The 44,139-nt window shown below is 69.4% G+C and carries 36 protein-coding genes and 1 pseudogene; 15 read left to right on the top strand and 22 right to left on the bottom strand.

The annotated features are described in order from the left end of the window. Positions 1-133 precede the first annotated feature (133 nt). Positions 134-1,288, top strand: a complete 1,155-nt coding sequence (locus tag FPZ41_RS17770) for a cystathionine gamma-synthase (protein ID WP_152863748.1) — start codon at positions 134-136, stop codon at positions 1,286-1,288. On the opposite strand, the gene FPZ41_RS17765 is transcribed toward FPZ41_RS17770, so the two are convergent. The 3 genes from FPZ41_RS17765 to FPZ41_RS17755 form a co-directional block, all read right to left on the bottom strand. Beyond that, positions 1,289-1,537 (bottom strand): hypothetical protein, encoded by a 249-nt coding sequence (locus FPZ41_RS17765; protein ID WP_152863746.1) that lies wholly within the window; start codon positions 1,535-1,537, stop codon positions 1,289-1,291. Positions 1,538-1,556: 19 nt separating this feature from the next. Next, complete coding sequence (locus FPZ41_RS17760; RefSeq protein WP_322620371.1) at positions 1,557-2,051, bottom strand: sigma factor-like helix-turn-helix DNA-binding protein; 495 nt, start codon at positions 2,049-2,051, stop codon at positions 1,557-1,559. 259 nt (positions 2,052-2,310) lie between these two features. Next, entirely contained in the window at positions 2,311-2,817 is a 507-nt protein-coding gene (locus FPZ41_RS17755; protein ID WP_194236126.1) for a MarR family winged helix-turn-helix transcriptional regulator, read from the bottom strand. 163 nt (positions 2,818-2,980) lie between these two features. On the opposite strand from FPZ41_RS17755, the gene ilvA reads away from it, so the two are divergent. From ilvA to FPZ41_RS17740, 3 genes are all read left to right on the top strand, one after another. Next, positions 2,981-4,210, top strand: a complete 1,230-nt coding sequence (ilvA, locus tag FPZ41_RS17750) for a threonine ammonia-lyase (protein WP_152863742.1) — start codon at positions 2,981-2,983, stop codon at positions 4,208-4,210. 232 nt (positions 4,211-4,442) lie between these two features. Beyond that, positions 4,443-5,453, top strand: a complete 1,011-nt coding sequence (locus FPZ41_RS17745) for an ATP-binding cassette domain-containing protein (RefSeq protein WP_152863740.1) — start codon at positions 4,443-4,445, stop codon at positions 5,451-5,453. Beyond that, positions 5,450-6,295: an ABC transporter permease gene (locus tag FPZ41_RS17740; RefSeq protein WP_322620370.1), complete on the top strand. Its 846-nt coding sequence runs from the start codon at positions 5,450-5,452 to the stop codon at positions 6,293-6,295. The genes FPZ41_RS17745 and FPZ41_RS17740 overlap by 4 nt, the downstream gene beginning before the upstream one ends. A gap of 73 nt (positions 6,296-6,368) precedes the next feature. Here FPZ41_RS17740 and greA read toward each other — a convergent pair whose 3' ends face one another. After that, positions 6,369-6,866 carry a transcription elongation factor GreA gene (greA, locus tag FPZ41_RS17735; protein ID WP_131560592.1) on the bottom strand — a complete coding sequence of 166 codons (498 nt, stop codon included), beginning with the start codon at positions 6,864-6,866 and terminating at the stop codon, positions 6,369-6,371. Positions 6,867-7,031: 165 nt separating this feature from the next. Next, a complete protein-coding gene (locus tag FPZ41_RS17730) occupies positions 7,032-7,430 on the bottom strand; it encodes a DUF4307 domain-containing protein (protein ID WP_152863736.1) in 399 nt (132 codons plus the stop codon). A 201-nt stretch (positions 7,431-7,631) separates the two neighbouring features. Here FPZ41_RS17730 and mca point away from each other — a divergent pair, with 201 nt between their 5' ends. Next, complete coding sequence (gene mca, locus FPZ41_RS17725) at positions 7,632-8,492, top strand: mycothiol conjugate amidase Mca (protein ID WP_194236125.1); 861 nt, start codon at positions 7,632-7,634, stop codon at positions 8,490-8,492. 1 nt (position 8,493) lies between these two features. Then, positions 8,494-8,754, top strand: coding sequence for a hypothetical protein (locus FPZ41_RS17720; protein ID WP_152863732.1), 261 nt, complete (start codon positions 8,494-8,496; stop codon positions 8,752-8,754). A 174-nt stretch (positions 8,755-8,928) separates the two neighbouring features. On the opposite strand, the gene FPZ41_RS17715 is transcribed toward FPZ41_RS17720, so the two are convergent. Continuing rightward, positions 8,929-12,135, bottom strand: a complete 3,207-nt coding sequence (locus FPZ41_RS17715; RefSeq protein ID WP_152863730.1) for a tetratricopeptide repeat protein — start codon at positions 12,133-12,135, stop codon at positions 8,929-8,931. Between the two features lie 449 nt (positions 12,136-12,584). Here FPZ41_RS17715 and FPZ41_RS17710 point away from each other — a divergent pair, with 449 nt between their 5' ends. The 5 genes from FPZ41_RS17710 to FPZ41_RS17690 all read left to right on the top strand — a co-directional run bounded on the left by FPZ41_RS17710 (position 12,585) and on the right by FPZ41_RS17690 (position 21,384). Continuing rightward, positions 12,585-14,618, top strand: coding sequence for a thioredoxin domain-containing protein (locus FPZ41_RS17710; RefSeq protein ID WP_322620369.1), 2,034 nt, complete (start codon positions 12,585-12,587; stop codon positions 14,616-14,618). A 220-nt stretch (positions 14,619-14,838) separates the two neighbouring features. Continuing rightward, a complete protein-coding gene (locus FPZ41_RS17705; protein WP_152863728.1) occupies positions 14,839-16,101 on the top strand; it encodes a glycosyltransferase in 1,263 nt (420 codons plus the stop codon). After that, the gene (locus FPZ41_RS17700) at positions 16,098-17,741 is read left to right on the top strand and encodes an ArnT family glycosyltransferase (protein WP_322620368.1); all 1,644 of its coding nucleotides are present in this window, start codon (positions 16,098-16,100) and stop codon (positions 17,739-17,741) included. The genes FPZ41_RS17705 and FPZ41_RS17700 overlap by 4 nt, the downstream gene beginning before the upstream one ends. Continuing rightward, positions 17,738-18,955, top strand: a complete 1,218-nt coding sequence (locus FPZ41_RS17695) for a glycosyltransferase (RefSeq protein WP_152863724.1) — start codon at positions 17,738-17,740, stop codon at positions 18,953-18,955. The genes FPZ41_RS17700 and FPZ41_RS17695 overlap by 4 nt, the downstream gene beginning before the upstream one ends. A 26-nt stretch (positions 18,956-18,981) precedes the next feature. Further along, the gene (locus tag FPZ41_RS17690; RefSeq protein ID WP_194236124.1) at positions 18,982-21,384 is read left to right on the top strand and encodes a galactose oxidase-like domain-containing protein; all 2,403 of its coding nucleotides are present in this window, start codon (positions 18,982-18,984) and stop codon (positions 21,382-21,384) included. A gap of 30 nt (positions 21,385-21,414) precedes the next feature. On the opposite strand, the gene FPZ41_RS17685 is transcribed toward FPZ41_RS17690, so the two are convergent. The 4 genes from FPZ41_RS17685 to trhA form a co-directional block, all read right to left on the bottom strand. Next, positions 21,415-22,137 (bottom strand): Mut7-C RNAse domain-containing protein, encoded by a 723-nt coding sequence (locus tag FPZ41_RS17685; protein WP_322620367.1) that lies wholly within the window; start codon positions 22,135-22,137, stop codon positions 21,415-21,417. A gap of 12 nt (positions 22,138-22,149) precedes the next feature. Further along, positions 22,150-22,896: a TetR/AcrR family transcriptional regulator gene (locus tag FPZ41_RS17680; RefSeq protein ID WP_152863721.1), complete on the bottom strand. Its 747-nt coding sequence runs from the start codon at positions 22,894-22,896 to the stop codon at positions 22,150-22,152. Positions 22,897-22,901: 5 nt separating this feature from the next. Then, positions 22,902-24,485 (bottom strand): MFS transporter, encoded by a 1,584-nt coding sequence (locus FPZ41_RS17675; protein ID WP_152863719.1) that lies wholly within the window; start codon positions 24,483-24,485, stop codon positions 22,902-22,904. Positions 24,486-24,653: 168 nt separating this feature from the next. Continuing rightward, entirely contained in the window at positions 24,654-25,367 is a 714-nt protein-coding gene (trhA, locus tag FPZ41_RS17670) for a PAQR family membrane homeostasis protein TrhA (RefSeq protein ID WP_152863717.1), read from the bottom strand. Between the two features lie 329 nt (positions 25,368-25,696). Between trhA and FPZ41_RS17665 the strand changes: the two genes are divergently transcribed. Further along, a complete protein-coding gene (locus FPZ41_RS17665; RefSeq protein ID WP_322620366.1) occupies positions 25,697-27,532 on the top strand; it encodes a phosphoenolpyruvate carboxykinase (GTP) in 1,836 nt (611 codons plus the stop codon). Positions 27,533-27,721: 189 nt separating this feature from the next. Here FPZ41_RS17665 and FPZ41_RS17660 read toward each other — a convergent pair whose 3' ends face one another. The 7 genes from FPZ41_RS17660 to FPZ41_RS17630 all read right to left on the bottom strand — a co-directional run bounded on the left by FPZ41_RS17660 (position 27,722) and on the right by FPZ41_RS17630 (position 34,649). Then, positions 27,722-28,324, bottom strand: coding sequence for a hypothetical protein (locus FPZ41_RS17660; RefSeq protein WP_322620365.1), 603 nt, complete (start codon positions 28,322-28,324; stop codon positions 27,722-27,724). Continuing rightward, positions 28,311-29,903, bottom strand: coding sequence for a substrate-binding and vWA domain-containing protein (locus FPZ41_RS17655; RefSeq protein WP_152863715.1), 1,593 nt, complete (start codon positions 29,901-29,903; stop codon positions 28,311-28,313). The genes FPZ41_RS17660 and FPZ41_RS17655 overlap by 14 nt, the downstream gene beginning before the upstream one ends. Continuing rightward, positions 29,900-31,075 carry a toxic anion resistance protein gene (locus FPZ41_RS17650; RefSeq protein WP_322620364.1) on the bottom strand — a complete coding sequence of 392 codons (1,176 nt, stop codon included), beginning with the start codon at positions 31,073-31,075 and terminating at the stop codon, positions 29,900-29,902. The genes FPZ41_RS17655 and FPZ41_RS17650 overlap by 4 nt, the downstream gene beginning before the upstream one ends. A gap of 15 nt (positions 31,076-31,090) precedes the next feature. After that, a complete protein-coding gene (locus FPZ41_RS17645) occupies positions 31,091-32,167 on the bottom strand; it encodes a hypothetical protein (RefSeq protein WP_322620363.1) in 1,077 nt (358 codons plus the stop codon). A 452-nt stretch (positions 32,168-32,619) separates the two neighbouring features. Beyond that, positions 32,620-33,051, bottom strand: coding sequence for an SCO4983 family protein (locus tag FPZ41_RS17640; protein WP_152863711.1), 432 nt, complete (start codon positions 33,049-33,051; stop codon positions 32,620-32,622). A gap of 471 nt (positions 33,052-33,522) precedes the next feature. Beyond that, positions 33,523-34,311, bottom strand: a complete 789-nt coding sequence (locus FPZ41_RS49890) for an ATP-binding protein (protein WP_194236121.1) — start codon at positions 34,309-34,311, stop codon at positions 33,523-33,525. Continuing rightward, entirely contained in the window at positions 34,308-34,649 is a 342-nt protein-coding gene (locus tag FPZ41_RS17630; RefSeq protein ID WP_152863709.1) for a hypothetical protein, read from the bottom strand. Before FPZ41_RS17630 ends, FPZ41_RS49890 begins: the two co-directional genes overlap by 4 nt. Before the next feature lie 301 nt (positions 34,650-34,950). Here FPZ41_RS17630 and FPZ41_RS17625 point away from each other — a divergent pair, with 301 nt between their 5' ends. Then, positions 34,951-35,793 (top strand): helix-turn-helix domain-containing protein, encoded by an 843-nt coding sequence (locus FPZ41_RS17625; protein ID WP_152863707.1) that lies wholly within the window; start codon positions 34,951-34,953, stop codon positions 35,791-35,793. After that, on the top strand, positions 35,790-36,014 hold the full coding sequence (locus FPZ41_RS17620) for a DUF397 domain-containing protein (RefSeq protein ID WP_152863705.1): 225 nt from the start codon (positions 35,790-35,792) through the stop codon (positions 36,012-36,014). Before FPZ41_RS17625 ends, FPZ41_RS17620 begins: the two co-directional genes overlap by 4 nt. Before the next feature lie 133 nt (positions 36,015-36,147). Here FPZ41_RS17620 and FPZ41_RS17615 read toward each other — a convergent pair whose 3' ends face one another. From FPZ41_RS17615 to FPZ41_RS17595, 5 genes are all read right to left on the bottom strand, one after another. Continuing rightward, on the bottom strand, positions 36,148-36,522 hold the full coding sequence (locus tag FPZ41_RS17615; protein WP_152863703.1) for a hypothetical protein: 375 nt from the start codon (positions 36,520-36,522) through the stop codon (positions 36,148-36,150). A gap of 43 nt (positions 36,523-36,565) precedes the next feature. Next, positions 36,566-41,308 (bottom strand): putative T7SS-secreted protein, encoded by a 4,743-nt coding sequence (locus FPZ41_RS17610; protein WP_152863701.1) that lies wholly within the window; start codon positions 41,306-41,308, stop codon positions 36,566-36,568. Next, complete coding sequence (locus FPZ41_RS17605; protein WP_152863699.1) at positions 41,308-41,940, bottom strand: hypothetical protein; 633 nt, start codon at positions 41,938-41,940, stop codon at positions 41,308-41,310. Before FPZ41_RS17605 ends, FPZ41_RS17610 begins: the two co-directional genes overlap by 1 nt. Then, complete coding sequence (locus tag FPZ41_RS17600) at positions 41,937-42,329, bottom strand: SseB family protein (protein ID WP_152863750.1); 393 nt, start codon at positions 42,327-42,329, stop codon at positions 41,937-41,939. The genes FPZ41_RS17605 and FPZ41_RS17600 overlap by 4 nt, the downstream gene beginning before the upstream one ends. Positions 42,330-42,527: 198 nt before the next feature. Then, on the bottom strand, positions 42,528-43,739 hold the full coding sequence (locus tag FPZ41_RS17595; RefSeq protein WP_152863697.1) for a pyridoxal phosphate-dependent aminotransferase: 1,212 nt from the start codon (positions 43,737-43,739) through the stop codon (positions 42,528-42,530). Positions 43,740-43,864: 125 nt separating this feature from the next. On the opposite strand from FPZ41_RS17595, the pseudogene FPZ41_RS17590 reads away from it, so the two are divergent. Continuing rightward, positions 43,865-44,139: pseudogene (locus FPZ41_RS17590) on the top strand (hypothetical protein); the annotation flags it as partial.

Genomic DNA, 44,139 nt, shown 5'->3' with positions numbered 1-44,139 from the left:
GCCCAGCCCAGCCCGCGGTCCGGTCCGGTCCGGTCCCACCCCTTCCGGTCCCATCCCATCGGTCCCGACCCGCACTGTCCGCTGCTCACCGCCCGCCGCCATTCACACGCCGCGCACACTACGCTCGGTGCTCATGAGCGACAGGCACATCAGTCAGCACTTCGAGACTCTCGCGATCCACGCGGGCAACACCGCGGATCCCCTCACCGGCGCGGTCGTCCCGCCGATCTACCAGGTCTCGACCTACAAGCAGGACGGCGTGGGCGGCCTGCGAGGCGGCTACGAGTACAGCCGTAGCGCGAACCCCACCCGGACCGCGCTGGAGGAGAACCTCGCCGCCCTGGAGGGCGGCCGCCGCGGTCTCGCGTTCGCGTCCGGGCTGGCCGCCGAGGACTGCCTGTTGCGTACGCTCCTCAGCCCCGGCGACCACGTGGTCATCCCGAACGACGCGTACGGCGGTACCTTCCGCCTGTTCGCGAAGGTCGTCTCGCGGTGGGGGGTGGAATGGTCGGTCGCCGACACCAGCGATCCCGCAGCTGTACGAGCGGCCGTCACCCCGAAGACCAAGGTCGTCTGGGTGGAGACCCCCTCCAACCCGCTCCTCGGCATCACCGACATCGCCGCCGTCGCCCAGGTCGCCCGTGAGGCCGGTGCCAGGCTGGTCGTCGACAACACCTTCGCCACCCCGTATCTCCAGCAGCCGCTCGCGCTCGGCGCGGACGTCGTCGTGCACTCGCTCACCAAGTACATGGGCGGCCACTCGGACGTGGTCGGCGGCGCGCTCGTCGTCGGCGACCAGGAACTGGGCGAGGAGCTGGCGTTCCACCAGAACGCGATGGGCGCGGTCGCCGGGCCCTTCGACTCCTGGCTGGTGCTGCGCGGGACGAAGACGCTCGCCGTGCGCATGGACCGGCACAGCGACAACGCCACCAGGGTCGCCGACATGCTCACCCGGCACGCGCGCGTGACGCGCGTGCTGTACCCGGGCCTTCCGGAGCACCCGGGGCACGAGGTCGCCGCCAAGCAGATGAAGGCGTTCGGCGGCATGGTGTCGTTCCAGGTGGAGGGCGGCGAGGAGGCGGCCGTCGAGGTCTGCAACCGCGCCAAGGTGTTCACGCTCGGCGAGTCCCTGGGCGGCGTCGAGTCCCTGATCGAGCACCCTGGCCGCATGACACACGCGTCCGCGGCCGGCTCGGCGCTCGAGGTCCCCGCCGATCTCGTACGCCTCTCCGTGGGCATCGAGAACGTCGACGACCTCCTGGAGGACCTGCAGCAGGCCCTGGGCTAGTCACCAACCGGAGACCGGTGGAGTCGTGTCCGACGGCGGTTCCACCCAGGGGCGCGTCATCGATGCCCACACGAGGAACGCGACCACCGCGGCCAGCAGCACCAGCCACATGAGGCGGCGGGCCGCGGTCCTGCGGCGCAGCATGCGCCCGCCGCGTCGCAGCGCGTCCCCGTACAGCTCGGGTGGCACCGGGGGTGGCGTCCGCTCCAGCATCCGCCGCACGGCCGCCTCCCGCTCGTGCCGGCTCATGAGCCGCCTCCCCCGGGCCTCATGAGGGCGCCACCTCCGCCTCCAAGGCCGCCGACGCGGGCCTGCGCGGCGGATGGAGCAGCGTCGCCATCGCACGGGCGCAGATCGTGCGCACGCGTTCGACGGGCAGCCCCAGCAACGCCGCCGTCTGCTCCTCGGCGACGCCCTCGTACAGCCTGAGGACGACGATCAGCCGCTCCTGAGGGCTGAGCCCCGCCAGAACGCTCGCCGGAGCGGGCCGGAACCGGCCGTACTGGTGCCACGCCCCGCGAGCGAAACGCACGGCCAGTTGCTGGCGTGTCCTGTCGTACGGGTCCTCGCCGCGCAGCCGGTCCCAGGACGCGTACGTGTGGGCGAGGGCCAGGGTCAGCAGGCGCCGCGCGCGTGGGTTGTCGGTCGGCGGTTCCGCCGTGAGCAGTGTCGCCGCATGGAGGAGCCGCCCAGCCGCGCCCGCGACGAACGCCTCGAACTCCCGGGCCCGGCGGGCGCCTTGGGACGCCTGCCGATCTCGCACCGCGCCTCCCGCTGAGGGCACCCTGACGGAAAACGGGCCCCGGTCGTGCACGGAAACGCGACAGCCGTGTACGGAAACACCGCAGCCGTACGACAAGGGTCCCGTCTCATATCAGACCGGGGGCGGCCCCACGGTCAAGAGCCGCGCAGCACCGGAGCCGGGCGCCGCCGTGCGTCACCGGGGAAACGGTCCCCTCACGCGCGCGTGGAGGACGACCGCCGACCGCGCGTGGGCACGCTGCGGACGGGACGGGCGCCGCTCAGGAAGCGGGCGACGAATCCGCCACCCCGACGCCCGTGACGGCCATACGGGCGGAGAGGGCCGTATTGAAGCGGGTGAGGAGGCTGCAGAACGCCTCGCGCTCCTCCGGCGCCCAGTCATGGGTCAGCTCGGCCATCAGCTGGCGCCTCGACGACCGGACTTCCTCCAGGCGGGACAGCCCGCGCGGGGACAGCTGGAGCACCACCGCACGCCCGTCCTCGGGGTGAGAGGTGCGCTTGACGAGCCCGGTGTCGACGAGCGGGGCCACCTGACGGGTGACCGTCGACGAGTCGATCCCCATGCTCGCGGCGAGCGCCTTGACGCCCATCGGGCCTTCCTTGTCGAGGCGGTTGAGCAGCAGATACGCGGCGCGGTCCATGGAGTTGCGCACCTGTCCGACGCCGCCGAGCCGGGTCTGTTCGGCACGGCGCGCGAACACCGCGACCTCATGCTGCAGCGCGTCGAGAAGACCGGTGTCACCGACGGTCGTCATGTTCATCGACATGTCAGGTGTTGTGGGCATGGCCGAGGGCTCACTTCATTGCGAGGGTGCTGGGTTGGGGAAAGAGTACGCGGCGGACAGGCACGTCGTACGGGCGCTGTGCAAACCAGTTTCGCCCCTTGGTCACTCCCGTGTCGTGCCGCTGTGAACTGCGAGACTGGTGGTCATGAGCTACAGCACGGCCGACTCCCTGGCGCGAGTGACCCTCGACGACGTGCGGGGGGCCCAGAAGATGCTCACGGGCGTCGCGCGGGTCACCGCGATGGAGGGCAGCAGGCATCTGTCGCAGCTGGTCGGCGCGCCGGTGCACTTCAAGTGCGAGAACCTCCAGCGGACCGGTTCGTTCAAGCTCCGTGGCGCGTACGTGCGCATCGCCGGGCTGCTGCCCGAGGAGCGCGCCGCGGGGGTCGTCGCGGCGAGCGCGGGCAACCACGCGCAGGGCGTCGCCCTGGCGTCCGCGCTTCTCGGAGTCCACGCCACCGTCTTCATGCCGAAGGGCGCGCCCCTGCCGAAGATCAGCGCGACGCGCGAGTACGGCGCCGACGTACGGCTGCACGGCCTGGTCGTCGACGAGACGCTGGCCGCCGCTCAGGAGCACGCGGCGCGGACGGGCGCGGTGTTCATCCACCCCTTCGACCACCACGACATCATCGCGGGCCAGGGCACGGTGGGCCTGGAGATCCTGGAGCAGTGCCCCGAAGCGCGCACGATCGTCGTGGGGATCGGCGGGGGCGGGCTGGCCGCGGGCATCGCAGTCGCGGTGAAGGCACTGCGCCCGGACGTACGGATCGTGGGCGTGCAGGCGGAGGGAGCGGCCGCGTATCCGCCCTCGCTGGCGGCCGGACGCCCGGTGGCGATCGGGAATCCGGCGACCATGGCGGACGGGATCAAGGTCGGGCGGCCGGGTGACGTGCCGTTCGGCATCATCCGCGAGCTGGTCGACGAGGTCCGCACGGTCTCCGAGGACGCGCTGTCGGCCGCGCTGCTGCTCTGCCTGGAGCGGGCCAAACTCGTCGTCGAGCCGGCGGGGGCGAGCCCGGTCGCGGCGCTGCTGAGCGGGCCGGGAGACTTCGAGGGGCCGGTGGTCGCGGTGCTGTCCGGCGGCAACGTCGACCCGGTGCTGATGCAGCGCGTCCTGCGCCACGGCATGGCCGCGCAGGGTCGCTACCTGGCTGTTCGACTGCGTCTGACGGACCGGCCGGGCGCCCTTGCGACGCTTTTGGGGGTGTTGTCAGTGGTCGACGCCAACGTCCTCGATGTGAGTCACGTACGGACCGATCCACGGCTCGGGCTCACGGAGGCGGAGGTCGAGCTGCACCTGGAGACGAAGGGCCCGGAGCACTGCGCCGAGGTCGGCCAGGCACTGCGCGAGGCGGGTTACACGGTCATGGACTGACTCGCTGCCCGCATCGGCGGACGTCGTTCGTTCCGCCTTCGGCCGAGGTCGGAGCCCCTGCGTCACTCGTTCGAGGAAATCCATTGAGGGACGCGATACATCGCGTTATGGTGTGTCTCGAATGGTGGCCTCGCCGGGTGGATCAAAGGTGCATCAAAGCCCGCCCGAGGGCGCATTAAAGCACGCAAACCCAGGCTTCCCGAAGAAAACCCCAACGACGTGGAGAAATTACATGCCAGGCGCCATCTATGCCGAAGGTCTGGTGAAGACCTTCGGTGACGTAAGGGCACTGGACGGCGTCGACCTCGATGTCCCGGAGGGCACGGTGCTGGGCCTGCTCGGGCCGAACGGCGCGGGCAAGACGACGACCGTCCGCTGTCTGACGACCCTGCTGCGACCCGACAGCGGCACGGCGGTCGTCGCGGGCGTCGACGTCCTCAAGCACCCCGACGCCGTGCGGCGCTCGGTCGGCTTGTCCGGCCAGTTCGCCGCGGTCGACGAGTATCTGACGGGCAGGGAGAACCTGCAGATGGTCGGCCAGCTCTACCAGATGAGGGCGAAGGCCGCCAAGGCCCGCGCGGACGAGCTGCTGGAGCAGTTCAACCTCGCGGACGCCGCCGACCGCACCACGAAGACATACTCCGGCGGTATGCGCCGCCGTCTCGACCTGGCTGCCGCGCTGGTCGTCTCACCGCCGGTGATGTTCATGGACGAGCCCACGACCGGCCTCGACCCGCGCAACCGCCAGCAGCTGTGGGACGTCATCAAGCAACTGGTCTCCGGCGGCACCACCCTCCTGCTGACCACCCAGTACCTCGAAGAGGCCGATCACCTGGCGCACGACATCGCGGTCGTCGACCACGGCCATGTCATTGCCCGCGGCACCTCCGACCAGCTCAAGGCGCGCACCGGCGGCGAGCGCGTGGAGGTCGTGGTGCACGAGCGCGAGCACATACAGGCCGCGGCGGAGGTGCTGCGGGGCTTCGGCAAGGGCGATACCACTGTCGAAGAGCACATGCGCAAGCTCACCGTCCCCGTGGCCGGTGGCGCCAAACTCCTCGCCGAGGTCATCCGCGAGCTGGACACCCGCGGCATCGAGATCGACGACATCGGGCTGCGCCGGCCCACCCTGGACGACGTCTTCCTCTCCCTGACTGGACACATCGCCGAGGCGAAGGACGAGGAGAGCGGCGCGTCCCAGGACACCAAGAGCCCCAAGCGCAGGAAAGAGACCGCCCAGTGAGCGCCGCCACCGACGCCGTGCCCGCAGCGGCACCCGCGAACCCGATCAGCCAGTCCGTCCGTGACTCCCTGGTCGTCGCGAAACGAAACCTCATCAGAATGTCCAGAATCCCAGAAATGGTGATCTTCGGACTCATCCAGCCGATCATGTTCGTGGTGCTGTTCAGCTACGTGTTCGGCGGCTCCATGAACATCGGCGGCTCCACGGACTCGTCCACCTACCGCGAGTTCCTGATGGCCGGCATCTTCGCGCAGACCGTGACCTTCGCCACCGCGGGCGCCGGCGCGGGCATCGCCGACGACATGCACAAGGGGCTCATCGACCGGTTCCGCTCGCTGCCCATGGCTCGCGGTGCGGTGCTCACGGGGCGGACGCTCGCCGACCTGGTGCAGACCGCGCTCACCCTGCTCGTCCTGGCCGTGGTCGCCCTGCTGGTCGGCTGGCGCACCCACACCAACCTCGGCGAGGTGCTCGCCGCCTTCGGGCTGCTCCTCCTGGTCGGATACGCGTTCACCTGGATCGGCGCGCTGATCGGTCTCTCCGTGCGCACACCCGAGGCGGCCACCTCCGGCGGTCTGATCTGGCTCTTCCCGGTCACGTTCATCTCGAACGCGTTCGTGGACTCCAGCCGTATGACGCCCTGGCTGCGGCATGTCGCCGACTGGAACCCGTTCAGCGCCACCGTGCAGGCCTGCCGCGAGCTCTTCGGTAACCCCGGGGTGTCCTCGTCGGACGCCTGGCCCATGCAGCACCCGGTGTGGGCGTCACTGATCTACTCGGTCCTGATCATTCTCATATTCAGGACGCTGGCGGTGCGGAAGTACCGCTCGGCGACGGCGTGACACCGAGCCGGACATGACGATGCCCCCGGTGCCGCGATGGCGCCGGGGGCTCGCCGGAAACCGGTCCGTGCGGTCAGCCCTGATACGGCTCGGCCTTGAGGATCTTCACAGAGGCCAGCTTGCCGTTCGGCAGCTCGTACTCGGCGTCCTCGCCGACCTTCTTGCCGATCACGCCGGAGCCCAGCGGGGACTGCGGCGAGTAGGTCTCGATATCGGAGCTCGCGTACTCGCGGGAGGCGAGCAGGAACGTCAGTGTGTCGTCCTCGTCACCGTCGAAAGCGATGGTCACGACCATGCCAGGTGCCACCGCACCGTCCGCCGCCGGGGCCTCGCCGACCTTGGCGGTCTCCAGAAGCTGGGTGAGCTGCCGCACACGGAGCTCCTGCTTGCCCTGCTCTTCCTTGGCCGCGTGGTACCCGCCGTTTTCGCGCAGGTCCCCCTCCTCGCGCGCGGCCGCGATCTTGGCGGCGATCTCCGTGCGCGCAGGACCAGTAAGGTACTCAAGCTCGACCTTGAGCTTGTTGTACGCCTCCTGGGTCAGCCAGGTGACGTTCTCGCTGGTCTGGGTCACAGGTGCTCCTCGTAGGTGCTGGGAATACAAAGCATCGCCCTACCCAGAAGAATGTTCCTTCAAGAGTGGGCGAAACCACGAGCCTAACAATTCAACGACGGAAGGGGGAGGACATAAGCCACCAGAATTACGTCATCGCAGGTCAGCGCCGTAGGCGCCGGAGGTTCAGTCGGCGTGGCAGCCCAGCAGTTCGGCCGAGGTGCCACGAGTCGTGGTACGGAGCGTGACGACCTTGTCGATACGGGTGGCGTCACCGTCGAAGCGGAAGTCCGCCCGGCCGACCTCGGCGCCGTTCTCGGCCTGGGAGCGCACGGTGCAGTAGCCGCTCGCATCCGCGTCCTTGCGCACCTCCAGGTGCACCTTGACCTCACTGGCCGAGGTGTCGAAGGCGATCACCTCTGCGCTGATCTTGTTGCCGCCGACGTAGTAGGAGGCGAACCAGCCGATGAGGACGAGCAGGCCGGTGCCCAGCACCGCCCCGATGATCTTGAGCTTGCGGTCGGCGCGCTCGTCCGCGGAGCGGCCGTACCGGCCCTCGGGCAGCTGCGTGCTCGCCGTGCTCATGATCATCCTCTCGGAAAGGCCCGGACCAAGGTCCTGAATGGGACCCCGGGGACCGGCCCCGGAATTTTTCGTCCCCCGATTCGGTCACTATAGAAGTCGCCCGACACCCGGGGTCACGCCGGGGCGAGTCACACCAGTCACCGAGTTCAGAGCGGGCGCCGACTTACGAGGGAATGAGTCTTGACTGACCAGCTGCGACTGATGGCCGTGCACGCGCACCCCGACGACGAGTCGAGCAAGGGTGCCGCCACCATGGCGAAGTACGTGTCCGAGGGGGTGGACGTGCTGGTGGTGACCTGCACAGGCGGGGAGCGCGGCTCCATCCTCAACCCCAAGCTGCAGGGCGACACATACATCGAGGAGCACATCCACGAGGTACGCAAGAAGGAGATGGACGAGGCGCGCGAGATCCTCGGCGTCACGCAGGAGTGGCTCGGCTTCGTCGACTCGGGGCTGCCCGAGGGCGACCCGCTGCCGCCGCTGCCCGAGGGCTGCTTCGCCCTGGAGGACGTCGACAAGGCGGCCGGCGAACTGGTGAGGCAGATCCGCTCGTTCCGCCCGCAGGTGATCACGACCTACGACGAGAACGGCGGGTACCCGCACCCCGACCACATCATGACCCACAAGATCTCCATGGTGGCGTTCGAGGGGGCGGCCGACACCGAGAAGTACCCGGAGGGGGAGTTCGGCCCCGCCTACCAGCCGCAGAAGCTCTACTACAACCAGGGCTTCAACCGCCCGCGCACCGAGGCGCTGCACCAGGCGATGCTGGACCGCGGCCTGGAGTCGCCCTACGGGGACTGGCTCAAGCGGTGGGACGAGTTCGAGCGCACCGAGCGCACGCTCACCACCCACGTCCCCTGCGCCGACTTCTATGAGATCCGCGACAAGGCGCTGATCGCACACGCCACCCAGATCGACCCCGACGGCGGCTGGTTCCGGGTTCCCATGGAGCTCCAGAAGGAGGTCTGGCCGACGGAGGAGTACGAGCTGGCGAAGTCACTCGTGGACACCTCCCTCCCCGAGGACGACCTCTTCGCGGGCATCCGCGACAATGCATGACATGAGCGCAAGCCTTGCACTGACACACCTCGTCCCCCTCGCCAAGGAGCTGGACGAGGACAAGGTCACCCCCGGCGTCCTCGGCTTCATCGTGTTCGCGGTGATGGCCCTGGCGGTATGGGGCCTGATGAAGTCCATGAGCAAGCACATGGGCAAGGTCGACTTCGAGGAGGCATCGGACGACAAGCCGGGTGCCTCCGGCAAGGCGGCCGCCGAGGCCGCGGGCAAGGCCTCGGGCACGCCCAAGCCACAACAGGGCTGAGCCCGGGCCACAACAGGGCTGAGCCCAAGCCACAGCCGGGCTGAACTCGGGCCCCGTTGCCCTGTCGTCGAACTCCCTCACCCACTGCCTGAAGGGTGCGGGAGGCCTCACCCACCCCCGAGTGTGACGACAGGGCACGGCGGGTCACCGGCCGACAGGGCCCGGCGACAGCTGTCACTTCCGGGCCGCCACCGGCACCCCCATGACCTCGCGGGCGTGCCGGTCCGGCACCATCCCCAGGGTCCAGGCCCGCCACCCGGCGTCCAGATCGACCCCGCGTTCCAGGAGCAGCTGGTACGCGTCCACGTACTCGTCGAGCTTGCTGTCGCGCAGAGGGTGCGTGGCGCGGGACAGCTGGGTCAGTTCCTCCTGGGCGACCGCGGTGCCGATCTCGACACCGCCCGGCGCCGCGTACGGCAGCAGGGTGCACCTCAGGAACCTGGCCCAGTCCTCGCCCCGGAGATCGCCGTACGAGGCGAAGAGCGACACGGCGTCGTCGCACAGGGACAGGGCCTGCTGGGTGCGGGCGTTGCCGGCGTCGACCACTGCCAGCTCCAGGCAGGTCCACGCCTCGCCGTGGGCGACGCCGACGCGCTGGAAGTCGGCGCGGGCGTCGACCAGCAGCTGGCGGGCGAAGCCCGAATTGCGCAGCGAACCCGTCTGGACGGCTCGCTGGTCGCGCGTCACACGGGCCGAGTGGTGGCGGGCGCAGGCGAGCCCGTACACGTCCCGCATGCGCGAGAACATCGTCCTCGACCGCTCCAGCTCCCGGACCGCCTGGTCCAGATTGCCCGCCTCCTCCAGCGCCTGACCCAGGTAGTACACCGACCAGGCCACGCCGCGGGCGTCCTCGTTGTCCTGATGGCGTGCCGTCGCCTGGCGCAGGCTGTCGACCGCGGCGGACGCGTCGCCGGCGACCAGGCGGGCACGGGCGAGCTGGGTCATGGCCCAGGCCTCGCCGCGGGCGTCGCGGGTGCGGCCGTACAGATCCAGGGCCGTGCGCAGATCCGCCTCCGCGCCCGGCACGTCACCCATCCGCAGTTTCAGCTGGCCGAGCTGGAAGTGCGCCCACGCCTGGCCGTGCACCGACTCGCCCTCGCCGTGCAGCACCAGGGACCGGGTGAGGAGATCGAGGGCCTCCGCCAGCCTCGCCCGGTCCCGCTCCACCGCCGCCAGCGCGTGCATCGTCCAGGCCCGGTCCACGGACAGCTCCGGCGCCGCCTGAAGGTCCAGGGCCTCCCGGAGCTTCGCCGCCGCCTCGGTCAGGTTGCCCTGGTGATGGAGCGTGATGCCGAGGGAACACAGAGCGCGGGCCGCGCCCGCGTCGTGGTGCGCCTCCATGTAGAGGTCGACGACGGAGGACAGGGTGGTGCGGGCCTGGTCCAGTTCGCCGAGCTGGCGGGCCGCGATACCCGTACGCCACTGGACCGAGCGGACCAGCAGACCCTGGTCGACCGCGCGGGCCAGCTCGCTGATCTCACCCAGGCGGTACAGGTCGCCGCGCAGCAGGCAGTAGTCGCACAGGGCGCCCAGCAGGTTCAGTACGGCCGCCTGGTTCACGCCCTCCGTGTGCCGCAGGGCGGCCGTGATGAAGCTGGACTCGTCGTCCAGCCAGCGCAGCGCCTCGTCGAGCGAGGTGAAGCCGTGCGGACCGAAACGGTCCGAGCGGGTCGACATCTTGCCGTCGACCAGGCGGAGCACCGAGTCGGCGAGCTCCGCGTACGTGACGATCAGACGCTCATGGGCCGCCGTCCGCTCCGCCGGTTCCTCCTCGTCCAGCAGGCGGGCCTGGGCGAAGGCGCGGACCAGGTCGTGGAGCCGGTACCGGTTGCCCCGTACGTGGTCGATCAGGCCCGCGCGGGCGAGTGCCGTCAGATGCCGGGTGGCCTCCGGCTCACTCGTGGCCAGCAGCGAGGCCGCCGCGGCGGCGCCCAGCGACGCCCGTCCCGCCAGGGCCAGGCGCCGCAGCAGCCGCCGCGCCGGGTCGGGCTGGTCGGTGTACCGCAGCCAGAGGGCGCGTTCGATGGGCTCCACCGGGCCGTACGCGCCCAGGTCCGTGGCCAGTCGGCGGGGCGTGCGCGTCCCGAGGGACGAGCCCGCGACGCGCAGAGCCAGGGGGAGGCCGCCGCACAGCTCCCGTATGCGCTCGGAGGACTGGGCGTCGTACGGGGCCGACTCGTCCTGCGCTGCCGCGTCCAGCAGTTCCTCCGCGCCCGCCTCGTCGAGCGCCTCGACCGGGAGCTGGTGCACCCAGGCGGGAAGGTCGGCGGGCAGATCGAGGGGTTTGCGCGTGGTGACCAGGACGAGGCTGTCGGAGCGGTCGGGGACGAGGGTGCGGACCTGCTCGGGGTCCGAGGCGTCGTCCAGGATGATCGTGACCGGCAGGCCCGTCACGTGCTGGTGGTACAGCTCGCTCAGCCGCTTGACCTGCTGGTCGGGGGAGGAGCGCTCGCGGAAGAGGAGCTGTTCACGGGGCGCGCCCAGACGGTTCAGCAGGTGCAGCAGGGCGTCCCGGGTGGACAGCGGCGGCTCTCCCGCGCCGTCACCGCGCAGGTCCACCACGCACGCGCCGCGGAACTGGTCCTTCAGATCGTGGGCCGCGCGCACGGCGAGCGTCGTACGGCCCGAACCGGGAGCGCCGTGCAGCACGACCACGGTCGAACGGGTCTCGGTACTGGCCCGCGCGGCCTGCACCCACTGCCGGACCCGGGCCATCTCCGTACGTCGCCCCGCGAACGGGCCGTCCGCATCGGGCAGTTGCCCGAACGACTGCTCCAGCACGCTTCTCCTGCGCGCCGCCGCGCTCTTGTCGGTACGGCGCAGCTGGGGCGCGCCCTTCTTCGCGCCGGCGCTCGTGCTCGCGCTCAGGACGCGCTGCTGGTCCAGGAACGGGCGGATGCCGCGCACCTCCAGGGCGGTCAGCCATTGGAGCCGCAGCTGTTCGGGACCGCCGGGCTGGCCCAGCGCCCCGGCACGGTGGTGGGCAGCCGGGAAGTGGGCGGCGGTCACCTTCAGGACGGTGGCCGCCGCGCCGACGACGCCCACCGTGACACCGGCGCCGAGGGCGGTGCCGGCGCCCGTGCCGAGGGCCAGGTCGGCGACGGCCGCCGCGACCGCGGCCACGCCCGCGACCATCAGGGGGGTTCCGGCGCCCTCCTTGGCGTACCGCTGCGCGAAGGTGACCTGACCGGCCCCGGCCTCGTCGAGGGCACGGGTGTAGGCCTCGTACTCCTCGGCGGCCGCCTGAGCCATGGCGTCGAGCGCGCCGCGCGCCCGCGAGAGCAGTACGCCGCCGTCCGTACGGCCGCCCGACCGCCGGACCTCTTCCTCCACCGCCCTCGCCAGCAGTCGCTCGGCCTCCACCCGATGGCCGTCCCGCATGACACGTCCCCCTCGCTCGCAGCAACGGCTTTCCGTGGGTCAAGTGTGCTGCGGAAGGAGCGCGGAGGCGAGAGGGCGCGAAAACGTTGGCGGGGGGCGTGAGTTCGGGGCGGTCGGGGCCGTAGTGGGCGGTGCACGCTGATCTTGAACGTGTGATCGCGGGATTGCGTGACTCATGGGCCTACGAGGCGTTGTACGAGACGACGCTAAGACTTGCGTTCTCATCTGGCTCTGGTGTTCGTGACGAGGAGGTCCGGTGCAGCTGCGCTACGCGTTGAGGAGGCCAATTCGGTACCTACTTCCCCCGTCCCGTGGGACGCCAGTGGAAGGGAGCCGGTCAGAGATGAGTGAGCCGGTTTGCGTCGATCCCTGAGGAGACTCCTTAGGGTGGAGTCGTAGCGGTCGGGCGGAGAGTGCCTGGTCAATCCCGGGGAAGGTGCATCCACAAAGTGTCCAACCGACTGGCCCACGAGACGTCTCCCTACCTTCTCCAGCACGCCGACAACCCCGTCGACTGGTGGCCTTGGTCGGAAGAGGCCTTCGAAGAGGCGCGCAGGCGGGATGTGCCGGTGCTGCTCAGCGTCGGCTATTCGAGTTGTCACTGGTGTCACGTCATGGCTCGCGAGTCCTTTGAGGACGAGGCGACGGCGGCGTACCTCAATGATTGTTTCGTGAGCGTCAAGGTCGACCGCGAGGAGCGACCTGACGTGGACGCGGTGTACATGGAAGCGGTACAGGCCGCTACTGGTCAGGGTGGCTGGCCTATGACGGTGTTCCTCACGCCGGACGCTGAACCGTTTTATTTTGGAACGTACTTCCCGCCCGCCCCCCGCCACGGCATGCCCTCCTTCCGTCAGGTCCTGGAAGGCGTACGGGCCGCGTGGGCCGACCGGAGGGACGAGGTCGCCGAGGTCGCCGGGAAGATCGTGCGGGACCTGGCCGCGCGGGAGCTGACGTACGGCCCGATGGAGGTGCCGGGCGAGGAGGAGATCGCGCAGGCGCTGCTGGGGCTCACCCGGGAGTACGACGCCTCCCGCGGCGGGTTCGGCGGGGCGCCCAAGTTCCCGCCCTCCATGGTCATCGAGTTCCTGCTGCGGCACCACGCCCGGACCGGCTCCGAGGGTGCCCTGCAGATGGCGCGGGACACCTGCGAGCGCATGGCCCGCGGTGGCATCTACGACCAGCTCGGGGGCGGGTTCGCGCGGTACTCGGTCGACCGGGACTGGGTTGTGCCCCACTTTGAGAAGATGCTCTACGACAATGCTCTTTTGTGCCGCGTCTATGCCCATCTCTGGCGCGCCACCGGCTCCGAGCTGGCGCGCCGGGTCGCCCTGGAGACCGCCGACTTCATGGTGCGCGAGCTGCGGACGAACGAGGGCGGGTTCGCCTCCGCGCTCGACGCCGACAGTGAGGACGGCAGCGGCAGGCATGTCGAGGGTGCCTACTACGTGTGGACCCCGGACCGGCTCGCCGAGGTGCTCGGGGACGACGACGCGCAGCTTGCCGCGCACTACTTCGGCGTCACCGACGCGGGCACCTTCGAGCACGGGCAGTCCGTCCTGCAGCTTCCGCAGTACGAGGGTGTGTTCGACGCCGACCGGGTCGAGTCCATCAGGCGGCGGCTCCTCGACGCGCGCTCCACGCGCCCCGCTCCCGGCCGTGACGACAAGGTGGTCGCCGCCTGGAACGGGCTCGCCGTGGCCGCGCTCGCCGAGACCGGCGCGTACTTCGAGCGCCCCGACCTCGTCGAGGCCGCGCTCGCCGCCGCCGACCTCCTCGTACGGCTGCACCTCGACGACCACGCACGGCTCTCCCGGACCAGCAAGGACGGGCAGGTCGGAGGCAACGCAGGCGTGTTGGAGGACTACGCGGACGTCGCCGAAGGGTTCCTCGCGCTCGCTTCCGTCACCGGAGAGGGCGTCTGGCTCGAATTCGCCGGGTTCCTGCTCGACCATGTGCTGACCTCGTTCACCGACGAGGAGTCGGGCGCCCTGTACGACACGGCGGTTGACGCCGAACAGCTCATCCGGCGGCCCCAGGACCCCACCGACAACGCCACCCCGTCCGGGTGGAGCGCGGCCGCCGGGGTCCTGCTCGGGTATGCGGCCCACACCGGCTCCGCACGCCATCGCACCGCAGCCGAGCGGGCGTTGGGTGTGGTGAAGGCCCTCGGGCCGCGTGCGCCTCGCTTCATCGGGTGGGGGCTCGCGACGGCCGAAGCGCTGCTCGACGGGCCGCGGGAGATCGCCGTCGTGGGTCCGGCCGCCGGCCATCCGGGCACAAGGGCCCTGCACCGCACGGCACTTCTGGGCACGGCGCCGGGCGCGGTCGTCGCCGTGGGGACTCCGGACAGTGACGAACTGCCGTTGCTGGCCGACCGTCCCCTCGTCGGCGGTGAACCGACCGCTTACGTCTGTCGCAACTTCACCTGCGACGCCCCAACGACCGACGCGGACCGCCTCCGGGCGGCGCTGAGCGGCTGAAACACCAGGCGAAAGCGGTTGCAGAACCAGGTCGAATGGGCTTGTGTTCGGATACTTCGGACTACGCGGGTGACCGATCGGAAACAGTCTATTTATCGGAAGTGCTCCCGGGCTTCACATTTTCCCCCTAGTCTCTGCACGGGGACGCGACGGGGGTCGCTCGCACTGGTCGAGTGACGCCCCTGTCGCGACAGGGGGTTTCGGAGATCTGGGGGGATCTTTGCTGACGTCTGTCTTCATCGCTGTCGTTTCGTTCGCCCTGTTCTGGATGGCGGCGTTCACCTTGTGGTGGCAGATGCACGCGTGGCGCACGCCCGAGGTGCTGGCCTCCACCCGGTTCAGCAGACCGGACGGGGACGAGCACGTCTCCTTCTCGCTGTTGCTGCCGGCGAGACACGAGCAGGCCGTGCTCGACCACACCGTCCAGCGCCTGCTGGAATCCACACACACGGACTTCGAGATCATCGTCATCGTCGGGCACGACGACCCGGAGACCACCGAGGTGGCCCGGAAGGCGGCGGACCGCGACCCGCGCGTCCGCGTCGTCGTCGACACCCACGAGAAGAAGAACAAGCCGAAGGCCATGAACACGGCGCTGCCGCACTGCCGCGGCGACGTCGTCGGGGTCTTCGACGCCGAGGACCAGGTCCACCCGGAGCTGCTGGCCCATGTCGACCACGCGTTCCGCTCCACCGGCGCGGACGTCGTCCAGGGCGGCGTGCAGCTCATCAACTTCCACTCCAGCTGGTACAGCCTGCGCAACTGCCTGGAGTACTTCTTCTGGTTCCGGTCGCGGCTCCACCTGCACGCCCAGAAAGGGTTCATTCCGCTCGGCGGCAACACCGTCTTCGTACGGACGGGCGTCCTGCGCGACGCCGGCGGGTGGGATCCCCACTGCCTGGCCGAGGACTGCGACCTGGGCGTCCGGCTGTCCAGCGCCGGCAGAAAGGTCGTCGTCGCGTACGACTCCGAGATGGTCACCCGCGAGGAGACCCCCAGCAGCCTGATGTCGCTGATGAAGCAGCGCACCCGCTGGAACCAGGGCTTCCTCCAGGTCTACCGGAAGCGGGACTGGAAGCAACTGCCCGGCTTCGGCCAGCGGTTGCTCGCCCGCTACACCCTCATGACGCCCTACCTTCAGGCGGTCTCGGGTGTGGTCATCCCGCTCAACGTGGCCATCGCGCTCTTCCTCGACGTGCCGGTGGGCATCGCCTTCGTCACCTTCCTGCCGGCCGTCACCGCTCTCGTCACCTTCGTCTTCGAGATCGTCGGACTGCACGACTTCGGCAAGCAGTACGGCCTGCGTGTCGGCTTCGGCCACTACCTCAAGCTCATCGTGGGTGGGCCCTTCTACCAGGTGCTCCTCGCCGGGGCAGCCGTCCGCGCCGTATGGCGTGAGCAACGCGGCCGCACCGACTGGGAGTTGACCAGCCACGTCGGTGCACATCTCGCGCACGTGAACCGAGAGGACGTTCCTGCGTGACCTCCACCCTTCCCGCGGTGACCGGAGCCAAGGTCCCCGCGCAGCGGACAGCTGTGCCATCACCCGGTTCGACCCGTCGAACAACATCGCCGGAGCGCCTGCGCGGCTCGCGCCCCGACCTCGTCCTGTGCGCTGTCCTCCTGGTGGCGATCCTCGTCGTCCAGGGCTGGAACATCGCCGACTACCCGACCCTCAGCGACGACGAGGGCACCTACCTCGCCCAGGCCTGGGCCGTCCAGGAGGGCCGGGGCCTCGCCCACTACACGTACTGGTACGACCACCCGCCGCTCGGCTGGATCCAGATAGCCGTGCTGACCTGGATCCCGGCGCACTTCGCCCCCGGGTCGATGACCGTCGGCTCGATGCGGGCGACGATGCTGGTGATCAGCGCGGTCAGCGCCGTCCTCGTCTACGTCCTCGCGCGCCGCCTGTCGCTGCCGCGCTGGGCCGCCGGCCTCGGCATGGTCCTGTTCGGGCTCTCCCCGCTGTCGGTGGTCCTCCAGCGGGAGATCTTCCTCGACAACCTCGCGGTGATGTGGACGCTGCTCGCGTTCTGCCTGGCCGCCTCGCCGAGCCGCCACCTCTGGCACCACTTCGGCGCCGGGATCGCGGCCGCGACGGCGGTCCTCACCAAGGAGACGATGCTCATCGTGCTGCCCGCGGTGATGGTCACCATGTGGCGGCACAGCCACCGCGACACCAGGAAGTTCGCCCTCACCGGCGCCATCACCGCGTGCGCGCTCATCGGTGTCTCGTATCCGCTGCTCGCCCTGCTCAAGGGAGAGCTGTTCCCGGGCCCGGGACACGTCTCGCTCTGGGACGGGATCGAGTACCAGATGACCCGACCCGGCTCGGGCTTCGTCCTCGACCCGGGCTCCGGCTCCTACGCGGTGCTCCAGTCGTGGCTGTACTACGACCGGGTGCTGCCCGTCGGCGGACTCGCCGCCGCGCTGCTGCTCCTGGTCACCTGGCGCTGGTCGGTGACCGCGCGGGCGCTCGCCGGACCCGCGCTCGCCGTGGCGATCCTCGCCGCGATGGCCCTGCGGCCCGGCTACCTGCCCGCGATGTACGTCATCCAGGCGCTGCCGTTCCTCGCCCTGGTCCTCGCGGGCGGCACCGGGAGCGTCGCCCACGCGGTACTGCGCCGTGGGCGGCGCACGGACGAGCGCACGTACCTCACCTGGGGGCGGTACGCGGTGGCGGCGGCGCTCGTGGGCGCCTCGGCCGCGTACGTCGTCCCGCGCTGGTACGACGGCAACCGCACCGCGGTGACCGCCGACGCCAACGCCCCCTACCGGGCCGCCGCCGAGTGGCTGGGCAGCGAGGTGGACAACCCGGGGAAGGCCCGGGTGCTCGTCGACGACGCGCTCTGGCTCGACCTCGTGCACGAGGGCTACAAGCCGGGCCTCGGCGTCATCTGGTTCTACAAGGCCGACCTCGACCCCGCGGTGACGAAGACGATGCCGCGCGGCTGGCGCGACCTCGACTACGTGGTCGCCTCGCCGACGGTACGGCGCGACGCGGTCGACCTGCCCAACGTCAAGGCCGCGATGGAGCATTCGACGCCGGTCGCCACCTTCGGCACCGGCGAGGACCGGATCGAGATCCGTCAGATCCAGGCCGCGGGAGGCGACCGATGAGCGGCTACGAGTCCACCGTCCCCGACGAGCTGGGCGATCCGGCCGTACGCGGCGCCGAGGTCCCCGAGCCCGGTGCCGTCACCATCGTCGTCCCCACCTTCAACGAGTCCGGCAACGTACGGGAGCTGCTGCGCCGGATCACCGAGTCGGTGCCCGGCAGGCTGCCCTGCGAGGTCGTCTTCGTGGACGACTCCACCGACGACACCCCCGAGGTGATCTCCAAGGTCGCGCAGGACTGCCCGTTCCCCGTCACCGTGCTGCACCGCGACGAACCGGTGGGCGGGCTCGGCGGGGCGGTCGTCGAGGGGATGAAGGCGGCCACGTCCGACTGGATCGTCGTCATGGACGGCGACCTCCAGCACCCGCCGTCCCTGGTGCCGGAGCTGGTGGCGACGGGCGAGCGGGCCGCCGCCGGACTGGTCGTCGCGTCCCGTTACATCAAGGGCGGCAGCCGCGCCGGGCTCGCGGGCAGCTACCGCGTCGCCGTCTCACGCGCGGCGACCTGGCTGACCAAGTCCCTCTTCCCGCGCCGGCTGCACGGCATCAGCGACCCGATGAGCGGCTTCTTCGCCATCCGCCGCAGCGCCGTCACGGCCGCGATCCTCCAGCCGCTCGGCTACAAGATCCTCCTGGAACTGGCCGTGCGCAGCCGTCCGCGCCAGGTCACCGAGGTGCCGTTCGTCTTCCAGGACCGGTTCGCGGGGGAGTCCAAGTCGACCGCGTGGGAGGGCCTGCGGTTCCTGCGCCACCTCGCCGGGCTGCGCACCGCCTCGCCCGTCGCCCGCATGGTGGCCTTCGGTCTGATCGGCGCCACCGGCTTCGTACCGAACCTGCTCGGCCTGTACGCACTCACCGCGCTCGGCATTCACTACCTACCGGCCGAGATCCTCGCCAACCAGCTGGGGGTGGCCTGGAACTTCTGCCTCGTCGAGCACCTGCTGTTCAGAGAACGGCGCCGGCACCGGGCCCGCTGGGACCGTGTCGGCCGCTTCGCCCTGCTCGCCAACGCCGATCTCGTGCTGCGCATCCCGCTGATCGCGCTGCTGGTCGGCCAGTTCGGGATGGGCGTGCTGCCCGCCACCGCGCTCGCACTGGTGACGACGTTCGTCCTGCGCTTCGCCGGCACCGAAGCGCTGGTCTATCTGCCGCGCAGGAACAAGGCCGGGCGCGGGAGCCGCACACCAAGGAGCCGCACACCAAGGAGAACCGCATGAGAGTTCGGGTCGGACCGAAACTCCGGATGAGACCGACGCGGAGAACATCGTTGCTGGGCGTGGGCGCGCTCGCCGCGGGCCTGCTGCTCGCCGTACCCCAGCCCGCGTCCGCCGCCAACCTGGTGAAGAACCCCGGCTTCGAGACCGCCGGCACCGGTGACATGCCCTACTGCTGGGAGAAGTCCGGCTGGGGCGACAACGACGTCACCTACTCCACCGTCGCCGACGCCCACTCCGGCTCCAGGGCCATGAAGGTCGAGCTGACCCGGCGCGTCGACGGCGACCGCAAGGTGCTGATCACCGAGTCGACCGAGTGCGCACCGGTGGTCACGGTGGGCAGGCAGTACGACCTGTCGCTCTGGTACAGGTCGACCACCCCCGACACCGCGGTCACCCTCTTCCGGCACGACGCCACGGCGGGCTGGCAGTACTGGACCGACCTCAAGACGCTGGAGCAGGCGGGCACCTGGACCCGGGCCTCGGTGCGCACGCCGGTCGTCCCGGCCGGCACCGACCGCATCACCTGGGGCGTCTCGGTGTACGGCACCGGGTCCGTGACCACCGACGACTACACGATGGAACAGGTCGCCGACCCCGTCCCCGAGCCGACCTGCACGGGCACGGCCGAGGAGTGCGCGAACGGCAAGTGGGACGTCCTGCCCACGCAGAACCCCGTCCGCTCCATGCACTCGGTCGTCCTCAGGAACGGCAAGGTGTTGCTGATCGCGGGCTCGGGCAACAGCGAGACGATGTTCGAGGCGGGCACGTTCACCTCGGCGGTCTACGACCCGGTGGCCGGCACGTACAAGGTCATCCCCACGCCCAAGGACATGTTCTGCGCCGGGCACGTCCAGCTCGACGACGGGCGTGTGCTCGTGATGAGCGGCAACAAGGCGTACCCGGTCGCGGGCGGGCACGGCTACGAGGGCTACAAGGACTCGTACGTCTTCGACCCGGTCACCGAGGCCTACAGCAAGACCAACGACATGAACGACGGCCACTGGTACCCGTCGGCCACCGCACTCGGCAACGGTGACGTCATCTCGTTCGGCGGGCTGCGCGAGGACTCCTCCGGTTCGGTGACCACCGAGCTGTGGTCGGACGCCGAGCAGCAGTGGCAGCCGCTGTGGAAGGTCAACCAGACCTGGTCGTTCTGGGGCCTGTACCCGTCGATGATCCTCATGCAGGACGGGCGGCTCTTCTACTCGGGCAGCCACGTCTTCGGCAACAACATCCCCGGCACCGGCTCGGCGGTCTACGACTACGACGCGAACACGGTCACCCAGATCCCCGGCCTGCAGAACAAGGACGAGCGCGACCAGTCCGCGAGCGTGCTGCTGCCCCCGGCCCAGGACCAGAAGGTCCTCACGATCGGCGGCGGCAACATCGACTCCAACCCCGAGGCGAACCGCCTCACCGACGTCATCGACCTGAAGGCCGCGAACCCCTCGTACGTCGCGGGCCCGCCGCTGCCGCAGGGCACCGTCGACGTCGGTGCCGGTCCGGTCCCGCAGACCGGCAGCCAGGGCAAGATGTACGTCTCCGCCGTACTCCTGCCGGACGGCAAGGTCCTGGAGACGGGCGGCGCGCTGCACAACCGGGCCGATCCGGTGTACGAGTCGTCGATCTACGACCCGGCGACGAACACCTTCGACCCGGTGGCCGCCGATCCCGAGGCCCGTGGCTACCATTCGTCCGCGTTCCTGCTGCCCGACGGCCGGGTGATGGCGACGGGCGACAACCCGGGCAACGGCACGTGGAACCACGACGTGTCCCTCTACACGCCGCCGTACCTCCTCAAGGGCCCACGCCCGACGATCACCTCGGTCATCGACACCGAGTGGCAGTACGGCGACACGCAGCGCATCACTGTCGACCGTCCCATCGCCAAGGCGGAGCTGATCCGTCCGGCCGCGGTGACGCACTCCTCCGACCCGAACCAGCGCTTCGTGGACCTGCCCCTGTCGGTGGACGGCAACAACGTCGACCTGAATGTGACGAGCAACCCCAATCTGGCGCCGCCCGGCTGGTACATGCTCTTCGCGGTCGACGCGAACGGTGTGCCGTCGGTGGCGAAATGGGTCCACCTCCAGGGCCCGTCGGCGCTGGCCGCGGCCACCACGCCCGATGCCCACGTCCACTCCTTCGCCGACTCCCTGACGGGCAAGGTCACGGGCCCCGGCAAGAAGCGCACGTCCCAGAAGGTCAGCACCACGATCTCCGGCTGCGACCGCCACTACGGCTCCGCCAACGTGTGTGTGCCGACGGCCTTCCCGCCGGAGGTCAAGGACACGACGAAGGCGCGTTGTACATGGCTGAAGGAGCACGACTACGGGCGCCTGAAGGTGAACGGAAAGGATGATCCCCTCGGGCTGGACCCGAACGGGGACGGGCTGGCGTGCGGAAGGGCGGATGTGAGGAAGCGATAACGTCCCGTCAGGGGGCCGGCTCTTTTTCCGCTACCCGAATTCCTCGACGGCGCGCACCACGATCGTCTCCAGCTGATCGTGGTGCGCGCCCTTCCAGTACGCCCGCCCGCACTCCTGGCACTGCGCGAACACGTCGTACGACCGCTGCGTCCCGCCCTCCAGCTGGTCCACGACGTCGTCCTTCGCCGCCTCCTTGAGGAGCCCGTTGCAGGCGGTGCACCGCGTCCAGGGCCGCAGCTCGGGTGCGAACCGGTCCAGTACGTCCCGGAGTTGCTCATCCGGGCGTGTGCTGTACACGAACGCCCCGGCCCACAGTTCGCGGCGCCGCAGCAGCCCCCGGTCCCGGCTGAGCATGACGCGCCGCTCGGCGGCGGAGCGCGCCGCGAGGGCGGGGTCGCCGATGTCGGTGGACTCGTAGGCCGCGTCGACGCCGAGGAGGCGCAGCCGGCGGGCGAGGGTGCCGAGGTGGACGTCGAGGAGGAAGCGGAGCGGGGCGCCGGGGACACGCTGGGGGCGAGGGACGGGCCGCACCTCCACGGTCTCGCCCGGACCGGGGACGTGGGAGACCGGTACCTCACGGCCGTCGACCACCAGCGCGCCGACCTCGGTCAGGGGGGCGCCCAGTGACTCGATGACGTGGCCGAGCGTCGAGACGCCGTCGGTGACGACCTTCGTGGCGCCCCTCCGTCGCCCCTGCGGGAGGAAGAGTCCCAGCTCGGGGGCGAACTCGACGTGGATCTCCGGTCCGTTCACCCGGTCAGGATGTCATGGCTGTGGTGCGGCAGGCCCGTGTATTTCGGGTGCCCCGGGGGCCTCGCCGGGTGGAACGCCCGGGCCATGGTCCGGGCCGTCGTCCGGTGGCCGGCGGGCAAGGTCTCTGAAAGTGCTGAGGGTGCGGTCGACCAGGTTGAGCACGTCGTCCCGGTAGTCGCGTTCGGCCCAGTAGAGCACCGCTTCGAGGAGGGCGGACACCAGCCCCATCGCGTAGACCCGTACCTCCAGGTCGTCCGGGGCGCGTCCGGTGCGGTCCGCGATCGCCCGGCACAGCAGGCGACCCGTGACGGACATGCTCTCCATGGCGCGGGAACGCACCGCGGGCACCGACACCATCAGCCCGGTGCGGAGCTTCATCTCCTCGTGTACGTAGTCCGGGGTGTCGGCCACCTGCATGGCCATCGATCGCCGGATCGCCCACCGCACCGACTCCAGCACCGGCTCGTCCGCGGGACGCGACCGCAGCAGGTCCTCCACCAGGACGTCGTACTCGTCCGTGATGATGATGTCCTCCTTGGTGGGGAAGTACCGGAAGACGGTGCTGGGAGAGACCTCGGCCTCCTCGGCGATCTGCTCGACGGTCGTCGCCTCGTACCCCTGTTCCTTGATGAGCCGATAGGTGGCGTCCCTGATCGCGGTCCGTGTCTTGAGCTTCTTCCGCTCCCGCAGGCTCAGCCGGCGCTCCGCCTCCGGGAGTCGCCGGGCCGCGTCCGGAACAGGGGTTCGTGCCGTGGTCATGTCCTTCATTGTCGGCCATGGGCCTGCCGGGGAGCCAGATCCGGAGTTTCGCCGTCCATCGCCGGGGCCGGTTCGGGGGCTTCGCCCGGTCGCTGGTTCGGCAGCAGTACCGCCGTCAGGAGGGCGGCCACCAGGGCCGCGATGCCGCAGACGACGAGGACCGTGGACATGCCGTCCACGTACGCGGAGTCGGCGGAGCGGGCGAGGGCCGGCAGTCCGAGCTGTTCGGCGACCGCGTGGGCGCCGGTCAGTGAGGCACGCGCCGCGTCGGCCGCCTCGGCCGGGAGGCGGGCGGTGTCGACGCGGTCGCCGTAGGTCCCGGCGACCAGGCTGCCGAGCAGCGCGATGCCGATCGCGCCGCCCACCTGGCGCAGCGTCATCAGCAGACCGGAACCACTGCCCGCCTCCTCGGCGGGAATACCGCCGAGCGCGGCGTCCATCGCGGGCACCATCGCGAGACCGAAGCCCATGCCCGCGACCGTCAGCCACAGCGCGGTGAACCCGTAGCCGCCGCCGGTCTCGGTGCGCGAGCCGAGCAGCGCGGCGAAGCACAGCACCGCCAGGCCTGCGGTGACGACCGGGCGGGGACCCGCGCGCACCACCAGGAGTGTGCTCAGCCGCGCGGAGACCATCAGGCCGCCCATCATCGGCAGCAGCCGCAGTCCGGTGCCGAACGCGTCGGTGCCGCCGACCTCCTGGAGGTAGGTCGGCAGCATGAACAGCAGACCGGAGAAGACGAACGTGCCGAGCGTCGCGGCCAGGGTGTTGAACAGGAAGCCGCGGTGCCTCAGGAGCCGGATGTCGAGCATCGGCCGTACGGCGCGCCGCTCCCGTACGACGAGGGCGGCGAGCAGCAGAGCGGACAGCGTGAACGAGCCGATGACCTCGGGGCTGCCCCAGCCGCGCCCGGGCGCCTCGATGATGCCGAAGACCAGTGCGCCGAGGCCGAGGGCGCTGTACGCGGTGGACAGTACGTCGACCTTGGGCGAGGAGGGGTCGCGGGACTCGGGGAGCAGGAAGACGCAGGCGGCGATGCCGATCGCGACCATCGGCACGTTGATCAGGAAGATCGAGCCCCACCAGTAGTGGTCGAGCAGCACACCGCCGACGAGCGGTCCGAGCGGCATGCCCGCCGCCATCGAGGCGGTGACGGCGGCGACGGCCTTGCTGCGTTCCTCGGGGCCGAACATCGACGGCAGTACGGACAGTCCGAGCGGGATCACCAGCGCGGCGCCCACACCCATCACTGCGCGGGCGGCGATGACCGGCCCGGGTGTGTCGACGAGGGTGCCGAACACGGCGCCGGCGAGGAACACGCCGAGTCCCGCGATCAGCATCCTGCGCCGCCCGAAGCGGTCGCCGAGCAGTCCGGCGGGCAGCATCAGCGCCGCGAACACCACGATGTACGCGTCCACGATCCACTGGAGTTCGCCCGTACTCGCTCCGAGCTGCCCGGCCATCGTCGGGAGCGCGACGTTCAGGATCGTCATGTCGAAGCCGAGCACGAGCATGCTGGCGACCAGTGCGCCGAGGGCCCACCAGCGGCGGGGATCACGGCGCTGGTCCTGTGCGTGCGTGACAGTAGCCATGAAATGAGAGTAACTCTCAAAAGATGGTGAGTGTCAATGTGGAGGGCGGTCGCTCACTGTCATGGCCGGCGCCGCCCTGACATGCGAAATGGCCGCGGCTTCGAAGCCGCGGCCACTGAGGAGGAACTGTTCGGGAGGAGGGGGCGTCCGGAAGGGGCGTCTGGAGGGTCAGGCGTGCTGATAGGCCACCAGTGAGATGCCCACGTAGTGCACGACGAACGCAGCGAGGGTGAAGGAGTGGAAGACCTCATGGAAGCCGAACCAGCGCGGTGACGGGTTCGGGCGCTTCATCCCGTAGATCACGCCACCCGCGCTGTAGAGGAGGCCGCCGACGATCACCAGGACGAGGACGGCGATCCCTCCGGTGCGCAGGAAGTCGGGGAGGAAGAAGACGGCGGCCCAGCCCATCGCGATGTAGCAGGGGGTGTAGAGCCAGCGTGGGGCCCCGATCCAGAACACGCGGAAGACGATGCCCGCCAGCGCGGCACCCCAGATGCCCCACAGTAGCCACTGTCCCTTGCTGTCGGGCAGGAGCAGCAGGGTCAGCGGTGTGTAGGTGCCCGCGATGATCAGGAAGATGTTGGCGTGGTCCAGGCGGCGCAGCACGGCGTCCATGCGCGGGCTCCAGTCGCCCCTGTGGTAGAGAGCGCTGACTCCGAAGAGCAGGCAGGCCGTCAGGACGTAGATACCGCAGGCCATGCGTGCCCGCGGCGAGCTCGCGAGCGCGGTGAGCACCAGGCCCGCGACGATCACGGCCGGGAACATGCCCGCGTGCAGCCAGCCGCGGAGTCTCGGCTTGACCGGATGCGACGAGGAGAGCGCGGCAGGACCGCGGTCGGCGACCGGCGTGTCCGTGTGCGCGTCGGAGGCGGACGCAGTCATGTCCGCATCGTACCTACGCAGCCGTAAGTGATGTATCAGTCTGACCGGTTGGGCGCCCAGGAGTGGCGATGTTCTCATGGCGGGCCCGAATTCGGGATACCCGTGGTGAAGCGCCCGTGACGCGTCGAAACCAGGTGGGCGAATTCTACCAAGTGGTGATGCTCACGCCGCTCAGGTGTGAGGCCCACTGGACATATGCGCAGATGCGTCGGATGATCAAATGAGTGCGGTCGGCACCGGATGAGCGCCAAGCGGTCCAGACCGTGAAGCATCCGGGTCGCGGCCCCCAAGGGGCACCCAACAAAAAATCCCTCGTTTTAGGAGCAATCGTGGCGCGCGACATCGCGGCTCCCCCGAATACCGTCCCCACCAGCCACCAGGAACTGGTCGCGTGGGTGGACGAGATAGCCGAACTGACGCAGCCGGACAACGTGGTCTGGTGTGACGGATCCGAAGCCGAGTACGACCGGCTCTGTGCGGAGCTTGTCGAAAAGGGCACCTTCAAGAGGCTCGACCCGATCAAGCGCCCCAACTCCTACTACGCGGCCTCCGACCCGACCGATGTCGCCCGGGTCGAGGACCGCACGTTCATCTGCTCCGAGCGGGAGGAGGACGCCGGCCCGACCAACCACTGGAAGGCCCCCGCCGAGATGCGGCAGGTGTTCCAGGGCAGCGACGGGGACGGTGGCATCTTCCGGGGCTCGATGCGGGGGCGGACGATGTACGTCGTGCCGTTCTGCATGGGCCCGCTGGGCTCGCCGCTCTCCGCGATCGGCGTCGAGATCACCGACTCCGCGTACGTGGCGGTGTCCATGCGCACCATGACCCGTATGGGACAGCCGGTGCTGGACGAGCTGGGCTCCGAGGGCTTCTTCGTGCGTGCCGTGCACACGCTCGGGGCGCCGCTGGAGCCGGGCCAGGCGGACGTGCCCTGGCCGTGCAACAGCACCAAGTACATCTCGCACTTCCCCGAGACCCGCGAGATCTGGTCGTACGGCTCCGGCTACGGCGGCAACGCGCTGCTCGGCAAGAAGTGCTACGCCCTGCGCATCGCGTCCGTGATGGCGCGGGACGAGGGCTGGCTGGCCGAGCACATGCTGATCCTCAAGCTCACCCCGCCCACCGGTGAGCCGAAGTACGTGGCTGCGGCCTTCCCCTCGGCGTGCGGCAAGACGAACCTCGCCATGCTGGAGCCGACGATCTCCGGCTGGACGGTCGAGACGATCGGCGACGACATCGCCTGGATGCGGTTCGGCGAGGACGGGCGTCTGTACGCCATCAACCCCGAGGCGGGCTTCTTCGGGGTCGCGCCCGGCACGGGCGAGCACACCAACGCCAACGCGATGAAAACGCTGTGGGGCAACTCGGTCTTCACGAACGTCGCGCTCACCGATGACAACGACATCTGGTGGGAGGGCATGACGGAGGAGACCCCGGCGCACCTCACGGACTGGAAGGGCAACGACTGGACGCCGTCCTCGGACACCCCGGCGGCCCACCCCAACGCCCGCTTCACCGTCCCGGCCTCGCAGTGCCCGATCATCGCGCCCGAGTGGGAGGACCCGAAGGGCGTGCCGATCTCGGCGATCCTGTTCGGTGGCCGTCGCGCCACTGCGGTGCCGCTGGTGACGGAGTCCTTCGACTGGAACCACGGCGTGTTCCTCGGCGCGAACGTGGCGTCGGAGAAGACCGCGGCGGCCGAGGGCAAGGTCGGCGAGCTGCGCCGCGACCCCTTCGCGATGCTCCCCTTCTGCGGCTACAACATGGGCGACTACATGGGCCACTGGGTCGATGTCGCCAAGGGCAAGGACCCGGCCGCGCTGCCGAAGATCTACTACGTCAACTGGTTCCGGAAGAACGACGAGGGCAAGTTCGTCTGGCCGGGCTTCGGTGAGAACAGCCGCGTCCTGAAGTGGATCGTGGACCGGCTGGCCGGCCGGGCCGAAGGTGTCGAGACCCCGATCGGCATCCTGCCGACGAAGGAGGCCCTCGACACGAACGGACTCGACCTGTCCGACTCGGACCTGGCCTTCCTCCTCACCGTCGACAAGGAGGTGTGGCGTGAGGAGGCCGGGCTGGTTCCCGACCACCTCAACACCTTCGGCGATCACACGCCCAAGGAACTGTGGGACGAGTACCACGCCCTGGTGCAGCGCCTGGGCTGACGCCCCCTCGCTCCGTGGCCGGCTATGACCCGCCCTGACCTGCGATGTCACCTTGGCCGGTCGCGGTGACGCAACACCGGGAAACCCGGGGCTCGTACAAAGGCGTGCGAGCCCCGGGGTGGGCCCCGGCGTTTGAAGAGCGGGGGCGGCGGGGCGAGGCAACCGCCACCGCCACCGCCAAGCGCCCCGCTACCCCGACCGGCCCTCCAGATAGCGCGTGTGCGACTCCTGCCTCCGGGCCTCGGTGTCCCGCAGTGCGGCCGCCAGCCTCGTGAGCTCCTCCTGGAGTGCGGAGAGCTGGCGCTCCAGGTGATGCTCGGGCGGATCCGTCCCCGGCGACAGCCGGGTCCACCACCGGGTCCGTACGAAGGTGTCGACCGCCTCGGGTACGTCTTGCCGCACGGCCCTGGACAGGGCGTGCATGCCCTCCGGGTCCTGCGCGAGGACCTCGGCGACCCAGCCGGGGTCGAGGAGGGCCGTGAGCAGGTCGGTCAGCTCGGCGAGACGGCCGGAGGCGGCGGGCGGCAGTTCGATGTCCGCCAGATAGTCGCGGAGCCGGCCGAAGTCGGCGCGCACCTCGTCGAGCTGGGCGGACGGGTCCGGGAAGTCCGGCAGGGGCGGGCGTTCGGGCGGGGCGATCAGGGCGCCCGCGCCGTACAGGCCGACGACCACGACCGGCCAGTACACGCCCGCGACTCCGGTGAAGGTCAGCGCGAGCCCGACGAGCCCGAGGGCGCTGCCGGTGAGGTTCTTGCGGGACTCGACGTACCCGAGGAACTTACTGGTAGCCACGGATCTCCTCGAAGGCGCCGTCCAGTGAGCCCTGCTGGGCGTCGAAGAGGCGGCCGCCGGTCAGGTCGGCGATGTGCTCCAGTTCCGCCCGGTCGGAGTCGCCGAAGAGGATGGGGAAGACGGGGATGTCCCGCTGGTGGCCGGTGAGCCGGGCGTAGAAGTCGTCGAACTCCTCCGGGCCCGCGCCCGCCGTGTTCTCGCCGTCCGTCATCAGCACGACCGACGTGAACGTGTCCCGGTCGGCTGCGCCGAGGCGCTCGTACGCCTTCTCCAGCGAGGTGTAGATCGCTGTGTCGCCGGAGGCACTGAGCCTGCGGGTGTCCGCACGGATGCCGTCGAGCCCGGCCCCCGGGTCCTCGGGCCGTACGACATGGGTGCGCACGGACTTCACCTCCGACCCGAACGGCATCAGCGTCACCTCCTCCCGGTCCCGGAACTCGCTGGTCAGCTCGGTGAGAGCGGTCTTCAGCCGGTCGAGGCGCTCGCCCTCCATGGAGCCCGAGGTGTCCAGGACGTACACGGTGCGGGAGGGGCGGCGCAGCTCGTTGTCGTACGCGTCGAGGAGCCCGTCGGCGACGGAACGGGCGCCCGGGAAGGGCAGTTCGCGCCGTCTGCCGCTGTCGAGCCCCGGCCCGAGCGGCACGGAGGCGACGACCGGGCGGCGCAGGGTGCGGTCGGTGATGAGCCGCTGGATCTCCGGGGTGCGCAGGGCCTCGGTGAGACGGCGGACGTCGTCGCGGACCTCCTGGCCCGTGGACGCGAGCGAGGAGAGCGGGTAGTCGGCGGTGACCACCCCGTCACGCGGGCGGATCACCGTCAGGTCCTTGCGGGCCTTCAGTACCGACTCGTAGTTGAGCAGCGCGTCGACGTCACCGCGCCGGTCGTACGCCTGAGCCAGCCAGCCCGACGACCCCGACGTCAGCTGCTGCCCCTTGAAGAACTCCTTCAACTTCGGTGTGGCTTTCTCCACGTCCGCGTCGGTGAGCGCGGACTGGGCTCCGGACAGGCCCGACGCCACCGAGATGAGGGTGGAGAAACCGGAGTTGGAGCGGGAGGGGTCCGTCATGCCGTAGGTCAGCTTGCCGTCGGCGACCGCCTCGTCGATGTCCGACCAGGTGACGTCGTCCGGCTTCCAGCCCAACTCCCGTACGGTCCCCGGCTCCACACCGATCGCGACCGGGCTGGACATCACCGGCGTCTCGGACACGATCTGCTTCGCGGCCTCCGGACGCAGGCGCAGATAGTCGTTGGAGGAGAGCCAGAGAGCGTCGTACCTCTCCTTGGCCCTGCCCTCGGCGAGCAGGTCGACCGCGTCGAGGGTGCCCGTGTAGGTGGGGCGGACCTTGATGCCAGTGTCTTTCTCCACCTGCTCGAACACCGCTGTCATGTCGGCGAGTTCGCTGGAGGCGAGAACGCGGAGGGTGCCGGGGACGGGCTTGCCCGGGTCGCTGGGTGCCTGCTCCTCGGCCGTGCAGGCGGTGAGGAGGGCCGCCGCCGCGGCGAGAGTGACGGCGAGCGCTGTCGTACGTCCTTTCGTACGTCCTCTTTGCCGTGTTCTCGGCCGTGTTCCGCGCGTCATCCGAGCCCTCCCTCCAGCGCGCCCTGCGAGCGGCTGCGCTCCAGGTACGCCGTGGCGTGCTGGAGTTCGGAGGTGAGGGACTCGACGGTGGCGGCCATCGTCTCGGTGGCCTGGACCTTGTAGGTGTCGATGGCGTCGAGGGTGCGGTAGATCTGCTGGAAGGCGGAGCGCAGGGTCTCCGCGCCCACGGCCGGGTCGGCGGCGATGCGCTGGATCTCGCCGCTCTGGGTGGCGAGCATCTCGGCGTTCCCGCGGATCAGGTCCTCGGTCGTGCCGCGCAGGGCGTTCACCTGGTCGACGACCTTGCGCTGGTTGTCGAGCGCGGAGGCAAGCATGACGGAGATCCGCAGAGCCGAGACCGTGGTCGTGGCGGCCCGGTCGACGCCCTTGATCAGCTCGTCGTTGTTGCGCCGTACGACGGCCATGGCCAGATAGCCCTGGGCACAGACGGCGAGCTGGGTGAGCAGGTCCTGGTGCTTCTGCCGGACAGGGAAGAGCACGTCGGCGCGCAGGGCGTCGGCCTGCACGGGGTCCGTCGTCTCCACGCCCGCGATGTGCTGCTCGACGGCCGTGTCCAGGGCCTGGGTGAGGACGACGTACTCCTGGAGCTTGCCCATGGACTCCCAGAGGCGGACCCGTTCGGTCCCCAACGCGGCGTTGTCGCGGCGGAGTTCGTCCTGCCCGCCGCGCAGCGAGCCCACGATCTTGTTCAACGTGCCCTGCGCCGAGGCGTACTTGGCGACGTGATCGCGTAGCTTGTTGCCGCCCGGCAGCCGGGAGAGGAACCTGCGCCCCTTCGCGGCCGGCAGGTCACGCGGGTCCAGGTCCTCCACCACCCGGCGGAGTTCGACGAGCGAGCCCGCCACCTGCGACTGGGCGTCCTCGCCCTTGGACGGCAGGGAGCGGACGGTGCGCTCCAGCATGCGGTTGGACTGCGCCGCCGCGGTCCGTATCTCACCGGCGCCCAGGGCAGTGATCTCGCCGACCTTGCCGGCGAACTCGGGGGAGCGGGCGTCGAGAGCGGCGAGCCCCCGCACGTACTCGGCGGCCTTGCGCTCCATGTCCGTACGGACCCCGTCGTCGACGGGGACGAGCCCGCCGGCCTTCTCCCGGGGCACGGGAGTGACGGCCTCGGGCGGTGTGAGTATGAAGGTGTCGTTGTCTGTGGTCACGTGCTGCTTCCCCCGTTATCCGCGGGCCCGGCGCGCCAGTTCGTGCAGCACCGCGGAGGTGGGCACGGGCGCCTGCCGGACACCGCTCAGTTCCTGCTTGAGATAGGTGCCGCGGTCGGAAGCGGCCGACGCGAACTCGGTGCCGGCGTCCTGCGGCCGGAAGCCGTGTTGGACGGCCAGCATGCGCAACTCCTGGTCGGTGCCGAGGAGCTCACCGAGCGCGCGGCCGTTCTCGGTGAGCGGTACGACGGTGTGGTCGCTGGTGATGGTGGTGTCCGGATAGAGGACCACCATGTCGCCGGGGCTCTGCCCGTCGTCGTCGAGGAGCGCGGCGATCTGCGACTCGTAGACCAGGACCAGCGGGTTGCCGGCACCGCTGACGAAGTCCCGGAAGACCGCGTCCGTACTGGACTGCTGGGCGCCCTGGACAGCGATCAGCTTGCGCATCAGGGGCGCCACGCGCTCGACGTCGGCGTCGCTCGTCACCAGTCGGCCGCCGGCCGCGACATACGAGGTGGCGGCGAGGTAGAGGGCACCGGAGTTGGAGGTCTCCGGGTCGGTGCTGGAGATGTAGAGGGTGCCGGTCAGCTCCCCGTACTTCTCGGCGCCCTTGAGCTGTTGCCAGGTCCGGTCGCCCCTGGCGGCGTCGAGGTAGGCACCCATCTTCAGCGTGCCGCGGTGCTCGTCGAGGGTGGCGAGCCCGTTCGCGGCCAGCACCTCGGCGGCGTTGCGGTGGGCCACGACGACGAGGGGCGAGTAGAAGGGGCGCGCCAGGGTCTGCTTCACGCCGTACTTCTTCGCGAGCTCGGCGGCGGGCACCTGGCTGGACGGGAAGGCGGCGTCGTACCCCTTGAGGTCGAATCCCTCCATGGCCCAGGACCCGGAGGTCTCGGCCTTCACGGTGTAGCCCTTGGCGGCGAGGGCCTTCACCACGTCCGGATCGGCGAAGAACTCGGCCTTCTCCGATCCGATCACCATGCGCACGGTCTTCGTTGCCGTGCCCGTGTCCTGCTCCTCGCGTCCTGCCACGACGGCCGCCACCACGCCGCCGAGCAACAGGACCGCCAGGACGATTCCTGCGATGCGTCTCACACCGGGGAGAGTGCTCGCGGAAGGCAAAGTTCCCTGTGTGGCCTGGTGAACGCAGGGTGACGAGCCGATCCCGGTATGCAACCGGAGCGCTGCGTTCCGGTCGGTGGCCGATTGTTTTCGGGTTCGGTGGGGTACTCGAAGGCGGCGTAAGGCTGTTGTTTCCCTTCCCGTCCGTTTCCGGCTGGGCTGATGCCGGGCAGGTGCTGGGGGTGGTGGCGACGTGCTGCGACATGGAGCGCCGGGGTTGTGACGGGCCCCGGCGCTTCACCGTGCGGTGGGCTTCGCCGCGTTGTCCCCGCGCGCATGCCGTCCTCGCACACCGGGGCTCGGCCCCACGGGTTTTCCTCGCCCCGCCGTACGCGGTGGTGTGGCGCCCGGTCCGCCTGTTGCTGCGGGTGCACAGGGACCGGGGCCGATCCCCGATCGTGGCACTCCCTGCAGGGGAGGGGAGGTCAGCCGGTGGTGCTCAGCTCGCGCCGGCCGGCCACGGCCAGTGCCGCGCTGTGCGCGTCCATGCGCTCGGCCGCGAGGATCGCCGCCGCCGTGTCGGCGCGGGAGGCGGCGACGACCAGGGCGCGGCCCGCGAGGGCGTGTGCCCGCCGGTGGAGCGCCGAGGTGTGCGGATCGTGGTCGGCGGCGGCCGCCGCCGACCGCACGGGCGGGAGTCCTCCCCGCAACCGGGCCACCTGCCCGGCCAGCCGCTCCGCGGCCGCGTCCAGGTCGTCGGACGGAGCCAGGGTGCGGAGCTCGTCCGTCACGGTCAGCAGCGCCGCGAGATGGCCCGCGAGCTGGATGTCCAACTCCTCCTCACGGGAGCGGTGAGGGAAGTCGGGGGTGGTGCCGGCCATCGTGTGGACCGACTTGGTGCGGATCGGTTCGTACATGGGATGGCCTCCAAGCTCTCCGTGTAACCAGCCTAGCTTAGATTCCGTCTAAAGTTGAGTGCAGTCCGAGAGCTCTGCGAGTGTTGCGTCACGTGCCCGACGGCCTTCGGGAGCCCGTTGCGCTGAGGCGGGCGACCGTTGCCTACGGGCTCGCCGTACGGCAGGTGCAGCCGGTTCTCATAGGCGGGCCGCCCTCGGCCCGGCCGATCTCCCCACTGGTACGTCCATGCCCCGTCGAGATGGACGCGACTGTCGCCGTCGGCCACGACAGCGAGTGGCTGGTTTGGGACAGCCCCGGTGTGTGTCACCTGGGGATCCTTGCCCCTCGAGTGTCCCAAATCTGCCAATTCCCGCCCGCTCTGGACGGGCGTGGGCGACTGTGCCCGGGTGGCCTCAGAGCAGGTGGTGGTACAGGGTCTGCTGGAGGCCTCCCGCGTCCGGCATGAGGGGCGTGGGAGTGATCGCAGGGGATCATGGCAGTGAGGCCCGGTACCCGGTGACGATCTCGGCCCAGACCATCAGACCAGCGCCGGTTTCGCGTGTCCCCCAGCGGTCGGCCAACACGTCCGTGATCAGAAACCCACGCCCGTGCTCCCGCTCCGGGGCGGGCGGCGTTCTGGGTGCGGCCACCGGCGCCGGGCCGTGTCCCTCGTCGATCACGCTGATCGTGACCGTTCCCGCGGTGTGGGCGCAGGTCACCGTGATGGTGCCGCTGTCAGTGTGCTCCAGGGCATTCGCGACCAGTTCTCCGGCGATCGTCTCCAGGTCGTCCATCGTACGGGGCGAGAGGCCCCACGATCGGGCGGTGTCACGGACGTAGCGCCGTGCGGCGGGCGCCGAGGCGAGGTCGTGGCCGGGGAAGGTGAGCAGGGCATACGCGTGGGGTGCGGGCGGGCTGTCGGCCGGTACGTCCGGGAAGTCCTGCACCGGCAACAGGGAGACCGCCGGTGTTCCGTCCAGGCGGGCTCGCGGCACTCCGGCGAGCCGTGTACCTCGGGACCTGGCGATGAGCAGAGTGTCGCCGAGGGCGTCGGCCAACTGAGCCGCCAGGGACCCGAGTTCCCCATCAGCCCTCGCATCGCGCCTCCCGAGCACGTCTCCTGTTCGCCCGAGGAGCCGGTCTGCGAGGTCGAGTTGCTGGTTCTCGATCCGTTCCGCGTGCCGGGAGGCCGGACCGTCTCCGTCCGTGAGGAGAAAGCAGGGCTGGCCGTGGGCGCCGGTCCAGGGCAGGAGCCGTACGCGGGGCGTGTCGTCGTTCACGATGCCGCTCCCAGGTGAGCGTGGATGTCGCGGGTGTCGAGGTCGAGGCCGTACGTGGTGCACCACAGGGTGTCCCGCCGGAGCCGCTTGATCCGTGCCTGCTCATGTCGTTCGTAAGCCCTGAGGTACGGGCGGACGAGGGTGGTGGCAGAGCCGTCGATGGGTTCGTACCAGTGGCGGACAGTGGGCGCGATGACGGTGTGGGGCGGCGCGAGTAGCGGAAGTGGCCAGGTCTGCGCAGACCTGGCGGCAGGTGGCCGCTCACCCACGCGATGTCGGCCGGGTGGGCGCAGCAGAGCCTGGACCAGGCGAAAAGCGTGGGCGATGGCGTTGAACACGGTCAACTCCCTAGAGCGCGAGGAAGGTTCACTGTCTACGAGGAACATCCGCGCGCTGATCACGCGTGCTCGATCGGCACGGCGGGTGCTCGTTGAGTACCGTTTCATTGAAATTCAATGACCGATAGTCAGGTGGGGTGTTTTCCCCCGGTCGGGTGAAGGCTTCGGGAAGGAACCCGGGGCGCGGACTGCCACGTACGCTCGGCGTGGTGGTTCGGCATCTGGCCAGCCCAGCGACAGGTAAGGCCTGGTTGGAGGCGTGAACGTGACCGTACGAGGCTCAGCAGGACCGGCCGGTCGTATGCAGATTGCCCGGGCCCTCAGGGCACTTCGTACTCGGACCGGTCTCACCCAGTCCGAGGTGGCGAAGCGCGCGGGAGTCTCGGTCGGAACGGTGAATCGCTACGAGACGTGGCAGGACCGCGCAAAGCTAAGAGTGCCGACCGTGAGCGCTCTGGCCGATACGTGCGGCGCGACGGCCCAGGAGCGCGCAGCCTTGGTTCAGCTCGTGCGGAACCAGGAGAACGGCTGGTGGATGGACCATCCCGCCGTCCCGGAGGTCATGGACCCGCTGCTGTCGTTCGAGGATGTCGCCGAGTACGAGCACGTCTTCGCCAACGCCCTGGTGCCTGGGTTGCTGCAGACGCGGAACTACGCCCTTGCCCTGCATCGGGCACAGGACGCCCGTGGCGGGGCGGATCTGATTGAGAACAAGGTGGACGCCCGCATCAAACGGCAGGCGATCCTGGATCGCTCTCCCGCTGTGCACCTCTGGGTGGTCCTCGACGAGGCTGTACTGCGCCGAACCGTCGGCGGTGATGACGTGATGGCCGAGCAGATCGATCATCTTCAGTCCATGGCGCGCCGCCCCAACGTGGACATCCAGGTGCTGCGATGCGCTGCGGGCGCACACGCCGCCGGATCCGGTGGGCATTTTCTGATTCTCGGCCGGGACGACGAGGGCGATCCGCTCAGCGGCGTGAACGTCGTCTACCTCGAACTCCACAAGCGAGGCCTCTACCTTGACGCGCCCGACGAAGTACAGGGCTACAAACTCATGTTTGACTACTTGCGAGCCCAAGCTGCCGACACCTCGGCCAGCCTGGATCTGCTGGCTGCCGCGAGACAGGAGCTCTTCCGATGACCGATGCGTCAACCACCATCCAGTTTTCCTCTGCAGTCTGGCTGAAGAGCAGCTACAGCGCGGCCAACAACGAGTGCGTCGAGGTTGCCTTCCACAGCCGGCTCGCGTCCATACGCGACTCGAAAGCCCTTCAGCGAGGCAAGCTGACTGTATCTAGGGATGCCTTTGCCGCCTTCATAGAGAGGTTGAAGGCTCCGGAGGACATACACAGGGTGCTGTGACTCCTGCTACACCCCACACTTCAGCTCGAATGGACGCAGTGCTTCAAATGTGTTGTCGCCGTTCACCGTTGATTTAATCCCGTTAGAAGATTCGTTCATTCAGCACATTTCCCGCGTGTGTATATTAAACAGCTCAGCCTTCCGGGATCGAGACTTCCTGAAGACTCTGGATGATCAACTCAAGATCTGATAGGGCTTTGAAGCAGAAATTCTGGTCATGGACATTGATGGAGTGGACGACGTCCGCGAACCCGGGATTATCAAGCCCTTGAGCTTCGCTCAGAATCCGGGACGGCAGTAGAAGCCAGTTTCTCTTGGTCCTGTCAAGCGTCCACTCAACCTGGGTTTGTAGCTCGCTTACGGAATGTTCTATGAGCTGCGCAACCCCTTCACGGGGCGACGCGTAGCGCCATCCCATGTACGGTACCTGCGGGTAGCCGTAAACGGGATGAGTCTCTGCAGGCAATGAAAACCATGCAAGCTCTCCAAATCTACTGAGTACCTGCATCGCCCGAACACTGCGAGTCGACATACGAGAATCCCTCCACGCGTCACCAGAGGGGCCCTGAGTACCCGCCATCTTGGACGACGAGTTTCTTGCCAGGGTTCAACAAGCGAATGGATCGCTCATAGTCCCCATAAGGAATCGGATCTGATCTCATTGCTGGATCGTATACGTACCGACCGTCTGTGTAGACATCATGATAACGGTATTCCGTCACTGCTCGACCTGAATCCTCAGGGATGTTGATGGCAGGATCGTTCTTGATTGTAAAGTTGATGACTTTTCCCTGCCCCCCAGACTCGCGGAGGATGTACTCGGCGATCTCCGAGCAGTCGATATTTCCGCCGATCGGCGCTGACCGCATAGCCTCGGTCGCCACTCCATCAGGAGGGTAGTTCGGATTCGCCTCTCTGAAGTCGAAGATACCTCGGGTATTTTCACTACGCGGGCAATCAGGTGCAAGACCGAGTGAATCGGATCGCGTGTGCGGGTTGTATACGTAGGAGGCCGGGTTGGGGGAAGGGGCGAGGCCGAGAGGGTCAGGGGTGAGGTAGCGGGCGGTTTCGGGGTCGTAGTGGCGGAAGTAGTTGTAATGGAGGCCGGATTCGGGGTCGTAGTACTGGCCGGGGAAGCGGAGGGGTGTGTATGTGGTGCTGTTGGTGGCCCAGGCTGTTGTTCCCCACAGTGTGCTCCGCGTACGCCACGCGATACCGCCTTGCTCGTCGACGAGTTCGGTGGGTGTGCCGACGAGGTCGGTGACGATGGCGAAGAAGCGGGTGTCGATCTCCTCTTGCGGGACCTCGGCTGCGGTGATGCGTTCGGTCTGGACGATCGGTTGCAGGCCTTGGTGGTCCCAGGTCAGGGTGACCGGGTTCGGCAGGTCCGGGGACGTGGTGGTCTGTTCGCACAGCGTGGTGCCGTCCCACGTGAAGTCGACGCGTTCGACGACCGTTTCGCCGTTGGCCGCGATGCGGAGTTTCGCCGTGCGGCGGCCTAGGGGGTCGTACGTGTAGCGCCAGAAGGTTCCGTCCGGTGTCGTCACCGAGGTGAGGCGGTCTTCCGCATCCCACGCGTAGCGCCAGGTGTCAGGCTTGCGGGACAGGCGGGTCTTCTGGCGGAGGGTGATGCGGCCTGCGGTGTCGTGGCCGTAGCGGACGTTGCCCGCGCGGGTGATGCGGGTGCCCACATAGGCGCGCTCGCCCACCGCCTCCTGGCCGGGGTGGCCGGACGGCCACGTCGCCGAGCTCTGGTTGCCCGCCTCGTCGTAGGCGTATGTCTCCGTCCAGTTCGCCGCGTGCACCGCTGTCACCCTGCCTACCGCGTCCAGGTCGAAGCGGCGGGAGCCGGTGAGCTGATCGTCGATGCCGGTCAGGTTGCCGTCGGCGCGGTAGGTGTAGTCGCGGTGCTGGACCGTGCGGATGTCCGCGCCCGTCACTGACTGGGTGGTGAGGCGGCCCAGAGGGTCGAAGGTGTGCTCCAGGGCGACCGTCTCGCCGACCTGGCGGGCCAGCTCGCGGCCTGCCTCGTCGTATGTGAAGTCGACGGTCCGGCCCGAGGCCACCATTCCTGTGCGGCGTCCGGCGGCGTCGTACTTCCATGCCGTCGTCGCGCCCGTGGGCGTGGTGCGGCTTGTTCGGCGACCGAGTTCGTCGTAGGTGTACGTCAGTTTCCTGCCGTTGACCGTCTCCGAGCTCAGCCGTCCGAGGTGGTCCCGCAGCAGTGTCAGCGTCGTGCCGTCCGGGCCCGTTGCCTGAGCGAGTTGGTCAGTCATGTCGTACGCATACGTCGTGACCCGGCCTGCCGCGTCCTTGGTCACGGTGCGGCCCAGCACGTCCCGCTGGAAGCGAATGACGTCGCCGGAGGCGGTGGTGCGGGTGGTCAGCAGCCCGGCCATGTCATGGGTGTAGGCCACCGTGCGGTTGTCGAAGTCCGTCTCCGCGACCAGACGCCCCGCATGGCCGTACTCATAACTCCACGTCAGCCCCTGGGGATTGGTGACCTGGCTGAGGCGCAGTTCGGTGTCGTAGTCGAAGGTGTAGCGCACGCCGTCCGGGCCGGTGCGGGCCGTGAGCAGATCGAAGTGGGTGTACTCGTAGTGGGAGACCGCGCCCATGGGGTCGGTGTGGCTGGTGCAGTTGCCCTCGCCGTCGTAGGTCCAGGATTCCGTGGTGCCGTCCGGGGCAGTGCGCCGAGCCGGTTTGCCCTCCACCGTCCATTCCAGGCGTGTGACCGCGCCGAGTGGGTTCGCGATGGTGACAGGGCGGCCGAAAGTGTCACGTTCGTAGCGGGTTACGGCTCCCAGCGGGTCGGTGATTTCCAGGGGCAGGCCTGCCGCGTCGCATCGCACCCGCGTCGTCGCGCCCAGTGCGTTGGTGACGGACGTCAGGTGCCCTGCGGCGTCGTAGGTGAAGCGGGTAGTCGCCCCGGACCGTTGGTCGGTCACGGCGATGCGGTTACCGAAGGCGTCGAAGTGCTGGGTGAGGTGCGTGCCGTCTGGGTGGGTGAGAGCGACCGGTAGTCCCTGGTCGTTGTAGCCGGTGCTGCTGTAGCGGCCGTCGGAGCGTACGACCATGATCGGGCGGCCCGACTTGTCGTAGGCGTAGCTGGTGGTGCGGCCGAGCGGGTCGGTGACGGTCAGCGGGCGGTCTTGGCAGTCGTAGGTTGTGCGGGTCGTCGCGCCGTCCGGGCCGGTTTCCGCCACCACCTGCAGAGCGCTGTTGACGTGGTAGCGCGTGGTGTGGCCCAGGGAGTTGGTCGCGGTGATGATCCGCTGCCCGGTCTCCGTGTCGATGTCGCCGTAGGTGAACGTGTTGCGCAGGTGGCCCGCCTGCCCTGACTGGGAGGTGCAGCGGCCCTGGTCGTCGTAGACGTAGTAGTACGACGAGTTGTTCGTGTCCGTCCAGGCGGTTATGCGGCCGAAGGAGTCGTTGGTGAACCGGGTCGGTATGCCGGAGGAGTTCGTTACCGCGGCGAGGTGGCCGTGCTCGTCGTAGCCGAAGTGGACCAGTCCCTGGTCGCTGCCGTCCGTGGCGGCACTGGCCAGATGCAGAGCCGTTATCCGGTTCCCGACTGTCTCGATCCTGAGGCTGTAGCCGGCCGAGTGCACGATCGCCGTGGGGGCACCCTCACCGTCGTACTCGAAGCTGAGCCACTGGGCCGAGCGGTCGGTGATCTGTTCCAGCAGCGCGATGCCGTTGCCGTCGCCGCCCGGGGACGCGAAGTACCAGGTGCGGCCGGATTCGGGGTCGGTGACGGTGTAGTCGCCGTGGGTGTCGACGGTCAGCGGGTACCGGCCGCCCTCCAGGGGCAGGGTCGGCACGCCGGGTGCCGGGTGTGGGTAGGCCAGCAGCGCCCCGTTCTCGCGGACGAAGATGACGCCTTCGGCGTCGATCTCCAGGCGCTGGTCGGCGGTAGAGGTCCAGCTCGGCCCGAACCAGCGGCCTGCTCGGTAGGACGACTCGAACTGCCGGGTGAAGACCAGGGGCAGCTTCGCGGGGAGTGTGACGTCGGTCTGGGGGAGGGCCATGCGGCCGGTGGCCATGTCGATGGGGTCGCCGAACCACTTGCACTTGAGTTCCCTGGCGAAGTCCTTGAGCGCCTGGCCCACGCTCCTGCGGGCGGCTCCCGTCGCCGCTCCCTTGGCCGCTCCGCGCAACGCACCCTTGCCTGCGGCCCCGGCACCCTTGCCGCCGATCAGGTTCGAGGCGAGGTAGCCCATCGCGTCGCCGGGGTCACTGCGCCAGCCCGTGCCCAGGACTGACATCGGCAGGCGCTCGGGGTGCGCGGCAGTGCCCACCAGGCCGGCCAGCAGCATGTTGGAGTTCGCCAGCCACTCGCCGGGGTGGGTGATGTTGTAGGAGTCCATCGGGTTGACCGTGCGGGCCAGCTTCACCGCGTCCGCGCCGCCCTTGAGCAGACCGCCCAGCACATGGACCGAGTTCAGCTGGGCGCCGACGAAGGCGTCCGCCGCGTTGGCGCCCACACGGTCGGTGAAATCCGGCTTGGCCGGTGCCAGCTCCAGTGCCCCCGCCACCCGGCGCTGAGCATCCCGGGCGGCGCTGGTGCGCTGACGACGCGCCTCCTCCAGGATCTCCACTGCCTCCCGCCTGCCCGCCACCGACGGGTCGACGAAGGTGCCCGGCTCGGTGGGCCTCGGGCCGGGGTCCCGGTCCGCCAGCGCGGCCGCGTTGTACCGTTCGGCCGCCTGGTTGAAGGCCTTCACCTTGGTGTTGTGCGCGTCCGCCGCCTGCCGGTAGGCCTCCTGTGCGTTGCGGAAAGCGTCGATCGCCGCCTGCGCCTGCTGCTGCGCCCAGCGCACGGTGTCCGCGTACGCCTCCAACGCGGTGGCCGCCGTCTCGCAGGCGTCGGCCGCCGCGAGCCACTGCTTGGGCTGCATGTCGAACTTCGCTCGGAAAGCGTCCCCCGCCTCGCCCTGCCAGCCGCCGGAGTCCAGCCCCCGCAGGCCTTGGCCGACGCTGTCGAACGCTCGGAAGAAGTCCCGCAGGTGCCGCGCCCTCGCCTCCAGTGCCTCCGGGCTGCCGTGGATGAGCTCCTTGGGGTCCTCGGTCTCGCCCAGCTCGCGCTCGGCGACATCGCCGCCCAGCCGGTTGTTCACGCCCTCGCCGAAGTCGCGCACCCCCTCGGCCAGGCCGCCCGCGCCGACCGCCGACAGGCCGTCCGCCGCTCGGTCCGCGCCCCAGTTGGCGGCCTCCCCGATCCCCCTCGTCGCGCTGTCGACGACACCCTCGACTCCGTCGCCGATCCCGTCGACCCAGTCCCCCACGCCCATCAGCCCTCATCCTCCCCGGGCTCCGGGGCCCGTGGTGCTTCCGTCTCGGGCTGTGATGGGCCACCCCACTGCCACTCCGTCCGGGGATCGAACAGCGCGTCCGGGGTCACCGTCGAACTCGATATGTCCTGCCCCGCCTGCGCCCAGGCCTGCCGGGCCCCCTCCTGACCCGCCAGATAGGACCCAGGGCTGTAGTCCGCGTTCGCGGCATGGGAGAGGGCGTTGTCCTTGAACGTGTCCGACCAGGAACGCTGCTCGACTTCCTCCGGGGACAGGTACGGGTTGCCCGCTGCCGCCGTCCACACCGTCTTCAGGGTGTTCGAGACGTACTCCTCCTGCTCGTGATACAGCCCCGCCGACAGGTTCAGCCGCCCCGCGAATTCGTTGGCGTCCTGCATCAGTGAGCGCACACCCCAGCCCCAGCGCTCGCAGAAATCGGCGAAGACCTGGTGCAGGCTCGCGTCCCCCACCTCCAGGCCCGCCAGCTCCAGGTCGCTGAAGCCGCGCCCCAGGTTCGCCTCGATGTCGAAGCCCAGCTCCTTCAGCTCGTCCATCGCCAGGTTGATGCCCCGGGTGATCCGCTCCAGCGCCTCCGCATCGACCCGGTAGCCGCCACCACCGCCGCCGGTCATGCGCCCGCGCCCTCCGCGTCCAGGGCCACCGAGTCCGGAACGATCCCCGCCACCGGAGGCAGCACCATCCCCGCAGCGCTCCCCGCGTCCACCGCGATCCCGACCTGCCCGCCCACCTCCGGGATCACGTGATCCAGCAGCCGTGCCCCGTACACCGGCACCCGATCGGGCACCGCCTCACCTCGCGCCTCAGCGAAACGCGCCAACGCCGCATCATCCGTGAACACCAGCAACCAGCGGATACCACCCGCCTCAACCCACAGCAGCGCGTCGTCCACCACCGGCACCAGCACCTCACCGCGCCGGAACTCCCCCACCACCGCCCGTAGATCGCCCTGCCCGGCCGCGGCCAGGTCCGCCAACCGCACCCGCAACGCCCCCGCGCCCATCCCGGCCACCCCTGTCGACCCTCACGCGCTCATCGCACAAACGGTCGACCACCTTATCCAGTTGGGCCCTGAGGAGCACGGCAGATCCCGGCCCCACTTCAGATGCGTGTCGGAATGCGAACGCCGAACGCCAAGGGGCCGGGTCCGCCGTCCGGAAACAGCGAGCCCGACCCCGTCACCGGCCCGGTGAGCGCAGCGTCACGGCTGGCTGTAACCGTCCAGGAAGTGCCCGATCCGTGTGATCGCCGACGTCAGGTCCGCCACCGTCGGCAGTGTCACCACCCGGAAGTGATCGGGCTCCGTCCAGTTGAAGCCCGATCCCTGGACGACCATGATCTTCTCGCGGCGCAGCAGGTCCAGGACCATCCGGCGGTCGTCCTTGATCTTGTAGACCTTGGGGTCCAGCCGCGGGAAGAGATACAGCGCGCCCTTCGGCTTCACGCACGTCACGCCCGGGATCTGCGTCAGCAGCTCGTACGCCACGTCCCGCTGCTCCTTCAGCCGCCCGCCCGGCAGCACGAGGTCGTTGATCGTCTGGCGGCCGCTCAGCGCGGCGACCACCCCGTGCTGGCCCGGCATGTTCGCGCACAGCCGCATGTTCGCCAGGATGGTCAGGCCCTCGATGTACGAGTCGGCGTGCGCCCGCGGGCCGGAGATCGACAGCCAGCCCACCCGGTAGCCCGCGACCCGGTACGCCTTCGACATGCCGTTGAAGGTGAGTGTCAGCAGGTCGGGCGCGATCGAGGCCGTCGCGCGGTGCGTGACGCCGTCGTACAGGATCTTGTCGTAGATCTCGTCCGAGCAGACCAGCAGGTTGTGGCGCCGTGCGATGTCCGTGAGGCCGCGGATCACCGTCTCGTCGTATACCGCGCCCGTCGGGTTGTTCGGGTTGATGATGACGATCGCCTTGGTGCGGTCGGTGACCTTCCGCTCCACGTCGGCGAGGTCGGGCATCCAGTCGGACTGCTCGTCGCAGCGGTAGTGCACCGCGGTGCCGCCCGACAGTGAGACCGCGGCCGTCCACAGCGGGTAGTCCGGGGCCGGTACGAGGACCTCGTCGCCGTCGTCCAGCAGGCCCTGCATCGCCATCACGATCAGCTCGGACACGCCGTTGCCGATGAAGACGTGCTCGACGTCCGTCTCTATGCCCAGCGTCTGGTTGTGCATGACCACCGCCCGGCGCGCGGCCAGCAGGCCCTTCGCGTCGCCGTACCCGTGGGCCGACGACACGTTGCGGAGGATGTCCTCCAGGATCTCGGGCGGGCACTCGAAGCCGAAGGCGGCCGGATTCCCGGTGTTGAGCTTGAGGATGTGGTGTCCCGCCGCCTCAAGCCGCATCGCCTCCTGGAGCACCGGGCCCCGGATCTCGTAACAGACGTTGGCGAGCTTGGTCGACTGGATCACCTGCATGTCGGTGAGCTTACGGCCCGGTAACGCTTCCCGCGGCGTGTTTTCCACCACGTGAGACGACCGCTATGGGCCCATATGCGCCTCCGCTGTCACACAAACCCCAGAAGTCTCTACAATCCCCGCCCATGTTCAGCCACCCTCAGCGCAATGACATGACATACGGCGTGAATGCGGCGAACGGAGTGAAGGGTGCGAACGGGATGAAGGGTCAGTCCGGGGAGAACCCGGACCTCCACGGTCGCCCGAACGTGTACCACCCGTACGGTGACGCCTCCGCGGCACCTGCCTACGAGGCGTACTCGGACCCGGCTACCGCGCACGGCTGGCAGAACGCGTACGACGACACGGTGCGGATGGATCCCGTTGTGGATCCCGCCGGGGCCGGGGCCGGGGCCGGGGC

Source organism: Streptomyces acidicola (assembly GCF_009377235.1).
Classification (GTDB): Bacteria; Actinomycetota; Actinomycetes; order Streptomycetales; family Streptomycetaceae; genus Streptomyces; species Streptomyces acidicola.
The sequence above is the reverse complement of the archived record's forward strand: the minus strand, read 5'-3'. Positions and strand labels throughout refer to the sequence as shown.

Bases quoted from the DNA above. Each gene is read 5' to 3' on its own strand.
- FPZ41_RS17770 (WP_152863748.1), top strand. From the start codon at position 134: ATGAGCGACAGGCACATCAGTCAGCACTTCGAGACTCTCGCGATCCAC.
- FPZ41_RS17765 (WP_152863746.1), bottom strand. From the start codon at position 1,537: ATGAGCCGGCACGAGCGGGAGGCGGCCGTGCGGCGGATGCTGGAGCGG.
- FPZ41_RS17755 (WP_194236126.1), bottom strand. From the start codon at position 2,817: ATGTCGATGAACATGACGACCGTCGGTGACACCGGTCTTCTCGACGCG.
- ilvA (WP_152863742.1), top strand. From the start codon at position 2,981: ATGAGCTACAGCACGGCCGACTCCCTGGCGCGAGTGACCCTCGACGAC.
- FPZ41_RS17745 (WP_152863740.1), top strand. From the start codon at position 4,443: ATGCCAGGCGCCATCTATGCCGAAGGTCTGGTGAAGACCTTCGGTGAC.
- FPZ41_RS17730 (WP_152863736.1), bottom strand. From the start codon at position 7,430: ATGAGCACGGCGAGCACGCAGCTGCCCGAGGGCCGGTACGGCCGCTCC.
- mca (WP_194236125.1), top strand. From the start codon at position 7,632: ATGGCCGTGCACGCGCACCCCGACGACGAGTCGAGCAAGGGTGCCGCC.
- FPZ41_RS17720 (WP_152863732.1), top strand. From the start codon at position 8,494: ATGAGCGCAAGCCTTGCACTGACACACCTCGTCCCCCTCGCCAAGGAG.
- FPZ41_RS17715 (WP_152863730.1), bottom strand. From the start codon at position 12,135: ATGCGGGACGGCCATCGGGTGGAGGCCGAGCGACTGCTGGCGAGGGCG.
- FPZ41_RS17695 (WP_152863724.1), top strand. From the start codon at position 17,738: ATGAGCGGCTACGAGTCCACCGTCCCCGACGAGCTGGGCGATCCGGCC.
- FPZ41_RS17690 (WP_194236124.1), top strand. From the start codon at position 18,982: ATGAGACCGACGCGGAGAACATCGTTGCTGGGCGTGGGCGCGCTCGCC.
- FPZ41_RS17680 (WP_152863721.1), bottom strand. From the start codon at position 22,896: ATGACCACGGCACGAACCCCTGTTCCGGACGCGGCCCGGCGACTCCCG.
- FPZ41_RS17675 (WP_152863719.1), bottom strand. From the start codon at position 24,485: ATGGCTACTGTCACGCACGCACAGGACCAGCGCCGTGATCCCCGCCGC.
- trhA (WP_152863717.1), bottom strand. From the start codon at position 25,367: ATGACTGCGTCCGCCTCCGACGCGCACACGGACACGCCGGTCGCCGAC.
- FPZ41_RS17655 (WP_152863715.1), bottom strand. From the start codon at position 29,903: ATGACGCGCGGAACACGGCCGAGAACACGGCAAAGAGGACGTACGAAA.
- FPZ41_RS17640 (WP_152863711.1), bottom strand. From the start codon at position 33,051: ATGTACGAACCGATCCGCACCAAGTCGGTCCACACGATGGCCGGCACC.
- FPZ41_RS17625 (WP_152863707.1), top strand. From the start codon at position 34,951: ATGCAGATTGCCCGGGCCCTCAGGGCACTTCGTACTCGGACCGGTCTC.
- FPZ41_RS17620 (WP_152863705.1), top strand. From the start codon at position 35,790: ATGACCGATGCGTCAACCACCATCCAGTTTTCCTCTGCAGTCTGGCTG.
- FPZ41_RS17615 (WP_152863703.1), bottom strand. From the start codon at position 36,522: ATGCAGGTACTCAGTAGATTTGGAGAGCTTGCATGGTTTTCATTGCCT.
- FPZ41_RS17610 (WP_152863701.1), bottom strand. From the start codon at position 41,308: ATGGGCGTGGGGGACTGGGTCGACGGGATCGGCGACGGAGTCGAGGGT.
- FPZ41_RS17605 (WP_152863699.1), bottom strand. From the start codon at position 41,940: ATGACCGGCGGCGGTGGTGGCGGCTACCGGGTCGATGCGGAGGCGCTG.
- FPZ41_RS17600 (WP_152863750.1), bottom strand. From the start codon at position 42,329: ATGGGCGCGGGGGCGTTGCGGGTGCGGTTGGCGGACCTGGCCGCGGCC.
- FPZ41_RS17595 (WP_152863697.1), bottom strand. From the start codon at position 43,739: ATGCAGGTGATCCAGTCGACCAAGCTCGCCAACGTCTGTTACGAGATC.